54 protein-coding genes and 3 tRNA genes (1 of these 57 running past the window's edge) are annotated in these 54,433 nt (G+C 74.7%); 44 read left to right on the plus strand and 13 right to left on the minus strand.

Going from position 1 to position 54,433, the window contains the following annotated elements:
• A protein-coding gene (locus ACI797_RS09090) for a SpoIIE family protein phosphatase (protein ID WP_456858295.1) crosses the window boundary here: on the minus strand, window positions 1–1,153 show its beginning. 1,466 nt of this gene lie to the left of the window's left edge; only the first 1,153 of its 2,619 coding nucleotides appear in the window; it begins with the start codon at window positions 1,151–1,153; its stop codon lies off the left edge, out of view.
• 313 nt (window positions 1,154–1,466) lie between these two features.
• On the opposite strand from ACI797_RS09090, the gene ACI797_RS09095 reads away from it, so the two are divergent.
• From ACI797_RS09095 to ACI797_RS09105, 3 genes are all read left to right on the plus strand, one after another.
• Complete coding sequence (locus tag ACI797_RS09095; protein WP_456858296.1) at window positions 1,467–1,622, plus strand: hypothetical protein; 156 nt, start codon at window positions 1,467–1,469, stop codon at window positions 1,620–1,622.
• Between the two features lie 288 nt (window positions 1,623–1,910).
• Window positions 1,911–2,150 (plus strand): hypothetical protein, encoded by a 240-nt coding sequence (locus tag ACI797_RS09100; RefSeq protein WP_456858297.1) that lies wholly within the window; start codon window positions 1,911–1,913, stop codon window positions 2,148–2,150.
• A complete protein-coding gene (locus tag ACI797_RS09105) occupies window positions 2,147–2,386 on the plus strand; it encodes a response regulator transcription factor (protein ID WP_456858298.1) in 240 nt (79 codons plus the stop codon). Before ACI797_RS09100 ends, ACI797_RS09105 begins: the two co-directional genes overlap by 4 nt.
• A 108-nt stretch (window positions 2,387–2,494) precedes the next feature.
• Here the strand turns inward: ACI797_RS09105 and ACI797_RS09110 are convergent, their stop codons facing one another.
• Window positions 2,495–2,779: an STAS domain-containing protein gene (locus tag ACI797_RS09110; RefSeq protein ID WP_456858299.1), complete on the minus strand. Its 285-nt coding sequence runs from the start codon at window positions 2,777–2,779 to the stop codon at window positions 2,495–2,497.
• 525 nt (window positions 2,780–3,304) lie between these two features.
• Between ACI797_RS09110 and ACI797_RS09115 the strand changes: the two genes are divergently transcribed.
• The 11 genes from ACI797_RS09115 (at window position 3,305) to ACI797_RS09165 (ending at window position 11,733) form a co-directional block, all read left to right on the plus strand.
• On the plus strand, window positions 3,305–4,105 hold the full coding sequence (locus ACI797_RS09115; protein WP_456858300.1) for a helix-turn-helix transcriptional regulator: 801 nt from the start codon (window positions 3,305–3,307) through the stop codon (window positions 4,103–4,105).
• Window positions 4,102–5,541: a Fe-S cluster assembly protein SufB gene (sufB, locus tag ACI797_RS09120; RefSeq protein ID WP_456542517.1), complete on the plus strand. Its 1,440-nt coding sequence runs from the start codon at window positions 4,102–4,104 to the stop codon at window positions 5,539–5,541. Before ACI797_RS09115 ends, sufB begins: the two co-directional genes overlap by 4 nt.
• Window positions 5,541–6,839 (plus strand): Fe-S cluster assembly protein SufD, encoded by a 1,299-nt coding sequence (sufD, locus tag ACI797_RS09125; protein ID WP_456858301.1) that lies wholly within the window; start codon window positions 5,541–5,543, stop codon window positions 6,837–6,839. The genes sufB and sufD overlap by 1 nt, the downstream gene beginning before the upstream one ends.
• A 1-nt stretch (window position 6,840) precedes the next feature.
• Window positions 6,841–7,194, plus strand: coding sequence for a non-heme iron oxygenase ferredoxin subunit (locus ACI797_RS09130; RefSeq protein ID WP_456542515.1), 354 nt, complete (start codon window positions 6,841–6,843; stop codon window positions 7,192–7,194).
• A gap of 13 nt (window positions 7,195–7,207) precedes the next feature.
• Window positions 7,208–7,981, plus strand: coding sequence for a Fe-S cluster assembly ATPase SufC (gene sufC, locus ACI797_RS09135; RefSeq protein WP_456542514.1), 774 nt, complete (start codon window positions 7,208–7,210; stop codon window positions 7,979–7,981).
• Window positions 7,978–9,306 (plus strand): cysteine desulfurase, encoded by a 1,329-nt coding sequence (locus tag ACI797_RS09140; RefSeq protein ID WP_456858302.1) that lies wholly within the window; start codon window positions 7,978–7,980, stop codon window positions 9,304–9,306. The genes sufC and ACI797_RS09140 overlap by 4 nt, the downstream gene beginning before the upstream one ends.
• 1 nt (window position 9,307) lies before the next feature.
• The gene (sufU, locus tag ACI797_RS09145) at window positions 9,308–9,787 is read left to right on the plus strand and encodes a Fe-S cluster assembly sulfur transfer protein SufU (RefSeq protein WP_456542512.1); all 480 of its coding nucleotides are present in this window, start codon (window positions 9,308–9,310) and stop codon (window positions 9,785–9,787) included.
• A complete protein-coding gene (locus ACI797_RS09150; RefSeq protein WP_456858303.1) occupies window positions 9,784–10,158 on the plus strand; it encodes a metal-sulfur cluster assembly factor in 375 nt (124 codons plus the stop codon). Before sufU ends, ACI797_RS09150 begins: the two co-directional genes overlap by 4 nt.
• A gap of 122 nt (window positions 10,159–10,280) precedes the next feature.
• Window positions 10,281–10,835, plus strand: a complete 555-nt coding sequence (locus ACI797_RS09155) for a GNAT family N-acetyltransferase (protein ID WP_456858304.1) — start codon at window positions 10,281–10,283, stop codon at window positions 10,833–10,835.
• Between the two features lie 257 nt (window positions 10,836–11,092).
• Window positions 11,093–11,269, plus strand: a complete 177-nt coding sequence (locus ACI797_RS09160; RefSeq protein WP_456858305.1) for a hypothetical protein — start codon at window positions 11,093–11,095, stop codon at window positions 11,267–11,269.
• 170 nt (window positions 11,270–11,439) lie between these two features.
• Window positions 11,440–11,733 carry a hypothetical protein gene (locus ACI797_RS09165; RefSeq protein ID WP_456858306.1) on the plus strand — a complete coding sequence of 98 codons (294 nt, stop codon included), beginning with the start codon at window positions 11,440–11,442 and terminating at the stop codon, window positions 11,731–11,733.
• Between the two features lie 70 nt (window positions 11,734–11,803).
• On the opposite strand, the gene ACI797_RS09170 is transcribed toward ACI797_RS09165, so the two are convergent.
• Window positions 11,804–13,549, minus strand: a complete 1,746-nt coding sequence (locus ACI797_RS09170) for an SCO7613 C-terminal domain-containing membrane protein (RefSeq protein WP_456858307.1) — start codon at window positions 13,547–13,549, stop codon at window positions 11,804–11,806.
• Window positions 13,550–13,588: 39 nt separating this feature from the next.
• Entirely contained in the window at window positions 13,589–15,682 is a 2,094-nt protein-coding gene (locus ACI797_RS09175; RefSeq protein ID WP_456858308.1) for an SCO7613 C-terminal domain-containing membrane protein, read from the minus strand.
• A 120-nt stretch (window positions 15,683–15,802) separates the two neighbouring features.
• Here ACI797_RS09175 and ACI797_RS09180 point away from each other — a divergent pair, with 120 nt between their 5' ends.
• From ACI797_RS09180 to ACI797_RS09210, 7 genes are all read left to right on the plus strand, one after another.
• Window positions 15,803–17,404, plus strand: coding sequence for an ABC-F family ATP-binding cassette domain-containing protein (locus tag ACI797_RS09180; protein WP_456858309.1), 1,602 nt, complete (start codon window positions 15,803–15,805; stop codon window positions 17,402–17,404).
• A gap of 145 nt (window positions 17,405–17,549) precedes the next feature.
• Window positions 17,550–17,777, plus strand: coding sequence for a helix-turn-helix domain-containing protein (locus tag ACI797_RS09185; RefSeq protein WP_456542506.1), 228 nt, complete (start codon window positions 17,550–17,552; stop codon window positions 17,775–17,777).
• Between the two features lie 14 nt (window positions 17,778–17,791).
• Window positions 17,792–18,565: an enoyl-CoA hydratase/isomerase family protein gene (locus ACI797_RS09190; protein ID WP_456858310.1), complete on the plus strand. Its 774-nt coding sequence runs from the start codon at window positions 17,792–17,794 to the stop codon at window positions 18,563–18,565.
• Between the two features lie 81 nt (window positions 18,566–18,646).
• Window positions 18,647–20,539, plus strand: a complete 1,893-nt coding sequence (locus ACI797_RS09195; protein ID WP_456858311.1) for an ABC transporter ATP-binding protein — start codon at window positions 18,647–18,649, stop codon at window positions 20,537–20,539.
• 195 nt (window positions 20,540–20,734) lie between these two features.
• The gene (locus tag ACI797_RS09200) at window positions 20,735–21,199 is read left to right on the plus strand and encodes an SgcJ/EcaC family oxidoreductase (RefSeq protein WP_456542580.1); all 465 of its coding nucleotides are present in this window, start codon (window positions 20,735–20,737) and stop codon (window positions 21,197–21,199) included.
• A complete protein-coding gene (locus ACI797_RS09205; RefSeq protein WP_456858312.1) occupies window positions 21,196–22,029 on the plus strand; it encodes a sulfurtransferase in 834 nt (277 codons plus the stop codon). The genes ACI797_RS09200 and ACI797_RS09205 overlap by 4 nt, the downstream gene beginning before the upstream one ends.
• Window positions 22,026–22,295, plus strand: a complete 270-nt coding sequence (locus tag ACI797_RS09210; RefSeq protein ID WP_456858313.1) for a hypothetical protein — start codon at window positions 22,026–22,028, stop codon at window positions 22,293–22,295. The genes ACI797_RS09205 and ACI797_RS09210 overlap by 4 nt, the downstream gene beginning before the upstream one ends.
• Window positions 22,296–22,326: 31 nt before the next feature.
• On the opposite strand, the gene ACI797_RS09215 is transcribed toward ACI797_RS09210, so the two are convergent.
• Window positions 22,327–23,082, minus strand: coding sequence for a DUF427 domain-containing protein (locus ACI797_RS09215; RefSeq protein ID WP_456858314.1), 756 nt, complete (start codon window positions 23,080–23,082; stop codon window positions 22,327–22,329).
• 5 nt (window positions 23,083–23,087) lie between these two features.
• Window positions 23,088–24,095, minus strand: coding sequence for a hypothetical protein (locus ACI797_RS09220; RefSeq protein WP_456858315.1), 1,008 nt, complete (start codon window positions 24,093–24,095; stop codon window positions 23,088–23,090).
• A gap of 100 nt (window positions 24,096–24,195) precedes the next feature.
• On the opposite strand from ACI797_RS09220, the gene ACI797_RS09225 reads away from it, so the two are divergent.
• The gene (locus ACI797_RS09225; protein ID WP_456858316.1) at window positions 24,196–24,801 is read left to right on the plus strand and encodes a TetR/AcrR family transcriptional regulator; all 606 of its coding nucleotides are present in this window, start codon (window positions 24,196–24,198) and stop codon (window positions 24,799–24,801) included.
• Here the strand turns inward: ACI797_RS09225 and ACI797_RS09230 are convergent.
• Complete coding sequence (locus tag ACI797_RS09230) at window positions 24,798–25,397, minus strand: TetR/AcrR family transcriptional regulator (protein ID WP_456858317.1); 600 nt, start codon at window positions 25,395–25,397, stop codon at window positions 24,798–24,800. The genes ACI797_RS09225 and ACI797_RS09230 overlap by 4 nt on opposite strands.
• 100 nt (window positions 25,398–25,497) lie before the next feature.
• Between ACI797_RS09230 and ACI797_RS09235 the strand changes: the two genes are divergently transcribed.
• Window positions 25,498–26,994 carry a DHA2 family efflux MFS transporter permease subunit gene (locus ACI797_RS09235; RefSeq protein ID WP_456858318.1) on the plus strand — a complete coding sequence of 499 codons (1,497 nt, stop codon included), beginning with the start codon at window positions 25,498–25,500 and terminating at the stop codon, window positions 26,992–26,994.
• Here the strand turns inward: ACI797_RS09235 and ACI797_RS09240 are convergent.
• Genes ACI797_RS09240 through ACI797_RS09250 form a run of 3 tightly spaced genes read right to left on the minus strand, consistent with a single transcriptional unit; the run spans window position 26,991 to window position 31,352 of the window.
• Window positions 26,991–27,677, minus strand: coding sequence for a sirohydrochlorin chelatase (locus tag ACI797_RS09240; RefSeq protein WP_456858319.1), 687 nt, complete (start codon window positions 27,675–27,677; stop codon window positions 26,991–26,993). The genes ACI797_RS09235 and ACI797_RS09240 overlap by 4 nt on opposite strands.
• Window positions 27,678–27,736: 59 nt before the next feature.
• Entirely contained in the window at window positions 27,737–28,498 is a 762-nt protein-coding gene (locus ACI797_RS09245; protein ID WP_456858320.1) for an SDR family oxidoreductase, read from the minus strand.
• A gap of 7 nt (window positions 28,499–28,505) precedes the next feature.
• A complete protein-coding gene (locus ACI797_RS09250; protein ID WP_456858321.1) occupies window positions 28,506–31,352 on the minus strand; it encodes an aconitate hydratase in 2,847 nt (948 codons plus the stop codon).
• A gap of 149 nt (window positions 31,353–31,501) precedes the next feature.
• On the opposite strand from ACI797_RS09250, the gene ACI797_RS09255 reads away from it, so the two are divergent.
• The gene (locus tag ACI797_RS09255) at window positions 31,502–32,245 is read left to right on the plus strand and encodes an SIR2 family NAD-dependent protein deacylase (RefSeq protein ID WP_456858322.1); all 744 of its coding nucleotides are present in this window, start codon (window positions 31,502–31,504) and stop codon (window positions 32,243–32,245) included.
• Window positions 32,246–32,293: 48 nt separating this feature from the next.
• Window positions 32,294–32,881 carry a dihydrofolate reductase family protein gene (locus ACI797_RS09260; RefSeq protein WP_456858323.1) on the plus strand — a complete coding sequence of 196 codons (588 nt, stop codon included), beginning with the start codon at window positions 32,294–32,296 and terminating at the stop codon, window positions 32,879–32,881.
• 49 nt (window positions 32,882–32,930) lie between these two features.
• On the opposite strand, the gene ACI797_RS09265 is transcribed toward ACI797_RS09260, so the two are convergent.
• Both ACI797_RS09265 and ACI797_RS09270 read right to left on the minus strand, forming a co-directional pair.
• Window positions 32,931–34,298 (minus strand): FAD-binding oxidoreductase, encoded by a 1,368-nt coding sequence (locus tag ACI797_RS09265; RefSeq protein WP_456858324.1) that lies wholly within the window; start codon window positions 34,296–34,298, stop codon window positions 32,931–32,933.
• Window positions 34,299–34,349: 51 nt separating this feature from the next.
• On the minus strand, window positions 34,350–34,760 hold the full coding sequence (locus tag ACI797_RS09270) for a RidA family protein (protein WP_456858325.1): 411 nt from the start codon (window positions 34,758–34,760) through the stop codon (window positions 34,350–34,352).
• A 113-nt stretch (window positions 34,761–34,873) separates the two neighbouring features.
• Between ACI797_RS09270 and ACI797_RS09275 the strand changes: the two genes are divergently transcribed.
• The 14 genes from ACI797_RS09275 (at window position 34,874) to ACI797_RS09340 (ending at window position 49,892) form a co-directional block, all read left to right on the plus strand.
• Window positions 34,874–36,022 carry a response regulator transcription factor gene (locus tag ACI797_RS09275; RefSeq protein ID WP_456858326.1) on the plus strand — a complete coding sequence of 383 codons (1,149 nt, stop codon included), beginning with the start codon at window positions 34,874–34,876 and terminating at the stop codon, window positions 36,020–36,022.
• A 56-nt stretch (window positions 36,023–36,078) separates the two neighbouring features.
• Window positions 36,079–37,614: a long-chain-fatty-acid--CoA ligase gene (locus tag ACI797_RS09280; RefSeq protein ID WP_456858327.1), complete on the plus strand. Its 1,536-nt coding sequence runs from the start codon at window positions 36,079–36,081 to the stop codon at window positions 37,612–37,614.
• Between the two features lie 349 nt (window positions 37,615–37,963).
• Window positions 37,964–39,196 (plus strand): C40 family peptidase, encoded by a 1,233-nt coding sequence (locus ACI797_RS09285; RefSeq protein ID WP_456858328.1) that lies wholly within the window; start codon window positions 37,964–37,966, stop codon window positions 39,194–39,196.
• Window positions 39,197–39,432: 236 nt separating this feature from the next.
• On the plus strand, window positions 39,433–40,743 hold the full coding sequence (locus tag ACI797_RS09290; protein WP_456858329.1) for an AAA family ATPase: 1,311 nt from the start codon (window positions 39,433–39,435) through the stop codon (window positions 40,741–40,743).
• On the plus strand, window positions 40,740–41,786 hold the full coding sequence (locus ACI797_RS09295) for a DUF58 domain-containing protein (protein ID WP_456858330.1): 1,047 nt from the start codon (window positions 40,740–40,742) through the stop codon (window positions 41,784–41,786). Before ACI797_RS09290 ends, ACI797_RS09295 begins: the two co-directional genes overlap by 4 nt.
• On the plus strand, window positions 41,783–42,739 hold the full coding sequence (locus ACI797_RS09300) for a VWA domain-containing protein (protein ID WP_456858331.1): 957 nt from the start codon (window positions 41,783–41,785) through the stop codon (window positions 42,737–42,739). The genes ACI797_RS09295 and ACI797_RS09300 overlap by 4 nt, the downstream gene beginning before the upstream one ends.
• A gap of 270 nt (window positions 42,740–43,009) precedes the next feature.
• Window positions 43,010–43,951: a hypothetical protein gene (locus ACI797_RS09305; protein ID WP_456858332.1), complete on the plus strand. Its 942-nt coding sequence runs from the start codon at window positions 43,010–43,012 to the stop codon at window positions 43,949–43,951.
• A 589-nt stretch (window positions 43,952–44,540) separates the two neighbouring features.
• Complete coding sequence (locus ACI797_RS09310; RefSeq protein WP_456858333.1) at window positions 44,541–47,054, plus strand: putative bifunctional diguanylate cyclase/phosphodiesterase; 2,514 nt, start codon at window positions 44,541–44,543, stop codon at window positions 47,052–47,054.
• A 59-nt stretch (window positions 47,055–47,113) separates the two neighbouring features.
• Window positions 47,114–47,186: transfer RNA gene (locus ACI797_RS09315), tRNA-Thr, on the plus strand.
• Window positions 47,187–47,245: 59 nt separating this feature from the next.
• Window positions 47,246–47,319, plus strand: a tRNA-Met gene (locus ACI797_RS09320).
• A gap of 103 nt (window positions 47,320–47,422) precedes the next feature.
• Window positions 47,423–47,587 (plus strand): 50S ribosomal protein L33, encoded by a 165-nt coding sequence (gene rpmG, locus ACI797_RS09325; protein ID WP_448626809.1) that lies wholly within the window; start codon window positions 47,423–47,425, stop codon window positions 47,585–47,587.
• A 30-nt stretch (window positions 47,588–47,617) separates the two neighbouring features.
• Complete coding sequence (locus tag ACI797_RS09330; protein ID WP_456858334.1) at window positions 47,618–48,061, plus strand: FAS1-like dehydratase domain-containing protein; 444 nt, start codon at window positions 47,618–47,620, stop codon at window positions 48,059–48,061.
• Window positions 48,061–48,468: a MaoC family dehydratase gene (locus ACI797_RS09335; RefSeq protein ID WP_456858335.1), complete on the plus strand. Its 408-nt coding sequence runs from the start codon at window positions 48,061–48,063 to the stop codon at window positions 48,466–48,468. The genes ACI797_RS09330 and ACI797_RS09335 overlap by 1 nt, the downstream gene beginning before the upstream one ends.
• Window positions 48,465–49,892 carry a M1 family aminopeptidase gene (locus ACI797_RS09340; RefSeq protein WP_456858336.1) on the plus strand — a complete coding sequence of 476 codons (1,428 nt, stop codon included), beginning with the start codon at window positions 48,465–48,467 and terminating at the stop codon, window positions 49,890–49,892. The genes ACI797_RS09335 and ACI797_RS09340 overlap by 4 nt, the downstream gene beginning before the upstream one ends.
• A 37-nt stretch (window positions 49,893–49,929) precedes the next feature.
• On the opposite strand, the gene ACI797_RS09345 is transcribed toward ACI797_RS09340, so the two are convergent.
• On the minus strand, window positions 49,930–51,180 hold the full coding sequence (locus ACI797_RS09345) for a pyridoxal phosphate-dependent aminotransferase (protein WP_456858337.1): 1,251 nt from the start codon (window positions 51,178–51,180) through the stop codon (window positions 49,930–49,932).
• A 184-nt stretch (window positions 51,181–51,364) separates the two neighbouring features.
• Between ACI797_RS09345 and ACI797_RS09350 the strand changes: the two genes are divergently transcribed.
• The 5 genes from ACI797_RS09350 to rplA all read left to right on the plus strand — a co-directional run bounded on the left by ACI797_RS09350 (window position 51,365) and on the right by rplA (window position 54,339).
• Window positions 51,365–51,440: transfer RNA gene (locus ACI797_RS09350), tRNA-Trp, on the plus strand.
• 64 nt (window positions 51,441–51,504) lie between these two features.
• The gene (gene secE / locus ACI797_RS09355; RefSeq protein WP_456858338.1) at window positions 51,505–52,047 is read left to right on the plus strand and encodes a preprotein translocase subunit SecE; all 543 of its coding nucleotides are present in this window, start codon (window positions 51,505–51,507) and stop codon (window positions 52,045–52,047) included.
• A 41-nt stretch (window positions 52,048–52,088) separates the two neighbouring features.
• Window positions 52,089–52,988 carry a transcription termination/antitermination protein NusG gene (nusG, locus tag ACI797_RS09360; RefSeq protein ID WP_456858339.1) on the plus strand — a complete coding sequence of 300 codons (900 nt, stop codon included), beginning with the start codon at window positions 52,089–52,091 and terminating at the stop codon, window positions 52,986–52,988.
• A gap of 86 nt (window positions 52,989–53,074) precedes the next feature.
• Window positions 53,075–53,506 carry a 50S ribosomal protein L11 gene (rplK, locus tag ACI797_RS09365; RefSeq protein ID WP_456540959.1) on the plus strand — a complete coding sequence of 144 codons (432 nt, stop codon included), beginning with the start codon at window positions 53,075–53,077 and terminating at the stop codon, window positions 53,504–53,506.
• A gap of 113 nt (window positions 53,507–53,619) precedes the next feature.
• On the plus strand, window positions 53,620–54,339 hold the full coding sequence (gene rplA, locus ACI797_RS09370) for a 50S ribosomal protein L1 (RefSeq protein WP_456858340.1): 720 nt from the start codon (window positions 53,620–53,622) through the stop codon (window positions 54,337–54,339).
• The last annotated feature ends 94 nt before the right edge of the window (window positions 54,340–54,433 follow it).

Genomic DNA, 54,433 nt, shown 5'->3' on the forward strand with positions numbered 1-54,433 from the left:
CCTCGGACAGCGGGTCGACGGCGAACGGCCGGCCGGCGGCGATCAGCGGGCGCAGCTGCTCGGGCATCAGCACCGGTGGCATGCCGTGCACCTGGCCGGCCAGCTCGACCGGGGCGGCGGCGACCATCCGATACCGGTCGTCGGTCCCGGCCAGCCACACCACCGCCGTCTCCCCGAGCACCCCCAGGGCCAGCCCCGCAACCGCCCCCAGCCGCTGCTCGACCGGTCCGTCGGCGGCCAGCGCCCGCCCGGCTGCGGCCAACAGCGCCGCCGCCTGCTCCCGCCGCCGGGCGGCGGTCACGTCGGTGAGGACGACATGCAGGCTGCGGGCCCGGCCGTGCTCGTCCCGGGCCACGTGTCCGAGGTGCTGCAGCCACAGCCACCGCCCGTCGGCGGTGCGCGCCCGGTAGGTCAGGGAGAAGTCGACCTCGCCGTCGGCGACCGCGTGGTGCACCCGCCGCACCGCCGCCGCACGGTCATCGGGATGCAGGATCGTCTCCCACAACCTGGGCTCGGCCAGCCAGCGGGCGACCGGGTAGCCGAGCAGCTCCTGCACCCGGTCGTTGAGGAAGGTGAACCGCAGCGTGTGCGGATCCCGCTCCCACACCACCGCGTTCACCCCGGCGACCAGCGCCTCCAGCCGTGCGGTGGCCGCCTCGGCACCCCGCCGCGCCGCCTGCTCGGCGACCGCCGCGGCGCGGGCGGCCTCGGCGGCCCGCCGCTCGGTGATGTCCAGGATGCTGCCGCGCACCAGCCGCCGGTCGGCCGCCGGCAGCCGCAGCAGGGTGATCTCACACGGCACGTCGGTGCCGTCGGCCCGGGAGTGGGTCCACTCGAACCGCGGCCGCCCGCCGGCCAGCGCCTGCTCGATGTAGCCCCACGCCGCCTGGTCCGAGCGGCGGCCGTCGGGCTGGACCGGCGGGCTGACCTCCACCGGCCCGGCGCGCAGCAGACGTGCCCGCTCCATGCCGAACAGCTGCTCGGCGGCGGCGTTCACGCTCGTGAAGCAGCCGGTGTCGACGTCGACGATCACGATCGCGTCCGGGGCGTGCTCGATCAGCGCCCGGGCCTGCGTGAGCTCCTCGCTCCCGTCGCCGGCGGTGGCGACCGGGTCGGTGCGGAGCTGAGAGGACGAACCAGGGGGCAGGTTCACCTGCACACCTCCGGCCAACGCACCCAGGCCCCGCCGGTTCCAGGGCGGCCCCAGCATCCCATGAAGATCGTCTCGACGGGAGAGCCCCCGGTCCCGGCCGGCGGCGGGGGGATCACCGGTCCTCGCGGCGCGGCCGCCGCCGGGCGCGGCGTGCTGCCGCTGCGCCCCGAGGAACGCCCACCGCTATCCCACCAGTCCAGTTGACCACAGCCGGGTTGTACACCACCATTCTGACGCCGGTTCGTCCAGCCCGGGCACCGGCCACGGACGTCCGCGGGCGGGGCCCTGCCCCTGCGCCGACCGGGGGGAACTCATGCCGCCCCAGCCCAGCTCCGCCCGCACGCGTCCGGGCGGCCCGCCGACGCTGATCGTGCACCGACCGGCGCCGGAGCTGCAGCGGGCGCTGCACCGGCTGCGGCTGGACCGGCACGTGCTGATGCCCGAGCCGCCCGTGCCCCCCGCCGCCTGACCGGCGTCTCGGGACTCCGCAGTGCCGCACCGGTGGCCGGGCGCTCTGCCGCGGCCGCGCCTTCCGCCGCGGCCGGAGGCCCCTGCGACCTCCGGCCCTCGACGTCCCCCACAACGGCTCCGCCGGTCGGGACGATCGCCCCTGAGCCGCCGGATGCCGACCGGGACAGGGTGATGGCCGGGCACCGGACGCCAGCCCCCCGACCGGCCCGCGGGACCGCCCCGGGGCGACGCTCCGCCCGCGCCGGAACGGCACGGCCTACACGGCGCCCCCCACCGGAGGACCGCGATGACCGAGCCCGCCTGGGCAACCCAGCCACTGCCGCTCACGCCGCCCGACGCGCGGCTGCTCGGCCGGTGGGAGCCGGCCGCGCCGGCCGCCGGCGGCCTCGGCCTGCACCTGGTCGCCCGCCTCTGCGGCGCCCGCGGACGGACCGTCACCGCCGGCCGCAAGCACGTGTGGGCCCTGATCGATCTGCCCCGGACCGAGGCGCCCGGCCTCACGCCCCGTATGTGGAGCGGGCGGTGAACGGCCAGCCCGCGGCCGGCGTCCGGATCGCGGCCCCGGCCACGCCGCCGTTGAGCGCCCGTGAGCTGGAGGTGCTGCGGCTGCTCGACGAGGGGCGGTCGACCGCGCAGATCGCCGCCGCGCTCGCGGTCTCGACCAACACCGTCCGCGGGCACGTGCGCACGCTCCTGCGCAAGCTCGCGGCCACCGGCCGGGACGACGCGGTGCGCCGCGCACGCGAGCTCAGCCGGGTGTAGCAGTCACCGGTTCGCCCGCGACCACACCCTCGCCGTCCCGACGCGCCGTCCTCGCCACGTTCCACCACCCGCCGGCGCCCTCGATCGCCCCCTGGCGGCCGAGTCGTCCTATCGCTCCGGGGCGCCCGGGTGGTCGTGCGCCGGATCCAGCCGCGGGAACAGGCTCCCCACCCCGGACATCTTCAGCAGGCGGTCCACCGGCCGGGACGACGCGCGCAGCACCGGGCGGCGTCCGGCGGCCTCGGACTCCGTCGCGCAGCGCAGCAGCACCGCCAGTCCGGTGGAACTGATGAACGTCACCGTGCCGGCGTCGATCTGGTCGACCACCAGCGGCACCGCGCCGTAGACGGCGTAGAACTGCGCCACCGTCGTGGTGTCCACCTCGCCCCACATGCACAGCACCCGACGGCCACCTGACTCGTGCTCGATCGTGATCCAGCCAGGCGGGGAGCCGAGAAGGTCTGGTTGGGGACGCATGTCCGCCTCCGCGGCCGCCGCGGAGGCGGCGGCACCGGGAGCCTCCGGCTCGCGGCTTGGGCTCGCGGCTCCGTGACCGGTGAGGCTACGCGCCGGACACCGCGGTGACCCGCTCCGTGAGTTGCGCCGCTCGGGATCGGTGAACGCGATGGTGCCGGCGCACCCTTCCCAACCGACCCTTGGGGCGATGGACCCATGTCGGACGGGGGCGGCCCACGTCCCCACCCCCTGGCCCGCTGAGGCCGGGACGCCGCTGCGGCGGCAGGCCGCCACAGCGCACAGTCACCTTCACGGCCGCCGAGCTGACCTCGCCGCCGCGGAGCCGCCCTCAGATGCCGCCGCGCTTTCACCCTCGCGCGACGCAGACCTCACCCTCGCCGACCGCCCGCGACTTAGGACACCCTTGGTTGCGGTGTCGCCGAAATAGGACACACTCGTGTTGTGGAAACCAGCACGGCAGCTCCTGCCCGTCCGTCGGCCGGTGCCGACGACGGCCGGACGCGCCAGCGGGTGACCGCCCTCCTCCTCGAGCACGGGCCGCAGACCGCCTCGGAGCTGGCCGGCCGGCTGGGCATCTCCCCGGCCGCCGTCCGCCGGCACCTCGACGCCCTCGTGGCCGCCGGCCGGGCGGAGGAGCGGATGACCGCCGACCCGCACCGCGGGCGCGGCCGCCCCGCGCGGCGCTTCCTGCTCACCGACGCCGGTCGCCAGGCGTTCCCGCACGCCTACGACGACCTGGCCCTGACCGCGCTGCGCTACGTCGCCGAGGTCGGCGGCCCCGACGCCGTCCGCGCGGTCGCCGAGCGGCAGCTGGCCGGGCTGGAGGCGCGGGCCTCCGACGCCGTCGCCGCCGCCACCGGCGGCGGGGCCCCGGCCGACCGCGCCCAGGCCCTCGCCGCGGCCCTCACGGCCGAGGGCTACGCTGCGACGGCCTCGGCGATCCGCAGCGGCGGACAGCTCTGCCAGCACCACTGCCCGGTGGCGCACGTGGCGGCGGAGTTCCCCCAGCTGTGCGAGGCGGAGACCGCGGTGATCGGCCGGCTGGTGGGCACGCACGTGCAGCGCCTGGCCACGATCGCGCACGGCGACGGGATCTGCACCACACACATCCCGGGAGCGCCCGCGGCCGGGAACAGATCGACCTTCGCAGGCCCTATATCGAGGGAGCGGTCGGCGTACGCGCGCCTGACCACGTCCCCCAGCTCGACCCCCCAGACGCACCGGGAGAGGACGCACGCATGACCAGCACCCAGCAGCCGGTGGGCACGCCGCTGACGCAGGACGAGCAGATCGAGCAGCTCGGCCGCTACCAGTACGGCTGGGCCGACGCCGACGTCGCCGGGGCTTCCGCGCGCCGTGGCCTGGACGAGGACGTCGTCCGGGACATCTCGCGCCGCAAGGACGAGCCCGAGTGGATGCTCGAGCGCCGCCTCAAGGCCCTCAAGCTCTTCGGGCGCAAGCCCATGCCCGACTGGGGCTCGGACCTCTCCGGCATCGACTTCCAGAACATCAAGTACTTCGTGCGCTCGACCGAGGCCCAGGCGACCTCGTGGGACGAGCTGCCCGAGGACATCAAGAACACCTACGACAAGCTGGGCATCCCGGAGGCCGAGAAGCAGCGGCTGATCGCCGGTGTCGCCGCCCAGTACGAGTCCGAGGTCGTCTACCACAAGATCCGCGAGGACCTCGAGGAGCAGGGTGTCGTCTTCCTCGACACCGACACCGCGCTCAAGGAGCACGAGGACCTGTTCCGGGAGTACTTCGGTTCGGTGATCCCGTCCGGCGACAACAAGTTCGCCGCGCTGAACACCGCGGTGTGGTCCGGCGGCTCGTTCATCTACGTGCCGAAGGGCGTGCACGTCGAGATCCCGCTGCAGGCCTACTTCCGGATCAACACCGAGAACATGGGCCAGTTCGAGCGGACGCTGATCATCGTCGACGAGGGCGCCTACGTGCACTACGTCGAGGGCTGCACCGCGCCGATCTACAAGTCGGACTCGCTGCACTCCGCGGTCGTCGAGATCATCGTCAAGAAGAACGCGCGCTGCCGGTACACGACCATCCAGAACTGGTCGAACAACGTCTACAACCTGGTCACCAAGCGGGCGATCGCCCACGAGGGCGCGACCATGGAGTGGATCGACGGCAACCTCGGCTCCAAGGTCACCATGAAGTACCCGGCGGTCTGGATGACCGGCGAGCACGCCAAGGGCGAGGTGCTCTCCATCGCCTTCGCCGGCGAGGGCCAGCACCAGGACGCCGGCGCCAAGATGGTGCACGCCGCGCCGAACACCTCGTCGACGATCGTGTCGAAGTCGGTGGCCCGCGGCGGCGGCCGCACCTCCTACCGCGGCCTGGTGCAGATCGACGAGGGCGCGCACGGCTCGAAGTCGACGGTGAAGTGCGACGCGCTGCTGGTCGACACCATCAGCCGGTCGGACACCTACCCGTACGTCGACGTCCGCGAGGACGACGTCGCGATGGGGCACGAGGCGACCGTCTCCCGGGTCAGCGAGGACCAGCTCTTCTACCTGATGAGCCGCGGCCTGTCCGAGGACGAGGCGATGGCCATGGTGGTGCGCGGGTTCGTCGAGCCGATCGCCCGTGAGCTGCCCATGGAGTACGCCCTCGAGCTGAACCGCCTGATCGAGCTGCAGATGGAAGGTGCCGTCGGCTGATGCCGTCCGACAACACGACCGGTCTCACCACCGACTCGGCCACGCTGGCCGGCGAGCTGTTCGCCGAGGGCGTCGGCGCCCAGGCCGGCCCGCCGGCCACGCCGGCTCCCGGCACGGGCGCCGCACCTGGTGCGCACTCGCACGGCGGCCCGGCACCCACCGGCTCCCCGGCCGAGCGGTTCACCTCGACCGACCCCGAGGCGTTCGGCCGGCCCACCGGCCGCGAGGAGGACTGGCGCTTCACGCCGATGCGCCGGGTCCGCCCGCTGCTCGACGGCGCGCCCTCCGACGCGCACCTAGCCTGGGACACCGACCTGCCCGAGGGTGTCGAGCTGACCAGCGTCGAGGCCGACGACCCGCTGCTCAAGGGCCTGCCCGAGCCGACCGACTACCTGGCCGCGCTCACCCGGCAGCGCTCCGGCGGCGCCGCCGTCGTCCGGGTCCGCCCCGAGGCGCAGCTCGACCGGCCGGCCACCGTCCGGCTGTCGGGGACCGGCGCCGCCGACGTCGTCTGGGGCCAGCTCGTCGTCGAGGTCGGCGCCTTCGCCTCGGCCATGATCGTGCTCGACCACGGCGGCGCGGCGCGGTACTCCGGCGGCGTCGCCGTCCTGGTCGGCGACGGCGCGCAGGTGACCCTCGTGTCCGTGCAGGACTGGGCGCCGGGTGCGCTGCACGCCGGCCAGTTCGACGCCGTCGTCGGCCGCGACGCGACCTTCACCCAGGTCGTGGTCACCCTCGGCGGCGACCTGGTCCGCCTGGTCAGCAACGTGCAGTACGCCGGCCCCGGCGGGACGGCGGAGCTGTTCGGCGTCTACTTCTCCGACGAGACGCAGCACCAGGAGCACCGGCTCTGGGTCGACCACGCCGTGCCCAACTGCACCAGCAACGTGCTCTACAAGGGCGCGCTGCAGGGCGAGGGCGCCCGCACCGTGTGGATCGGCGACGTCCGGATCCGCCCGCAGGCCACCGGCACCGACACCTACGAGCTCAACCGCAACCTGGTGCTCACCGACGGCGCCCGTGCCGACTCGGTGCCGAACCTGGAGATCGAGACCGGCGAGATCGTCGGCGCCGGCCACGCCAGCGCCACCGGCCGGTTCGACGACGAGCAGCTGTTCTACCTCTGCTCGCGGGGCATCGACGCCGAGACCGCGCGCCGCCTCGTCGTCCGCGGCTTCTTCGCCGACGTCGTCCAGCGCATCGGCGTCCCCGAGCTGCAGGACCGTCTGATGGCCTCCATCGAGACGCGCCTCGGCGCGCTGCCGGACCTCGACGAGCAGCCGGTCGAGGTGGCCTGACATGGCGTTCGAGCGGGTCTGCGCGCTGTCCGACGTGGCCGAGCCCGGCGCCCTGCGCGTCGAGCTCGACGACGTCGACATCGCCGTCGTCCGCTTCGAGGGCGGGGTCTACGCCGTCGAGGACATGTGCTCGCACGCCGAGGTGCCGCTGTCCGAGGGCGACGTCGAGGAGTTCAAGGGCGCCCCGACCATCGAGTGCTGGCTGCACGGGTCGTGCTTCGACCTGCGCACCGGCGAGCCCACCAACCTCCCGGCCACCGAGCCGGTGTCCGTCTACCCGGTCCGCGTGGAGGGCGAGGACGTGTACGTCGACACCGAGTCCGACGGCGCCCTCCCCGTCGCGGCCAACAGCTGAGGAGCACGACAGAGTGTCCGTCCTGGAGATCCGCGACCTGCACGTCAGCGTGGGGGAGGGGGACGACGCCAAGGAGATCCTCCGCGGCGTCGACCTCACCGTCCGCTCCGGTGAGACCCACGCGATCATGGGCCCCAACGGGTCCGGCAAGTCGACCCTGGCCTACTCGATCGCCGGCCACCCGAAGTACACGATCACCCGCGGCTCGGTGACCCTCGACGGCGAGGACGTCCTGGCCATGAGCGTCGACGAGCGCGCCCGCGCCGGCCTGTTCCTCGCCATGCAGTACCCGGTCGAGGTCCCCGGCGTCTCGGTGTCGAACTTCCTGCGCACCGCCGCCACCGCCGTCCAGGGCGAGGCGCCGAAGCTGCGCACCTGGGTCAAGGACGTCAAGACCGAGATGGCCGGCCTGGAGATGGACCCGGCGTTCGCCGAGCGCAACGTCAACGAGGGCTTCTCCGGCGGTGAGAAGAAGCGCCACGAGATCCTGCAGATGCGGCTGCTCAAGCCGCGCATCGCGATCCTCGACGAGACCGACTCCGGCCTCGACGTCGACGCGCTGCGGGTCGTCTCCGAGGGCGTGAACAAGAGCCGCGAGGACAGCGACGTCGGCGTCCTGCTGATCACGCACTACACGCGCATCCTGCGCTACATCAAGCCCGACTTCGTGCACGTCTTCGTCGCCGGCCGGATCGCCGAGGAGGGCGGCCCGGAGCTGGCCGACAAGCTCGAGAACGAGGGCTACGCCGCGTACGTGGCCGACTCGAAGGAGACCGCGAAGGCATGACCCAGACCGTCTCGCGTCCCGCCGGGGCGCAGCAGGCGCCCCTGCCTCTGGACGTCGAGGCGATCCGGGCGGGCTTCCCGATCCTGTCGCGCACCGTGCGGAACGGGAAGAAGCTGGTCTACCTCGACTCCGGGGCGACCGCGCAGAAGCCGCGCGCCGTCCTCGACGCCGAGCGCGACTTCTACGAGAACCACAACGCCGCCGTGCACCGCGGCGCGCACCAGCTGGCCGAGGAGGCGACCGACCTCTACGAGGAGGCCCGCCGCAAGATCGCCCGGTTCATCGGCGCCGCCGACGAGCGCGAGGTCGTGTTCACCCGCAACACGACCGAGTCGATCAACCTGGTCGCCTACGCCCTCTCCAACGCCGCCACGGCCAAGGAGGAGGAGTTCCGCACCTACGCAGTCGGCCAGGGCGACGAGATCGTCGTGACCGAGATGGAGCACCACGGCAACCTGGTGCCCTGGCAGCAGCTCTGCGAGCGGACCGGCGCGACCCTGCGCTGGCTCGGCCTCACCGACGACGGCCGGCTGGACCTCTCCGACCTGGAGACGGTGGTCAACGAGCGCACCAGGCTCGTCGCGGTCACCCACCAGTCGAACATCCTCGGGACGATCAACCCGCTGGAGCCGATCATCGCGCGGGCGCACGCCGTCGGTGCGCTGGTGCTGGTCGACGGCGCGCAGTCGGTGCCGCACCAGCCGGTCGACGTGGCCGCGCTGGGCGCGGACTTCCTCGCCTTCTCCGGCCACAAGATGCTGGGCCCGTCGGGCATCGGCGTGCTATGGGGCCGCTACGACGTCCTCGACGAGCTGCCGCCGTTCCTCACCGGCGGGTCGATGATCGAGGTCGTGCGGATGGAGCGCAGCACCTTCGCCGCGCCGCCGCAGCGCTTCGAGGCCGGGGTCCCGATGACCGCGCAGGTCATCGGCCTGGGCGCGGCGGTCGACTACCTGTCCGCGCTCGGCATGGACAAGGTGGAGGAGCACGAGAAGGTGCTCACCGGCTACGCGCTGGCGAAGCTGGCCGAGATCCCCGGCGTCACGGTGATCGGCCCGCCCGACACCGTCGCCCGCGGCGGGGCGGTCAGCTTCACCGTCGAGGGAATCCACCCGCACGACGTGGGCCAGGTGCTCGACGACCTGGGCATCGCCGTCCGGGTGGGGCACCACTGCGCCTGGCCGGTGGTCCGGCGCTACGGCGTCCCGGCGACGACCCGGGCGACGTTCTACGTGCACACCGGCTACGACGACATCGACGCGCTCGCCGACGGCGTGCGGGAAGCCCAGCGCTTCTTCGGCGTTGCACCCTCCCAGGAGGGCTGACATGCAGCTGCAGTCGATGTACCAGGAGATCATCCTGGACCACTACCGCAACCCGCACGGCCGCGGGCTGCGCGAGCCGTTCGACGCCGAGGTGCACCACGTGAACCCGACGTGCGGTGACGAGGTCACCCTGCGGGTGAAGCTGGACGGCGACACCATCGCCGACGTCTCCTACGAGGGGATGGGCTGCTCGATCAGCCAGGCGTCGGTGTCGGCGATGTACGACCTGGTGGTCGGCCGGACGGTGCCCGAGGCGCTGGAGACCGGAGAGCACTTCATGACGCTGATGCAGAGCAAGGGCGACGCCGCGGTGGCCGAGAAGCTCGAGGACGAACTCGAGGACGCCGTCGCGTTCGCCGGTGTGTCGAAGTACCCGGCGCGGATCAAGTGCGCGCTGATGAGCTGGATGGCGTTGAAGGACGCGTCCGCGCGCGCTCTGTCGGTTGCCCACCCCGCCACCCCGGACGGAGGTTCCAAGTGAGCGAGACGATCGACAACGACACCCCGGCCGAGCTGCCGCCGTACAAGTCGGCACTGCTCGAGGACGTCGAGGAGGCCATGCGCGACGTCGTCGACCCCGAGCTGGGCGTCAACGTCGTCGACCTCGGCCTGGTCTACGGCATCGACGTCGACGACGACAACGTCGCCGTCCTCGACATGACGCTGACCTCGGCGGCCTGCCCGCTGACCGACGTCATCGAGGACCAGGCCCGGCAGGCGCTGACCGGCGGCCCCGGCCCCGGCCTGGTCGACGACGTGAAGATCAACTGGGTGTGGATGCCGCCGTGGGGTCCGGACAAGATCACCGACGACGGCCGCGAGCAGCTGCGGGCGCTGGGGTTCCGGGTCTGAGCCTCGGGGACCTGCTGGGCCGCCTCGCGCTGTCGGCCTTCCCGCAGGGGCCCGGGCCGAGCGTGCGAGGCCCGGGGGGCGGGAAGGCCCTTCCACCGGCGGCCGACGCCAGCGTGACGGTGGTGCCGGCTCCGGTCGGCGCCAAGGCGATCGTCGTCGGCGGCTCCGCCTGGCACGTCGTCGCGGCCGACGTCGACCCCGACTGGGTGGCCGGCGCGGTGGCGCACGACCCGATCGCCGCGCCGCTGGGCGCCCGCTTCCTCGCCGCGCTGGCCGATCGGGTCGGCGTCGAGCCCGGATCCCTCGACGCGGTGCTGGTGGCCCCACCGCCGCCGGCGTCGCCGGGCCTCGAGCTGGTGCCCGTCGACGTCGACCACCCGCGCGTGCGGCGGGCGCTCGAGCACCGGCAGGACGTGCGCATCCGGGCCACGCCCGACGGCGCCGGCGTGCTGATCCTCGGCCGCGGGGTCGCCGGGCGGTGGGAGGTCAGCCTGGAGGTCGACCCCGCCGCCCGCGGGCGCGGCCTGGGCACCGCGCTGGTGGCCGCCGCACCCGCCTTCGTCCCCGCCGGCGAGCCGCTGTGGGCCCAGGTGGCGACGGCGAACACCGCCTCGCTGCGCGCGTTCCTAAACGCCGGCTACCGGCCGGTCTGCGCCGAGGTTCTCTTCGGCCCCTGAGCGACGCCACGCCGCGCTCGAGTCGACGCCCATCCCGCTTCACGGATCGACGGCGTTGGATCGGGGTGATGCGGCGGTGATGGTGGAGTGACGGTCCGGAGCCTCTGATAGCTGCGTGGAGGTCGCGGACCGAGCTCGGCCGGGACGGGGCCGCCGCAGCCGGAGGAAGACATCGCGTGCCACCCAGGACGCCCACCGGACGGGGTGCAGGGACGGCGGGCCGACTCGGGTGTCACGCCCGCACCGAGGAGAGACCAATGGCGACAGAGCAGAAGGAAGCGGCGAAGGGTCGCGTGGTTCCGCTCGAGGAGGCGGACCAGAGAACCGTCAGCGACATCGTTCAGCGCGCTGTCACAGAGGGAGCCCCCACTGACGCGCGAATCGTCGGGATCTACGTGGATCCGCCCGGCGTCTGCATCGCTGTCGAGTCCTAGTTCTGGAACCGGGCGCGTGACGCTCAGCGCGGGTCACGCCTGAGCCCGGGGGCGGACGAGACCGGTTCGATGGGGCGCCGCAGGGATCGCGCCTCCATCCGCTCGCACGCGACCTGGCCACGTCGACCCGTCCCACATGGAGACGTGGCCAGGCTCGCAGAGCCGGCGACATGGCCTTCGACGGTGAAGGCTGGTGCAGGCACTCTGACAACGTTCGAGACCTGGGGGGCTCACGGCAGACGGGCCGGCTGGACGGCCATCTCGAGCTGTTCATCGCGGATCGTCATCGAGACACGCGTGAAGCCCGGATCTGGATCACGGACATCGAGGAGCACGTGCGCGGCCTGGATGTCTACGGACTGCACGTCTTCCCCCTCGCTGCGGCGATGCTCGGCTACACGGGCTTCGGCCCCTGCTCCCAGTTCCCCAGCTCGGTCACCCTCACCGTGACGGTCGTGCCCTGACAGCCCGTCGCGCACCACTCGGGAGGCCGATCCGGACACGGTGGGGCGTCGAGCTCGTGATCCGTGGACCTCAGCGCAGCTTCGCCAGCGGCGTGGAGAAGTAGGGCGCCGGCGAGAGCTCGCGGCGGGCGCCGACGGCGAGCAGGGCGACGCCGGTCAGCAGCGCCGCGGCGATCGGCCAGACCAGCGCCGACAGCGCCAGCGCGAGGGTCGTGCCCACCGCGGTGGCGGCGCCGATCTCCAGCGGCGCGCGCACGCCGGTCGCCGCGGCCGCCACCATCGTGGCCGCGCACGCCGCCAGCAGCAGGACCGGCCGCGTGGCGCCCGGCAGCACCACGGCCATCACCGCCGAGGGCACGGCCGCCACCAGCAGCCCCGGCCCCCACGCCGACCACGACGGCGCCAGGAGCAGCCGCGGCCCCTGCGCCAGCAGCAGGCCGATCGCCAGCGGCAGCGTGTACTCCTCCAGCACGTGCACCTCGTCGCCGGACACGGCGACCCACACCGCGGCCGTCCCCAGCGCCGCGCCCACCCGCCACGCGGCCGACGGCGGGTGCTGGTCGTCCACCGGACCCGCCGTCCACACCGCCCACTCCACGGTGACCACGGCCTGCACGAGCAGCACGACCGCCAGCGCGCCGCGGTCGGCGTCCACCGCCACCAGGGCCACCGCGGCGGCCGCGCTCCCGGCGGCGACGACCAGCGTGCCGCCCCGGTCGTCGGGCGGCAGCGTCACGGCGGCGAGCAGCCCGACCGGGTACAGCAGGGTCAGGACGGCGGCGGCCGCCGCCGGGCCGAGCCAGCCGGCCGGCACCGCGAGCACGACCGCCGCGGCCAGGCAGCCGACCGCCCACGGCAGCGCCGACCCGCGCTCGTCCGCCTGCAGCGCCGCCACGACCACCGTGGGGACCGCGGTGAGCAGGAACAGCACCACCAGCGCGCCCCAGTCGCCGCCCGCCCACAGCTGCACGAGCGCGGCCAGCGCCATGACCGACCCCGCGGCGACCGCGACCGGCCGGAACAGCCCCCGCCGCCAGCCGGACAGGTACTCGGGCAGCATCGAGGCGAGCAGCACGCCGACGTAGCCGGCTGCGGTGATGCCCGCGGTCCCCAGAGCGGCGAGCGACCCCGACACCGCCGCCCCGGCGACCGCGCCGGCCAGCAGCGGCACCACCACCGGCGGGCCGAGCAGGACGTCGAGGTCGGCGCGCAGCCGCGCCGGCAGCAGCCCCGCGGCGGCGGCCACGACCAGGACGGCGGCCAGGTGCCGTGCGGCGCCCTCGCCGGTCCACGCCGTCGTCAGCCCGCCGAGCACCCCGGCGACCCACCAGGGGGCCGTCGTCGCCAGCGCGGCCCGCGCCACGACCCGCCGTCCGCCCAGCGCCACGGCCAGCCCGGCCAGGGCGACCGACAGGGACACCGACGGGTGCCAGGCACCGGGGAGGGCGTCGACGACCCGCAGGACGGCGAGCTGCAGACCGGTCCACGCGGCCAGCGGCCAGGTGGCCGTCGTGGGCGCGAGCACCCGCAGGCACAGGAACAGCGCCACCAGCCCCGTCAGCGGGAGCGCGTTGCCCGGACCGGAGCCCCACGCCGCCGTACCGGCGAGACCGGCCGCGCAGAGCGCCAGCGCCTCCTCGGTGCTGCGCAGGCCCCGCGCCGCCGCGCCCACCGACAGCCCCGCAGCCGCGACCGCGAGCGCCAGCAGCGGCAGGCGGGCGGCCGTCCCGCCGTCGTCGAGGACCGCCAGCGCGGCGACGACCACCAGCGCGACGCCGACGCCGAGCAGCACCTGCAGCGTGCGGGAGGACCCCACGAGCCCACCGTAGGGGCCGGCGGCCGCCCCGGCAGCCGGTCAGCGCATCTGCGCCACCCAGGCGACCGCCTCCCGCGCCTGCTGCCGCCGCCGCTCGTACGTGGCGCCGACGAGCAGCAGCACCAGCCCCGCCGCGGTGAGCGTGACCCAGCGCGGCAGCAGCGGCGCGTAGGGCCAGAGCCGGCCGATCACCACGAACGCCAGCGCCGCCGCCCCCACCACGAACGGCGCCTGCCGGTGCGTGAACGCCCCGACGACGGTGAGGACCGCGGCCACGACCACGACCAGCACCAGCCGCACCGCGGTCGGGTCGGTCACGACCAGGAAGGCCGACGGCGCCAGCCCCACGGCGACCGCCGGTCCCTCCGCCGCCCACGACGGGCCGCGGGCCAGCATGCGCGGCAGGCCCACGAGCAGCAGCCCCGCCGCGGCCGGCAGCGTGTAGGCCTCCGGCGTCGTCGCGCCCGCGCCGGCCACGGCGATCCAGCTCGCCACCACCAGGTCGGCCACCGCGGCCACGGCGATCCAGCCGCGCCGCGCCACGAGGGCGTAGCACCCGGCCGCCGCCCCGGTGACCGCCAGCTGCAGCCCCACCTGGCCCCACGCCGCGGCCGAGACCGTTCCCGCCGCGCCCAGCAGCCCGGCCACCCCGGCCGGGGCGGCGAGGGCCGCCTCCTCCGGGGAGCCGGCGCGCAGCGCGGCCAGCCCGAACGCGACCGCGGCGACCACGGCCAGCAGCAGCCCGGCGGTCTCCGGGGCGAGCAGCCCGCCCCGCACCGCGACCAGGACCGCGCCGACCGGCGCGCAGACCCCCGCCGCCGCGGCTCCCGCCCGGAGCCGGGGCAGCAGGACGGCGGCCAGCGCGGCCGGCACCGCCGCCGCCAGGACGACCAGCGCCAGCGGCAGGGAGCGGCCGTCGTCCGCCAGGTGCCCGGCCCCGACGACGGCGGTGGCGGCGCCCCCGGCGACCAGCGCCGCGGCGGCGGCCCGGACGCCCGCCAGCGGGACGGCGGCGGTCAGCGCCGCCACGCCGAGCGCGGCCGCGGCGACCGCGCCCGGCCGCCCCGACCCGTGCAGCGTCTCGGCGAGCGCCAGGCCGGTCGCACCCGCGCCGACGCCGGCCACGGCGGCGGGGGAGGGCAGCAGCCCGGCGGCACCGGGCACCCGGGGCAGCAGCACCGCGCCGGCGGCGGCCGCGGCCAGCAGCGCCGTCGCCGTCCACCCCTCGACCGGACCGGACGACCCGGCCACCGTGATCGCGCCCAGCGCGCCCGCCCCCGCCGCGAGCAGCGCGAGCACCGCGGCGACCGGCACCAGCGGCCGGCGCACCCGCAGCAGGACCGCGACGTCGACGAGGGCGACGGCGAACGCGACCGCCACCGCGGACGGGCCGTCGAGCGCGCCCGGCGGCAGCAGCAGGAACGGCGCCGGCTGGGCCGCGAGCAGCGCGGCCAGCGGCCACGTCGTCGTGCTGCGGGTCGCCCGGCCGAGCCCGACGGCGACGAGGACGACGACGCCGCAGCCGATCGCCGCCCACAGCCGCAGCGGCAGCCCGTCCACGCCCAGCAGCCCCTTGCCGTAGGCGGCGGCGAGGTCGACGGCGAGCAGCGCGGCGCCGGCCGCGGCCAGCGTCTCCTCGGTGGCCCGCAGCCCGCGCCGGGCGGTCCAGGCCGAGGCGCCGCACGCCGCGGCGGTGACCAGCAGCATCACCGACGCCTGGAAGGCCAGCCCGAGGCGGGTCCAGGCCAGCGCCACGAAGGCGATCGCGCCCGAGACGAGCAGCAGGGCGCCGAGGCCGAGCAGCACCTGCTGCGGGCTCAGCCGGCGCCGCGGCGGGGGCGGGACGTACGCCGGCGGGGGAGGCATCACGAGGGGAGGAGGCGCGGGCACCGGGGCCGGCGGCGGCGCGGGCACCGGAGCGGGTGCGGGCGCCGCGCCGGGAGCCGACGCGCGCAGGGTGGCCAGCAGCGCGTCGCGGTCGCGGGTCAGCTCGGCGAGCGTCGCGCCGATGCGGGCCACGACCAGCGCGGCCTGGCCGACGGCGGGCAGCCCGCAGGTGGGGCAGGGCGCCCCCGCCGGCCCGGTCGCGGGGGTGCCGCAGACCGGGCAGGGGAACGCCGGCGTGGGGTGCATGCGCGCATGGTGACCGGTCGGCGGCCGGCGCAGAAGCGTTGTCCACCCCGGTCGGGTGACACGCCCCACGCCTCGGGAAATCGGTCGGACCACCGCGCGCGAGCGCCTACCCTGGGATCAGTGATCACGACGACCGGCCTCGAGCTGCGCGCCGGCGCCCGCATCCTCATCAGCGGCGCGGACCTCCGCGTGCAGCCCGGCGACCGCATCGGGCTGGTCGGGCGCAACGGGGCCGGCAAGACGACGACGCTCACCACCCTCGCCGGCGAGCGGCTGCCGCACGCCGGCAAGGTGGAGGTCTCCGGCGAGATCGGGTACCTGCCGCAGGACCCGCGCAGCGGCGACCTCGACATCACGGCCAGCGACCGGGTGCTCTCCGGCCGCGGCCTCGACGTGCTGCGCCAGCAGATGGTCAAGGCGCAGATCGCCATGGCCGAGCCGGCCGACGACGCCGAGCGCGACCGGGCCGTCCGCCGCTACGGCCGCCTCGAGGACCAGTTCGCCGCGCTGGGCGGCTACGCCGCGGAGAGCGAGGCGGCCCGCATCTGCACCGCGCTCGGCCTGCCCGACCGCGTGCTGTCCCAGCCGCTGCGCACCCTCTCCGGCGGTCAGCGCCGCCGGGTCGAGCTGGCCCGGATCCTCTTCTCCGACGCCGAGACGCTGCTGCTCGACGAGCCGACCAACCACCTCGACGCCGACTCGATCACCTGGCTCAAGGGCTTCCTCGCCGCGCACAAGGGCGGTCTCATCGTCATCAGCCACGACGTCGAGCTGCTCGACGCCGTCGTGAACAAGGTCTGGCACCTGGACGCCAACCGGGCCACCGTCGACGTCTACAACCTCGGCTGGAAGCCCTACCTCGCCCAGCGGGAGACCGACGAGCGGCGCCGCAAGCAGGAGCGGGCCAACACCGAGCGCAAGATCGAGGCGCTGTCGTCCCAGGCCGACAAGATGCGCGCCAAGGCCACCAAGGCGCGCGCGGCCAAGAGCATGGACAAGCGGGTCGAGCGGCTCGCCGCGGGGCTGGCCGAGGTCCGCGTGCAGGACAAGGTCGCGAAGCTGCGGTTCCCGACGCCGGCGGCCTGCGGCCGCACGCCGCTCATGGCCGAGGGGCTGTCCAAGAACTACGGCTCGCTCGAGGTCTTCACCGACGTCGACCTGGCCGTCGACCGGGGGACGCGGGTCGTCGTCCTCGGGCTGAACGGCGCCGGGAAGACGACGCTGCTGCGCATCCTCGCCGGCACCGAGGTGCCCGACACCGGCGAGGTCAAGCCCGGGCACGGGCTGCGGGTCGGCTACTACGCGCAGGAGCACGAGACGCTCGACCTCGACCGCACCCTGCTGGAGGTCATGCGCTCGGCGGCGCCGGAGAGCACCGACACCGAGCTGCGGCGGATCCTCGGCGCGTTCCTCTTCTCCGGCGAGGCGGTCGACCAGCGGGCCGGCACGCTCTCCGGCGGCGAGAAGACCCGGCTGGCCATGGCGACGCTCGTCGTCTCCGGGGCGAACGTGCTGCTGCTCGACGAGCCGACCAACAACCTCGACCCGGCCAGCCGGGAGCAGGTGCTGCAGGCGCTGCGCACGTACACCGGCGCGATCGTGCTGGTCACCCACGACGAGGGCGCCGTCCGGGCGCTGAACCCCGACAAGGTGATCCTGCTGCCCGACGGCACCGAGGACGCCTGGAGCGAGGACCTCGCCGACCTGGTCGAGCTGGCCTGATCCGTTCCGGTCGCCGTCGGTCCGCTCCTGGGTGATCATGGCCTCGGGGACGCCGGGCAGCAGGGCGCCGGCGACCAGGGGACGAGCTGCCACCACCGGGCCGGCGGGCGCGCCGGGGCGGTCGGCGCCGACACGGAGGGGAGTCATGGCCGACTCGAACACGGCGGACCTCGGCAAGGGCAAGCGGATCACGGGGGGAGACCGCACGTCGCTGGCGGACGAGCTGCGCAAGCGCTACGACGGCGGCGAGAGCATCCGTTCCCTGGCGACCTCCACGAACCGGTCGTACGGCTTCGTGCACCGGCTGCTGTCGGAGTCGGGGGCGACCCTGCGCAGCCGCGGTGGGGCGAACCGGAGTGCGAAGAAGGCCTGAACTAGAAAGGGCCCGTGACGAACACGAGTCCTGAGGGCTGGGTCCGCACCGACCGGGACGGCGCCGTCCTCACGGTCACGCTGGACCGCCCGGACCAGCTCAACGCCCAGACGCCGGCCACCTGGCAGGCGCTGCGCGCGGTGGCCGACGCGCTGGACGACGACGTCCGGGTGGTCGTCCTGCGCGGCGCCGGGCGCGCGTTCTCGGCGGGCCTGGACCGCAGCCTGTTCAGCCCCGAGGCCGGCGACGGCACGCTGGGCGAGCTGGCGGGCATGCCGGCCGACCTGGCGCAGGAGCGCATCCGCAGCTACCAGAGCGCCTTCCGCTGGTTGCGCTCCCCGGGGATCGTGTCGGTCGCCGCGGTGCAGGGGCACGCGATCGGCGCCGGCGCGCAGCTCGCGCTCGCCTGCGACCTGCGCATCCTCGCCGACGACGCCCAGCTGCGGCTGCCCGAGGTCACCCTCGGCCTGGTGCCCGACCTCACCGGCACGAGCAACCTCGTCGACCTGGTCGGCTACGGCCGGGCGCTGGAGATGTGCCTGACCGGCCGCGCCGTGGGCGCCACCGAGGCCCGCGCGATCGGGATCGCCAACCTCGTCGTCCCCCGCGCCGACCTCGACGCCGCCGTCGGCGACCTGGTGGCGGCCCTGCTCGCGCCGCCGGCCGGCGCGAGCCGCGAGACGGCGGCGCTGATCCGGTCGGCGGTGCACAACGACCACGAGACCCAGGACGCCGCCGAGCGCGCGGCGCAGGTGCGCCGGATCTCCGCTCTCGTCAGTGGGGCCTGAGAGGCTTCTGGCGGAACAGGCCGGTCCCGGGCGGTGTTGGCCGGGCGTCCAGGTCGGCCCGCAGGGAGGAGCAGCGTGGACATGAGCGGTCCCATGACCTCCATGGCCGCGATGCGGTCGTTCCGGCGCGATCCGTCGGTCACCGCGCGCGAGCTGCCCAAGGGCACCGTGAAGCGGATCCTGGGCGTGGCCAAGCCGTACCGGCGGGAGCTGACGTTCTTCCTGCTGCTGGTCGTCGGGTCGTCGGTCATCGGGGTGCTGACCCCGCTGCTGGCCGGCGACATCGTCAACCGGATCGCCCGGCTCGACGGCACGGCGGGCGACATCGTCCGCATCGCGCTGTTCATCGCCGGCCTGGCGGTGGTCGACGCGGCGATCTCGCTGGCCACGCGGTGGTACTCGGCGCGCATCGGCGAGGGCGTCATCTACGACCTGCGCAGCAAGGTGTTCGAGCACGTCCAGCGCATGCCGGTCGCCTTCTTCACCCGCACCCAGACCGGCGCGCTGGTCAGCCGGCTCAACAACGACGTCATCGGCGCCCAGCAGGCGTTCACCTCGACGCTGTCCGGCGTCGTCTCCAACGCCATCGGCCTGGCGCTGACCGCCGGCGTCATGTTCTCGCTGTCCTGGCAGATCACCCTGCTGTCGCTGGTGATGGTGCCGCTGTTCGTGCTGCCCGCCCGGCGCATCGGCAAGCGGCTGCAGGAGATCACCCGGGAGTCCTACGGCCTCAACGCGTCGATGAACGCGACGATGACCGAGCGGTTCAACGTCGCCGGCGCGCTGCTGGTCAAGCTGTTCGGCCGGCCCGACGCCGAGGCCGAGTCCTTCCGCGGCCGGGCCGCCCGGGTGCGCGACATCGGCGTGCTCTCGGCGATGTACGGCCGCACGTTCTTCACCGCGCTCACGCTGGTCGCCGCGCTGGCCACCGCGCTGGTGTACGGCCTCGGCGGCTGGCTCGCCTTCGACGGCACGCTCAGCCCCGGCGACGTCGTGGCCCTCGCGCTGCTGCTGTCGCGGCTGTACGGCCCGCTGACCGCGCTGTCCAACGTCCGCGTCGACGTCATGAGCGCGATGGTCAGCTTCGACCGCGTCTTCGAGGTGCTCGACCTGCCGCCGATGATCCGGGAGGCGCCCGACGCCGTCCCGGTACCGACCGAGGACCGGTCGATCGAGTTCGACTCGGTCTCCTTCAGCTACCCGTCCGGCGCCGAGGTGTCGCTCGCCTCCCTCGAGGAGGTGTCGCTGCCCGAGCACGGCGGCCCGACGGCGGTGCTGCACGACGTGTCGTTCCGGGTGGAGCCCGGCCAGCTCGTCGCGCTGGTGGGGCACTCGGGTGCCGGCAAGTCGACCATCGCCAACCTCGTGCCGCGGCTCTACGACGTCACCGGCGGCACCGTGCGGGTCGGCGGCCTCGACGTCCGGCGGGCCACGTCGGCCTCGCTGCGCGACGCGATCGGCGTGGTCAGCCAGGACGCCCACCTGTTCCACGACACGATCCGGGCCAACCTGCTCTACGCCCGCCCCGACGCCACCGAGGAGCAGCTCTGGGCGGCGCTGTCCGGGGCCCGCATCGGCGCGCTCGTGCAGTCGCTGCCGGACGGCCTGGACACCGTCGTCGGCGACCGCGGCTACCGGCTCTCCGGGGGCGAGAAGCAGCGGCTGGCGATCGCCCGGGTGCTGCTCAAGGCGCCGGGCATCGTGATCCTCGACGAGGCGACCGCGCACCTCGACAGCGAGAGCGAGGCCGCCGTCCAGCACGCGCTCGACGCCGCCCTGGAGGGCCGGACCTCGCTGGTCATCGCGCACCGGCTGTCGACGATCCGCGAGGCCGACCGGATCCTGGTGGTGGACGACGGCCGCATCGCCGAGTCCGGCACCCACGAGGAGCTGCTGGCGCTCGGCGGCCGCTACGCCGACCTGTACCGCACCCAGTACGCCGGCGGGGAGCCGCAGACCGTCGACGCCGCCTGACCTGCGGCCCGTGCCCGCGCCGGGCGGGCTGCTGCGCGGCCACGGCGGTGCTCCGGCGACGTGGCTGAGCCGCTCACCCATGGGCACCGCATCGATACGCGGCGTACCGGCGCGGACGGTTCCGGCGAGGGGCGGACGGGACGCCCGGAGCGACCACTAGCGTCACTGCTGTCCCAGCACCCTGAGGAGCGCGAGTTGACAGCTGCCCACCCGCACGACGCCGCCATCCGCACCTTGTACGTGCAGTTGCTGGACGGCTGGAACCGGCGCAGCGGCGCGGCGGTCGCGGCGGCGTTCGCCGACGACGGCGACATCATCGGGTTCGACGGCAGCCACCACAGCGGGCGGCTGACCATCGCCTCCGACCTGCGGCGGATCTTCGGCACCCACCAGACGCCGGCCTACGTCGGGCTGATCCGGTCGGTGCGGCCGATGGCCGAGGGCGTCGCCGTCCTGCACGCCCATGCCGGCATGATCCCGCCCGGCGGCGGTGACCTCGACCCGGCGCTGCTGACCGTGCACACCCTGGTGGCGGTCGAGGAGGGGCCGGGGCGCTGGAAGATCTCGCTGTTCCAGAGCACGCCGGCCGCCTGGCACGAGCGGCCCGAGGCCCGGGAGGCGCTGCTGGCGGAGCTGCGGGGCCTGCTGGCCCCCCAGTGAGCGTCCTGCTCCGCGCCGAGGAGCTGCTGGCCGGCCGCGGCCGCGTCGTGCTGCTCGACGTCCGCTGGGCGCTCGGCGACGACCGGGGGCACGAGCGGTACCTCGAGGGGCACCTGCCGGGCGCGGTCTTCGTCGACCTGGAGTCCGAGCTGGCCGGCCCACCGTCGGCGGCCGGGGGGCGGCACCCGCTGCCGTCGCTGCCGCGGTTGCAGGCGGCGGCCCGGCGGTGGGGCGTGCGCGCGGGCGACCGCGTGGTCGCCTACGACGACACGGGCGGCGCGGCCGCCGCCCGCGCGTGGTGGCTGCTGCGCTGGGGCGGGCTGGCCGACGTGCGGCTGCTCGACGGCGGCCTGGCCGCCTGGCAGCGGGCCGGCGGCCCGGTCGAGACCGGCGAGGTGGTGCCCGAGCCGGGCGACGTGGTGCTGACCGGGGGCGGCCTGCCGGTGGTGGGTGCCGACGACGCCGCCGCGCTGCCGGCCGCCGGTGGCCTGCTGCTGGATGCCCGCGCCGCCGAGCGCTACCGCGGCGAGGTGGAGCCGGTGGACCCGCGGGCCGGGCACGTGCCCGGCGCCGTGAGCGCGCCGACCACCGCGAACCTGGCCGCCGACGGCACCTTCCTGCCGGCCGCGGCGCTGCGGGAGCGCTTCGCCGCGCTGGGCGTGGCCGCCGGCCGGCCGGTCGCCGTCTACTGCGGCTCCGGGGTCACCGCGGCCCACGAGATCGCGGCGCTCGCCGAGGTCGGGGTCGAGGCGGCGCTGTGGCCGGGCTCGTGGTCGCAGTGGTCGGCCGATCCCGCGCGGCCCGCGGCGACCGGGCCGGACCCGGCATGACCGCGCCGACCCCCGCGACCTGGGTGGTCGCCGGCCTGTCGGCCGTCGCGCACCTCGTCGTCGGCGTGTTCTACCTGTCCTCGGGGCTGGTGGCCCCGCTCTGGGCGGTCGTCGTCCTCGCGGTCTGGTGGCTGCTGCTCGCCGTCCAGCTCTCCCGGCTGGCGCTGCGCGGCTCGTGGTGGAGCCCGGCGGTGCCGGTGGTCGCGTTCGCCACCTGGTACGTCGTCCTCACCGTGGGGGAGCAGGCCCTCGGCTGGACGGCCTGACCGGACCACCACCGCCGATGTCGCCCGGGGGCTACGAGAAGTGCGTGCGCGGGCGGTCCAGCGGCCGGCCGTCGACGACCAGGTCGACCTTCTCGTTGTAGAAGGCGACCAGGCCCGCGATCGGCAGCAGCTGCCGGGTGGGGAAGTCGTAGGACCACGCCAGGTCGCGGTGCAGCCGGTCGCCGATGCGCACCGACCAGTAGGCGCTGGTGCGGCCCTTGTACGGGCACTCGGTCACGGTGTCCGACGGCTCGAGCGCGTCCAGCTGCAGCGCCGTCCGGGGCAGGTAGTAGCGCGTGGGCAGGCCGGTCTCGAAGACCAGGACGGGGCTGGACGACTCGGCGAGCAGGACGCCGTCGAGCTCGACCCGCACCGTGCGCGTCGACCGCAGCGCGTCGACGCGGGAGTAGGGGTTGCGGGGGTGGACGAAGACCTGCTCGTCCTCCTCGAACCAGGCGTCGAGCGCCGCCCAGTCGACGTGCACGCAGTCGCTGAGCTCGCCCTCGGCCGGCACCCACGCCGCGCCGGGGCGGTGCTGCCCGCCGGCCCGCACCCCGTACCGCCGCGCCGTGCCCAGCCGCCGCCGCTCGACGACCCCCTCGTCCTCGAGCACCCCCGCCGCCACGTCGGCCAGCGGGACGTAGAACTGCGGGTAGTACGGCCACTCCCACACGTACCGGGCAGCGGTGGTGTCGAGGACCGGCGTGCCGCCGAGCCAGGCCCGGATGCGCCGGGGCACCGGCTCGACGTGGCCGACGGGGGTCATCGCCCGCGGGTAGTCGCGCACGGCGGTCATCCTGCCGCCGCGACCGCCTCCCGCACAGGCGTCAGGACCGGACGGCGGCGACGCTGCACCGCCGCGCCCGCACCGAGCAGCACCAGGCCGGCCACCACCCAGGTGGACAGGACGAGCAGGGGAGCGCCGGCGCCGGCGCCGTCGAACCACGACACCGAGCGCAGCAGCGAGCCCGTGGCGCCGGGCGGGAGCAGCTGGCCCAGCGTCCCCCAGCCGCCGGGCAGCAGCTCCGGCGCGCTCGCCAGGCCGGAGAGCGGGTTGCCCAGCAGGACGACGGCGGCCGCACCGAGGCCCAGGCCCACCGGGCCGGCCAGCTTCTCCAGCCCGAGCAGCACCAGCGCCGTGGCCGCCATCCCCAGCGCGACCACGCCCGTCGTCGTCCACCAGCCGCTCTCCACCGCGCCCAGCCACGTGCCGAGCACCGTGGCGGTCACCATGCCGCCGGCCAGCGCCATGGCGAGGGTCGCGACGGCGCGCATCCCGGTCCGGCGCACCAGCCGGGAGGTCAGGCCGGCGGTGAGGACGCCGCCGAGCGCCAGGGGCAGCGCCGCCGCCGCCAGCCCCGCACCGCGCGGGTCGCTCTCCGGCGTGGGGACGACGTCCTCGACCGGCACCGTCGTCCCGGTGGCGGCGCCCAGCCCGGTCGCCACCTGCCGCAGCGATTGCGCGACCACCGGCGAGGCGGCCGAGGCGACCAGCAGCTGCGGACCGTCGGGGCCGACGACGACGGCGCCGTAGACCTCGCGGTCCTCGATGGCCGCCCGGGCGGCCGCCTCGTCGGCGAGCACCTCGACGTCGAAGGCCCCGGGCTGCGCCTCGTCGAGCGCGGCGGTGACCTGCTCGGCGGCCGGTGCGGGCCCGGCCACGGCGAGCGGGAGGTCGTGCGGCGCCGAGCGCACGGCGGGCCAGGCGAAGGCGGTCAGCACGAGCGCGACGAGCACCGCGATCCCGGCGACCAGCGGCACCAGCCGGGCGGAGTCCCGGCCGGTGGAGGGGGTGGACATGACGACACCTCCAAGAAAACGAATGACCGTTCGCTTGCAGGTCAGACTCCTCCGAGGGGGCGACGCTGTCAAGAACGATCGTTCGTTTTACTATGGCGGCGTGCCCCGCGTCTCCGAGTCCCACCTCACCGCCCGCCGCGACCAGATCCTCGACGCGGCCACCGAGCGGTTCGCCGCCAACGGTTTCCAGGCGACCGGCATGGCCGACGTCATCGCGGCGAGCGGGCTGTCCGCCGGGGCGGTGTACCGCTACTTCCGCAGCAAGGACGAGCTGATCGAGGCGATCGTCGACCGCGTGCTGGGCCGGGCCGCCCAGCGGTTCGAGACCTTCCTCGACGAGGACCCCGATCCCGAGCCGTCCGCGGCGGTGGCGACGGCGGTCGACCTCGTCGCCTCCGTCGCCGCCAGCGGGCCGGTGGACATGACCCGCGTCGCGGTGCAGGCGTGGGGCGAGGCGCTGCGCAACCCCTCGGTGGGCCGGGTCGCGAGCACCGCGTACGGCACCATGCGCGGCTACTTCGTGGAGGTCGCCCGGCGGGCGCAGCGGTCGGGCCGGATGCCCGCCGACGCCGACCCGCAGCTGCTCGGGGCGGCGCTGTTCTCGCTGGTGCTCGGGTTCCTGCTGCAGCGGCTGCTGCTCGGCGACGTGGACCCCGAGGGCTACGTGGCCGCCGTGGAGGCGCTCCTGCCCACCGCGGCGTCCTAGCCCCGGGGTCGCTCGGCGTCGCCCAGGAGGGCCTGCAGGGCCGGCAGCAGCAGCCCCTCGACGTCGGCCGGCGACGCATCGGCGAGCCCCGGGAGCTCGAGCGCGTAGCGGCCGAGGGCCATGCCGGCAGCGCACGACATGAGCAGTGCCGCCTTGAGCTCGGCGTCGGGGCCGCCGATCGTCCGGGAGAGGTCGCCGATCACCGCGCACATCACCTCGTCGCGCATGATGCGCTTCGCCTCGTGGTGGGTGAGGAAGTTGCGCAGCAGGGTGACGGCCGCCTCCCGGTCGGCCGTGCCCTCGAACTTGGCCAGCAGGTCGCGCAGGACGGCGGCGGGGATCTCCTCCCGGGGCGCCGTGCGGGCCGTCCCGCCGCCGTGGGCGCCCTTCATCGCGGCGGCGAAGAGCCCCTCCTTGCTGCCGAAGTACTGCATCACCAGCGCGGGGTCGACCCCTGCCCGCCCGGCCACCGCGCGGATCGTCGCGCGCTCGAAGCCCTCCTCGGCGAAGAGCCGACGGGCCTCCTGCAGGATCGCCGCCTCCGTGCGGCGGCGGCGTTCCTCGCGTGACGTCGGTTCGGCACTCGGCGCGGGCACTCGCTCACTCTACAGGTGTTGACCGAGCCGGATGCTCGCTCTACGTTCGTTGAGTCATCGACTCAACGAACGTTGAGCCAACCGGCTCCCAGGAGTTCTCGTGACCACCACCGAATCCGGACCACCGTCCGGAGCCATCCGACACGCCGACGGGCGCGAGGTGAGGAAAGGCCTGGCGCTGCTCGTCCTGGCGATGAGCCAGCTCATGATCGTGCTGGACGTCAGCATCGTGAACGTCGCGCTGCCCGACATCGCGCAGGCCCTGGGCGTCGGCAGCAGTGCCGACCTGTCGTGGGTCGTCACCGGCTACACGCTGACCTTCGGCGGCTTCCTCCTGCTCGGTGGCAAGCTCGCCGACCGGCTCGGCCGCCGGCGGGTCTTCGTCGCCGGTGCCCTGCTGTTCGCGGTGGCCTCGCTGCTCGGCGGGCTGGCCGGCAACCTCGGCCTGCTCATCGCCGCCCGGCTGCTGCAGGGCCTCGGTGGCGCGCTGATGGCGCCGTCGGCGCTCTCGCTGCTCACCGTCGTCTTCGACGAGGGCCGCGAGCGCAACCGGGCGCTGGGCGTCTGGGCGGCCATCTCGGCCGGCGGCGCGGCCGTCGGCCTGATCCTCGGCGGCGTGCTCACCGAGTACGCCAGCTGGCGGTGGGTGCTGTTCGTCAACGTCCCGGTGGCCGCCCTCGCGGTGCTGGGCGCGCTCCGGCTGCTGCCCGAGAGCCGCGACGAGCGGGCACGGGGCTTCGACGTGCCCGGCGCGGTGCTGGTCACCGGCGGCCTGGTCGCGCTGGTCTACGCCCTGGTCAAGGGCAACGACTTCGGCTGGACGTCGGCCCGCACGATCGGGGTGCTCGCGCTCGCCGTCGTGCTGCTGGCCGCGTTCGCCGTCGTGCAGCGGCGCTCGGCCGATCCGCTCGTGGACTTCCGGCTGTTCCGCTCCCGGACCATGCTCGGGGCCGACCTGGGCGCGCTGTTCATCGGCGCCGGCCTGTTCGCCGTGTTCTTCTTCCTCATCCTCTGGATGCAGCTGGTGCACGGCTACTCGCCGCTGCGGGCGGGCTTCGCCTTCCTGCCCATGACCGCCTTCATCGTGGTCGGCGCGGGCATCGCGTCCCAGCTGCTCTCCCGGACCGGGCCGCGGCCGCTGCTCGCGGTCGGCCCGGTGCTCGGCGCGGCCGGCATGCTCTCGCTCGCCCTGCAGCTCGAGCCGGACTCCTCCTACGTCACCGTCGTGCTGCCCGCGCTGTGCGTCCTGGCGCTCGGCATGGGCATGACGTTCGTGGCGCTCACCGGCTCCGCGGTCGCCGGCGTGCCCCCGGAGGACGCCGGTGTCGCCAGCGCGCTGCTCAACGCGGGGCAGCAGATCGGCGGCTCGCTCGGGCTGGCCATCCTCACGGCGGTGAGCACGGCCCGCACGGACTCCCTCGCGCCGGCCGGGCCCGACGGGTCCCCGGCCTACGTGTCGGCGCTCGTGGACGGCTGGGCCCTCGGGTTCGTCGTCGCGGCGGGCTTCCTCGCCCTGGCCGCCGTCGTGGCCGGCAGCCTGGTGCGGGTGCGGCCCGCCGACGTGGTCGCCGGACCCGAGGTGGTCGTCGCGGCCTAGCGGGAGCCCACGGCGGCGTCGTAGCGGTCGAGGAGGACCGCTGCGACGCGGTCGTCGGGCAGCACGGGAGCGGTGACGGCGTCGGCCCCGGCGGCGGCCAGCTTGTCGGCGAAGTGCCCGGGGGCCAGCAGGTACGCCGCCACCACCACGCGGTCGGCCCCCCGGGCCCGGGCGGCGGCGACGGCGTCGGCGACCGGCGGCTGCGCCGCCGAGCCGAAGCCGGTGGTGACCGGACCGGTCCAGCGCTCCTGCAGCAGCGCGGCGGTGGCGGCGACGTCGGCGGCCGACCGCGGGTCGCTGGACCCGGCCGCGGCCAGGACGACGGCGGTGCGCGGGTCGGCGGGGTCGGCGCCGGCGGCCGTGAGCCGGTCGTGCAGCACGGCCACCAGCCGCTCGTCGGGCCCCAGCGGGCGGGCCGCGACGGCGGTCGGGTGCGCGGCCACCGCACCGGCGATGTCGACGTGCACGTGGTAGCCGCCGGACAGCAGCAGCGGGACGACGACGGCCGGTCGGCCCTCCGCGGCGAGGGAGCCGACGACGTCCCCCACCGTGGGCGGCTGCACGTCGACGAACGCCGCCGTCGTCACCAGACCGGGTCGCAGGGTGCGCGCGGCGAGCGCGAGCTCGGCGACCAGCCGCCGGCCGGTCGGGTTGCGGGTGCCGTGCGCGCAGGCGACGAGCACGTGGCCCCCTCGCAGGGGCCCACTGCGAGCGTGCGAGCGGTGGGGGGCGAGGGGGTCCTTCATGGCGAGCGCAGCATCCCGCCGTCGACCGGGATCATCACGCCGGTCAGGTACGAGGCGGCGGGGGAGAGGGCGAACGCGGCCACCCGGCCGAACTCCTCGGGCTGCCCGTAGCGGCGCAGCGGGATCGCGGCCGTGAACTTCTCGTACGCGGCCGCGGGGTCGCCGGTCGCCTCGTCGATCTCGGTGATGCGGTCGGTGGCGATCCGCCCGGGCAGCAGCCCGAACACCCGGATGCCCTTCGGTCCCAGCTCGTCGGCCAGCGCCTTCGCCGTCATGGCCAGACCGGGGCGCAGGCCGTTGGAGATGGCCAGGTGGGGGATCGGCTCGCGCACCGAGGTGGAGAGCACCAGCCCGATCGCCGCGCCCGCCTCCAGCCGGGGGACCAGCGCGCGGACCAGCCACAGCGGGCCGAGCAGCACGCTGTCGTAGGCCGCGCGCCACTGCTCGGGCGTGGTGTCGAAGAACGAGCCGGCCGGCGGGCCGCCGACGGAGATGAGCGCGCCGTCGAGCCGGCCCAGCCGCTCGACCGCCGCGGCGACCAGCCGCGGCGCCGCGTCGGGGTCGCCGAGGTCGGCGGCCAGCCCGTGCGCGGAGGGGGCGCCGCCGAGGCCGGCCGCTGCCTTCTCGACCGCCTCGGCGCTGCGCGAGCTGACCAGCACCCGCGCGCCGTCGGCGGAGAGGGCCTGGGCGGCGGCGAACCCCAGCCCCCGGCTCGCGCCGGTGAGCAGGAATCCCCGACCGCCCAGGCCCAGGTCCATCCCGGGATCAGCCCTGCCGGAGCGACCGGAGGACGTACTGCATGATCCCGCCGTTGCGGTAGTAGTTCGCCTCACCGGGGGTGTCGATGCGCACCCGGGCGTCGAACTCGGTCGTCCGACCGTCCGAAGCCTCCGCCCTGACCTTCACCGTGCGCGGGGTGTCGCCGTCGTTCAGGGCGGTGATCCCGGTGATGGTGAACTCCTCGTCGCCGGTCAGGCCGAGCGACTCGCGGTCCTGGCCTTCGGGGAACTGCAGCGGCAGCACGCCCATGCCGATCAGGTTCGAGCGGTGGATCCGCTCGTAGCTCTCGGCGATGACCGCCTTGACCCCCAGCAGCGCCGTCCCCTTGGCCGCCCAGTCGCGCGACGAGCCGGAGCCGTACTCCTTGCCGGCCAGCACGACCAGCGGGATGCCCGCCTCCTGGTAGGCCTGCGACGCCTCGTAGATCGACGTCGTCTCGCCGGTCAGGTGGTTCTTCGTGACGCCGCCCTCGGTGCCGGGCACCAGCTGGTTGCGCAGCCGGATGTTGGCGAACGTGCCGCGGATCATCACCTCGTGGTTCCCGCGCCGGGAGCCGTAGGAGTTGAAGTCGCGCCGCTCGACGCCGTGCTCGCGCAGGTACTTCCCGGCCGGGCTGTCGGCCTTGATCGAGCCGGCCGGCGAGATGTGGTCGGTGGTCACCGAGTCGCCCAGCACCGCCAGCGTGCGGGCACCGGAGATGTCCTGCACCGGCGCCGGCTGGTCGGCCATGCCCTCGAAGTACGGGGGCTTGCGCACGTAGGTGCTCTCGGCGTCCCACTCGAAGGTGTCGCCGGTCGGGGTGGGCAGGTTCTGCCACTGCTCGGTGCCGGCGAAGACGTCCTCGTAGCTGCGACCGAACTGCTCGGCCGAGACGGCCTCGTCGATGACCGCCTGGACCTCGTGCGGCGAGGGCCAGATGTCGCGCAGGTAGACGTCCTGGCCGTCGCTGCCCCTGCCCAGCGGTTCGGTGGTCAGGTCGAGGTCCATCGTCCCGGCCAGCGCGTACGCGATGACCAGCGGCGGGCTGGCCAGGTAGTTCATCTTGACGTCGGGGTTGATCCGGCCCTCGAAGTTGCGGTTGCCGGACAGCACCGAGACCACCGCCAGGTCGGCCTCGTTGACCGCGGCCGACACCGGCTCGGGCAGCGGGCCGGAGTTGCCGATGCAGGTGGTGCACCCGTAGCCGACCAGGTAGAAGCCGAGCTTCTCCAGGTACGGGGTGAGCTCGGCCTTCTCGTAGTAGTCCATGACGACCTTGGACCCGGGGGCCAGCGTCGTCTTCACCCACGGCTTGGTCGCGAGGCCCTTCTCGACCGCCTTCTTGGCCAGCAGCGCGGCGCCGAGCATGACCTGCGGGTTCGAGGTGTTGGTGCAGGAGGTGATCGCGGCGATCACCACGTGGCCGTGGTCGACGAAGGTCTCGGTGCCGTCCTCCATGACGACCTTGGTCGGCTTCGACGGCCGGTCGCCGACCGGGCCGGGGACGACGCCCTGGTGCGGCCGGCCGGCCTCGCCGTTGCCGTGCGCGAAGGGGCTCGGCGGGTCGGAGGCCGGGAAGGTCTCCTCGACCGACTCGTCGACGCTGGAGCCGGCGTCGCGGGGCGCGTCGTCGTCGTCCTTCTGCATCTCGTCGACCGGCGCGTAGGTCGGCAGGGCCTCACGGAAGGAGGCCTTGGCGTCGCTGAGCGAGACGCGGTCCTGCGGGCGCTTCGGGCCGGCGATCGACGGGACGACGGTGGCGAGGTCCAGCTCCAGGTACTCGGAGAAGGCGGGCTCGCGCGACGGGTCGTGCCAGAGGCCCTGCTCCTTGGCGTAGGCCTCGACCAGCGCCACCTGCTCGGCCGGGCGGCCGGTCAGCTGCAGGTACTTGATGGTCTCCTCGTCGATGGGGAACATCGCCGCGGTCGAGCCGAACTCCGGGCTCATGTTGCCGATCGTGGCGCGGTTGGCCAGCGGGACGGCGGAGACGCCCTCGCCGTAGAACTCGACGAACTTCCCGACCACGCCGTGCTGGCGCAGCATCTCGGTGATCGTGAGCACCAGGTCGGTGGCGGTAGAGCCCTCCGGCAGCTCGCCGGTGAGCTTGAAGCCGACCACGCGCGGGATGAGCATCGACACCGGCTGCCCGAGCATGGCCGCCTCGGCCTCGATGCCGCCGACGCCCCAGCCCAGGACGCCGAGGCCGTTGACCATCGTGGTGTGCGAGTCGGTGCCGACGCAGGTGTCGGGGTAGGCGACGACGCGGTCGCCCTCCGGCCGCGGGAAGACCACGCGGGCGAGGTGCTCGATGTTGACCTGGTGGACGATGCCGGTGCCCGGCGGGACGACCTTGAAGTCGCTGAAGGCGCCCTGGCCCCAGCGCAGGAACTGGTAGCGCTCGCCGTTGCGCTCGTACTCGATCTCGACGTTGCGCTCGAAGGACTCCGGGGTGCCGAAGACGTCGGCGATGACGGAGTGGTCGATGACCAGCTCGGCCGGCGCCAGCGGGTTGATCTTCTGCGGGTCGCCGCCGAGGTCGGCCATCGCCTCGCGCATCGTGGCGAGGTCGACGATGCAGGGGACGCCGGTGAAGTCCTGCATCACCACGCGCGCCGGGGTGAACTGGATCTCCTGGTCGGGCTCGGCGCTCGGGTCCCAGCCCGCCAGCGCCCGGATGTGGTCGGCGGTGATGTCCGCGCCGTCCTCGGTGCGCAGCAGGTTCTCCAGCAGCACCTTGAGGCTGAAGGGCAGCCGCTCCGCGCCCTCCACCGCGTCGAGCCGGTAGATGTCGTAGTCGGTCCCGTCGACGGTCAACGTCGACCGCGCCCCGAAGCTGTCCTTGCTGGCTGCCACTGCTCTGCGCCTCACCCTCGCTGGTCCGCGCGCATCCGTCCGGTCGCGCTGCTTGCCACCCCCGATCATCCCAGCACCGGCCCGGCGGCGCGGCTCCGGGCCGGGGGAGGGTCACCCGTGACCTGCGACACCGCACCTACGGTGGGGGCGTGGACGACGCCCCCGAGTGGCTCACCGCCGCCCGGCAGATCACCGTGCTGACCGGGGCGGGCATCTCGACCGACAGCGGCATCCCCGACTTCCGCGGCCCGCAGGGGGTGTGGACCCGCGACCCGGAGGCGGAGAAGCTCTCGACCCTGCAGTACTACGTGGCCGACCCCGACATCCGCCACCGGGCCTGGCGGGAGCGGCTGCGGCACCCGGCGTGGTCCGCGGAGCCGAACAGCGGGCACGCGGCACTGGTCGCCCTCGAGCGGCAGGGGCGGCTGCGGGCGCTGCTCACCCAGAACATCGACGGGCTGCACCAGAAGGCCGGGTCGTCGCCGGCGCGGGTGCTCGAGCTGCACGGCACGGTGCACGAGGTCGCCTGCCTGTCCTGCGGCGACCGGACGTCGATGCGCAGCGCCCTGGACCGCGTCGAGGGCGGTGAGCCCGACCCGGCCTGCCTGGTGTGCGGCGGCATCCTCAAGTCGGCCACGATCAGCTTCGGGCAGGCGCTCGACGCCGCCGTGATCGAGGCGGCCGCCCGGGCCGCGGGCGACTGCGACGTCTTCCTCACCGTCGGCACCTCGCTCACCGTGCACCCGGCGGCCGGGCTCACCGAGGTCGCCGCCGCCTCGGGCGCCCGCGTCGTCGTCGTCAACGCCCAGCCGACGCCGTACGACGACCGGGCCTCCCTCGTCGTCCGCGAGCCCATCGGCACCGCGCTGCCGCGGCTGCTCGCGGAGAGCTGAGCCCACCGGCAGCGGTGAGAACCGCGCCGTCGGTCGGTCGGAGCCGGCATGACCACCATCGCGAGCATCACCGTGTCGCTGGACGGCTTCGTCACCGGCCCCGACGACCGGCCCGGCCAGGGCCTCGGGGTCGGCGGCGAGCGGCTGCACTACTGGGTCTTCGGCGGGCCGTGGACCTACGACGGCGACCACGACCCCGGTGCCATGTCCGGGGAGGACAAGGCCTACTACGACGGGCTGGTCGAGCGGATCGGCGCCGGTGTCGTCGGCCGCGGGATGTACGACGCCGCGGGCGCGTGGGGCGGGAAGAACCCCTTCCCCGGCACGCTGGTCGTGCTCACCCACCGCACCGACCCGCACGACGAGAGCTTCGTCTTCGTCGACGACCTCGGCGAGGCGCTGCGGCTGGCCCGGGAGGCGGCCGGGGACAGGGCCGTGAGCATCGGCGGCGGGGCCGACGTGATCCGCCAGGCCCTCGCCGCCGGGGAGGTCGACGAGCTCTGCCTCTCCACCGCTCCCGTGGTCCTCGGCGCCGGGAAGCCGCTCTTCGACGGCACCCTCCAGCTCGACCTCGAGCCGCTCGCCGTGCACTGGTCGCGCTGGGCCACGCACGTGCGCTACGGCGTCCGCCGTTGAGCTGCGGAGGCCGGGGACGCGGGATCCCTGCGCCCCCGGCCTCCGAACGTCAGGCGACGCGGTGGCCGAAGCGGAAGACGTCCTCCGGGTCCACCCGGCGCTTCACCGCGAGCAGCCGCTCCAGGTCGCCGTCGCCCCACAGGGTGCCGACCTCCTGCGGCCCGGCGGCGCCGAGGAAGTTGAGCAGCGCGCCGCGCGCGGCCCACGGCCGCAGCCGGTCGACGACCGACTCGACGATCGCGGGGACGACGTCGACCAGCGGCGGGAACATCGGCCCGAGCATCCAGGCGGAGAAGGCGGCGTCGCGGCCGGCGACGGCGTTCGGGACGGCGGCCGGCCGGGACAGCGCGCCGCCCAGGTGCCGGATCTCCGCCATGGCCAGCGGGAGCTCGACGTCCGGGCCGGCGGCGGCGAGCAGCGCGTCGACGGTCTCGGCGGTCAGCTCGCGCAGCGTGAGGCCGCGGTCGAAGGCCGGCATCGGCGTCGTCGGGTCCATGTGGATGGAGTCGACGGCGGCGTAGGGCATCTCGGCGACCGTGTCGATGATCGACGGCGCCGCCGCGCGCATCGGCGCCAGCAGCGCCGCCCCCTCGTCCGCCGACCCCAGGTGGGCGATCCGCAGGTGCACGACGGTCTGCCCCTGCAGCGGCGGCGGCAGCGACGGGTCCGGGGGCAGCCGCAGGATCGCCACCGAGCTGGTCGTCTCCTCCGGCACGGTCGCCACCCACTCGCGGTAGGCGTGCAGGACGGCGGCGGCCGCGGCACCGGGGAAGAAGATGCAGCCGCCGTAGAGGGTGGCCACCGGCACGAGGCCGAACTCCAGCGCGGTGACGACGCCGAAGCTGCCCTTGCCGCCGCGCAGCGCCCAGAACAGCTCGGGGTCGGTGTCGGCGTCGACGGTCCGCACGGCGCCGTCGGCGGTCACGATCTCGGCCCGGCGCACCAGGTCGGCGGCGAAGCCGTACTTGCGGGCGAGGACGCCGAGGCCGCCGCCGGTGGTGTAGCCGACCACCCCGACGCCCGACGACGAGCCCGACAGCGGGGCCAGGCCGTGCGGTGCGGCGGCGTCGATCACCTGCCGCCAGCGGGCGCCGGCACCGACGCGGGCGGTGCGCGCCGCCGGGTCGACGACGACGCCGTCCATCCGCTTGGTGGTGACCAGCACCGCGCCGGCGAGGTCCTCGACGAGGCCGTGGCCGGTGGCCTGGACCGCGACGCCGAGGCCGCGCCCGCGGGCCCAGCCGACAGCCGCGGCGACGTCGTCGGCGCTGGTGGCCCCGACGACGACGGCCGGCTGCGGGGTGTGGGTGGTGACGAAGGGGGCGACCTCGTCGGCCAGCGCGGGGTCGCCGGCGCGCAGGACGGGGCCGGCGACGGCCCGGGCGAGGTCGTCGGTGTCGGGCAGGACGGTGGTCATGCGGGCGCTCCAGGTGTGGGTGCGGGAGGGAGTAGTTCAGAAGGGGTGGGTTCAGCGCGCCGCGGAGACCTCGAGCTCGACGAGCATCCCGGGCAGGGCCAGCCGCGCGACCCCGACCAGGGTCATGGGTGGGGTCGCGCCGACGCGGGCGAGCCGCTCGGCGAGCACGTCGAAGTTGGCGAGCACGGCGTCGACGTCGACGGCGTAGACCGTCAGGCGCAGGACGTCGGCGAGGGACATGCCGCCGGCGGCCAGCACCTCCTCGACGTTGGCGAGGGCGAGCGCCAGCTGGGCGGCGGGGTCGTCCTCGTGCAGCAGCTCGCCGCGCTCGTCGACGGGGCCCTGACCGGAGGCGGTCAGCACCCGGGTCGGGGCCGGGCGCACCTGGGCCTGGTCGAAGCCGAAGGCCGCGCTCCAGGGGGTGGGGTTGATCCGCTCGACGGGAGCGGTGGTCTGCGTCATGGCGCCACGCTGGCCGGGCGATCCCCCCGGGTCGATCCCACGTCGCTGGGAAGTTGCACCCCCAGACTCCTGGGATACCCGACGTGCCGCGCTGACCTGCACACTGTCGCCCCGTGAGCAGCCTGCTGACCGAACGCGTGCGCGCCCAGGTGGACGGCCTCGCCGTCGGCGGGCTCGACGTCCCCACCTTCAGCGCCTCGGCGCTGGACGCGCTGGCGCGCGCGGTGCCGTTCTCGGCCGCCTGCTTCGCCACCGCCGACCCGGCCACCGGGCTGGTCACCAGCACGGTGAAGTCGGCGCTCGACGACCACCACGACGAGGAGTGGGCGCACTTCGAGTACGTGGTGCCCGACCCGACGGCGTTCCTCGACGTCTCGCGGCGCCCCGGCCGGGTGGTCGGCCTGCGCACCGAGACCGACGGGCGCACCGAGCTGTCGCCGCGGTTCACCGACTTCATCCAGCGCTACTGGGACTTCGGCGACGAGATGCGCGCCGCGCTCACCGTGGACGGCCGCACCTGGGGGTTCCTCGCGCTGTTCCGGGAGGGCGGTACGGGCTTCAGCCCGCTCGAGCAGGAGTTCCTCGGCAGCATCAGCCCGTCGCTGGCCACCGGGCTGCGCGGCGGGCTGCTCGCCGCGGCCGCCGGTCCGGCGCGCGCCGTCGACGGGCCGGCCCTCCTGGTCGTCGACGCGCAGGGGGAGATCGCCTCGGCCAGCATCGGCGCCGCCGCCCAGGTGGCCGAGCTGGGCGGCGGCCGGCTGGGGGAGGAGCAGCTGCCGCTGGCGCTGCTCAGCCTGGTCGGTGCCGCCCGCCGGGTCGTCGCCGACGGCCGGCCCGGCACGCCCCGGGTGCGGCTGCGCACGCGGTCGGGCACGTGGGTGGTCGCCCACGCCTCCCCGCTGCTGTCGCGCCACGGCTCGGGCACCGACGTCGTCGTCACCATCGAGGAGGCCCGGCCGCCGGAGATCGTGCCGATCGTGGTCGCCGCGTTCGGGCTCACCCCGCGGGAGCAGGACGTCGTCCAGCTGGTGCTGCAGGGCGTCGACACCACCGCGATCGCCGCGGCGCTGCACCTGTCGGCCTACACCGTGCAGGACCACCTGAAGTCGATCTTCGCCAAGGTGGGCGTGCGCAGCCGCCGCGAGCTGACCGCGAAGGTCTACTTCGACCAGTACGCGCCGCGTTTCGGCCAGGAGGTCGGCCCGCACGGCTGGTTCGCCGACGGCGCGGGGGTGCCGGCGCCGCGGACCCCGATACCGTGACGGGGACCACGTCGAGCGGCCGGTGACCGCGCCGGCCCGTCCCCCCGGGAGCCGGCATGCGCGTGCCCCTGACCACCCGTGACTTCCTCGACCGCGCCGAGCTGGTCTACGGCGACCGCGTGGGCGTCGTCGACGAGCCCGACCAGCCCGCCCCGTCGCTGGGCGAGGTGACCTACCGCGAGCTGGCCCGGCGGGGCCGGGCGTTCCAGGCCGGCCTCGACGAGCTCGGCATCGGCGAGGGCGAGCGGGTGGCGATCGTCAGCCACAACTCCGCCCGGCTGCTGGAGCTGTTGCTCGCCGTCCCGTCGTCGGGGCGGGTGCTGGTGCCGATCAACTTCCGGCTCTCGCCCGACGAGGTGCGCTACATCGTCGGCCACTCCGGCGCGCGCATGCTGCTCGTCGACCCGGAGCTCGAGGAGTCGCTCAAGGGCGTCGAGGCCGAGCACAAGTTCGGCACGGGGGAGGAGTACGAGCAGCTGCTGCGGTTCGACACCGAGCCCGCGCCGTGGGCCGAGCCCGACGAGGACGCCACCGCGACGATCAACTACACCAGCGGGACGACGGCGCGGCCCAAGGGCGTGCAGATGACCCACCGCAACATCTGGGTCAACGCGGTCACCTTCGGCATGCACATGCAGGTCAGCGACCGCGACGTCTACCTGCACACGCTGCCGATGTTCCACTGCAACGGCTGGGGCATGCCGTACACGACCGCCGGTCTCGGCGCCCGCCAGGTGGTGCTGCGCAAGGTCGACGGCGCCGAGATCCTCCGCCGGGTCGACCGGCACGGCGTGACCCTCATGTGCGGGGCGCCGGCGGTGTGGAACGCCGTCCTGGACGCCGCCCAGCACTGGGACGGCGAGATCCCCGGCCGCGACCGGGTGCGCATCGTCGTCGCCGGCGCCCCGCCGCCGTCGAAGACCATCGCCCGCGTCGAGGCCGAGCTCGGCTGGCAGTTCAACCAGATCTACGGCCTCACCGAGACCGCGCCGCTGCTCACCATCAACCGGCCGCGCGAGGAGTTCGACGCGCTCGACCCCGAGGAGCGGGCGAAGAAGCTGTCGCGCGCCGGGGTGCCGGCGGTCGGCATCCGGCTGCAGACCAGCGAGTCCGGGGAGGTGCTGGCGCAGGGCAACGTCGTCCTCGCCGGCTACTGGGAGAACCCCGACGCCTCCGCCGAGGCGCTCGACGGCGGCTGGTTCCACACCGGCGACGGCGGCTCGCTCGACGACGGCGGCTACCTCACCATCTCCGACCGCAAGAAGGACGTGATCATCACCGGCGGCGAGAACGTCTCCTCGATCGAGGTGGAGGACGCCGTCTTCAGCCACCCGGCCGTGGCCGAGGTCGCCGTCATCGGCATCCCCGACGACAAGTGGGGCGAGCTGGTCACCGCCCTGGTGGTCCGCGCCGAGGGGGAGCAGGTCACCGAGGAGCAGATCATCGCCCACTGCCGCGGCAAGATCGCCGGCTACAAGATCCCCAAGCGGGTCGAGTTCCGCGACGCGATCCCGCGCACCGCCACCGGCAAGATCCAGAAGTTCAAGCTGCGCGAGCAGTTCTGGTCGGGCTCGGAGCGGCAGGTGAACTGACGCCGCTCGAGGGGGCGCGGAGACCGCTGACCACCTGGTTGACTCCCGACATGACCGCGCCACTGCCGGAGCCGGGACCGCCCATCGATCCGGACCAGCCGGTGCCGGACGATCCGGCGGAACTCCTCCCTGACGCCGCAGAGCCGTTGCCCCCGCCGCCGATCGAGTCCACGCCGGAGGACCCCGGCGGGGACCCGGGCGGCGTCCCCGAGCCGGCCTGAGGCCGGACGGGAGGGGGAGACACCGGCTTCACCCCTGCGGGTGACCACCCCTCCTACCCGTCGCTGACCTGGCCGATCGTGGTCCTGGTGCGCCGCTCCTGGGCGCCGGACCCGGGAGGTCGGTCTTCGTGCGAGCGCGTGCCCTGCGGCGTGCGGGAGGGACGGCGCTGGGCGTCGTCGTGACTGCTGCGCTCGCCCTCGGACCCACCGCGGGGCCGGCCTCGGCCGCCCCGTCCCGCCCGAGCGACTCGCAGGTCGCCGCCGCCCGGGCCGCCGCCGACGCCGCCGCCGCCCGCTACGCCGAGCTGTCCGGTCAGCTGGCCGCGGCGCAGGCCGCGGTGTCCGGTGCGCAGGCCGCCTCGGCGATCGCCCTGGACGAGTACCAGGCCAAGCAGGCGCAGTACGACACCGCACGGGTGGCCGCGGAGGCCGCCGCTGCCGCCGCGGCGCAGGCCGCGGCCGACCTGCAGGCCGCCGAGGACGCGCTGATCGCATTCGCGCGGCGCAGCTTCATCTCGCACAGCACCTACCCCGGCGCGGCGGCGCTGCTCGAGGCCGGCAGCCCGGCCGAGCTGATCCAGCGCGCGGCGCTGCTCGACGCCGCGGGCGCGCACCGCGGCGACGAGGTCGACCGGTTCACCGCCGCCAGCGAGGCGGCCGAGCAGGCCGACGCCGCGGCGCAGGAGGGCCTCGCCGTCGCCGGGCAGCTGCAGCAGCAGGCCGCCGACGCGCTCGCCGTCGCCCAGGACGCCGAGCGCGCCGCCCGGCAGCAGGCCGCGGCCGTGCAGGAGCAGCAGGTGCAGCTGCAGGCCGAGCTGGCCGCGGCCCAGTCGCAGCTCGCGGCGCTGATCGGCGAGCAGCAGGCGGCCGACCGGCTGGCGCAGCAGATCGTGTCGCGGCCGACCCCCACCGGGGTCCCGCGCGACGTCACCGAGGCGGGCGCGGGCTCCTCGACGGCGGTGCAGACCGCGATCGCGGCCGGGATGGCCTACCTGGGGACGCCGTACTCGTGGGGCGGCGGCGGGTCGCGCGGCCCGAGCTACGGCATCGACCTCGACGCCGACGTCCACGGCTTCGACTGCAGCGGCCTGACCCAGTACGCGTACGCGCAGGCCGGCGTGTCGATCCCGCGCAACAGCCGGTCGCAGTACTCCGCGCTGCCGAAGGTGGCGCGGGCCGACCTGCAGGCCGGCGACCTGGTCTTCTGGGCCAACGACCCGGGCGACCCGTCGACGATCTACCACGTGGCGATCTGGCTGGGCGACGGCAGGGTGCTGCAGGCGCCGCAGAGCGGCGACGTCGTGAAGGTGTCGCAGATGTGGTGGAGCGGCTATGCCGGCGCGGTGCGGCCCAGCGCCTAGTCCTGCCCGGAACGTAAGGGCGTCGGGCAGCCACGGGGGGAGCTGCCCGACGCGAGGACAAGGCTAGCAGCGTCGGAGCCCTCGCGGGCAGGGGTGTGCGTGCGCGTCGTGTCGCGTGTCGCGGACGGGCGTCCGCCGCCCAGGAACCTGTAGGACACTGGCCGTCGACGGGCATGCCGCCCGCCGACGGCCTCCGACGTCTGCGAGGCCGCCGACCGGCCCGACCAGGGAGCCACGTGACCAGCGCCGCCAGCACCCCTCTCGAGACCCCCGCCCCGTCCGGCAGCTCGGCGGCCGGCGCCCCGGTCCCCCCGTCGGCCGACGCGGCCCGCATCGAGCGCGCGCTGTTCGAGATCAAGCGGGTCATCGTCGGCCAGGACCGCCTGGTGGAGCGGATGCTCGTCGCGCTGCTGGCCCGCGGCCACGTGCTGCTCGAGGGCGTGCCCGGCGTGGCCAAGACCCTGGCCGTCGAGACGCTGGCGACGGTCGTGGGCGGCAAGTTCGCCCGGCTGCAGTTCACCCCCGACCTCGTGCCCGCCGACATCATCGGCACCCGCATCTACAAGGCCGGCCAGGACAGCTTCGCCACCGAGCTCGGCCCGGTGTTCGCCAACTTCGTCCTGACCGACGAGATCAACCGCGCCCCGGCGAAGGTGCAGTCGGCCCTGCTCGAGGTCATGGCCGAGCGCCAGGTCTCCATCGGCGGCGTCACCCACCCGCTGCCCGACCCGTTCCTGGTGCTGGCCACGCAGAACCCGATCGAGTCCGAGGGCGTGTACCCGCTGCCCGAGGCCCAGCGCGACCGGTTCCTCATGAAGGTGCTCGTCGACTACCCGAGCCCCGAGGAGGAGCGGGAGATCATCTACCGGATGGGCTCCGAGCCGCCGGTGGCGGAGACCGTGCTCTCGCCCGAGGACCTCGTGCGCATGCAGAGGACGGCCTCCCGCGTCTTCGTGCACCACGCCCTGGTCGACTACGTCGTCCGGCTGGTGGTGGCCACCCGCTCGCCGCGCGAGCACGGCATGGACGACGTCGCGACCTGGGTCTCCTACGGCGCCAGCCCGCGCGCGTCGCTGGGCCTGATCGCGGCGGCGCGGGCGCTGGCGCTGGTCCGCGGCCGCGACTACGTGCTGCCGCAGGACGTCCTCGACGTGACCGCCGACGTGCTGCGCCACCGGCTGGTCCTCTCCTACGACGCCCTGGCCGACGGCGTGCCGGCCGACCACGTGGTCAAGCGGATCGTGCAGACGGTGCCGCTGCCGCAGGTGGCGCCGCGGCAGCGGGCGGCCGGCTTCGGGCCGAGCGGGCCCGGCGGTCCGCACGTGCCGCCGCAGCAGGCGCCGGTGTTCGGGGTGCCGGCCGCGGCGCCGCAGTTCGGGCCGCCCGCCGGCCCGCCGCAGCAGCCGCCGCACGGCCTCGCGCCCCAGGGCCCGCAGGGTCCGCAGGTGCCGGCGGCGCAGCCGCCGTCGCCCAACGGCGGGCCCGCGCCGCAGGGTCCCGCCGGCAACGGCTTCGTCCAGGGCGCGTCGAACCCGCCCCGTCCGTGACGCCGCTGTTCCGCCGAGGGAGCAGCCTCCAGCAGCCGGCCCAGCCGGCGCCGGAGCACCCCGGACTGCTGCTGCACGCGGCGACGCCGGGCTCCGGGATCGAGCCGGGCGGTGGGGACGGCACCGGCGCGCCGCCGCGCTTCACCGACGGCCCGGCCGACGTGCTGCTGCGCCGGCTCGAGCTCACCGTGCGCCGCCGCCTGGACGGGCTGCTGCAGGGCGACCACCTCGGCCTCGTCCCGGGGTCGGGCAGCGAGGCCGGCGACTCCCGCACCTACCACCCCGGCGACGACGTCCGGCGCATGGACTGGCCGGTCACCGCGCGCACCCAGGTGCCGCACGTGCGGGAGACGATCGCCGACCGGGAGCTGGAGACCTGGGCGGTCGTCGACCTGTCGGCCAGCCTCGACTTCGGGACGGCGAACTGCCAGAAGCGCGACCTGGTCATCGCCGGGCTGGCCGCGGTCAGCCACCTGACCGTGCACGGCGGCAACCGGCTCGGCGCCGTCGTCACCACCGGTGAGCGGGTCGACCGCTACCCGGCGCTGAGCGGGAAGCTGGCCGCCGAGCGGCTGCTGCGCTCGGTGGTCGCGACGCCGCGGGCGACCGGTGGCCGGCGCGGCGACCTGGCCGCCGCGCTCGAGACGCTGCGCCGTCCGCACCGCCGCCGCGGGCTGGTCGTCGTCCTCTCCGACTTCCTCGGCGACAGCGACTGGGAGCGACCGCTGCGCGGGCTGGCCGCCCGGCACGAGCTGCTCGCGATCGAGGTGGTCGACCCGCGCGAGCTGGAGCTGCCCGACGTCGGCGACCTCGTCGTCGTCGACCCCGAGACCGGGCAGACGCTCGAGGTGCCCACCGGCAACGCCGAGTTCCGGGCGCGGTTCGCCGCGGGGGCCGCCGCCCAGCGGCAGGCCGTCGCCGCCGCGCTGCGCCGGGCCGGCGCCGGCCACCTGCAGCTGCGCACCGACCGCGACTGGCTCATGGACGTCGTCCGTTTCGTCGCCGACCGCCGGCGCGCCGGCACCGGAGGGGCCTCCCGATGACCTTCCAGTCCCCGCTGTGGCTGCTCCTGCTGCTGGCCGTCGCGGCGCTGGTGGCGCTGTACGTCGTCCTGCAGCTGCGCCGCAAGCGCTACGCCGCGCGGTTCACCAACGTGGCGCTGCTCGGGTCGCTGGTGCCCAAGCGGCCCGGCTGGCGGCGGCACGTGGCGTTCGCCGTCGTCGTCCTCGGGCTGGCCGCGCTCGTGGTCTCCCTCGCCGTCCCGAGCGCCGAGGTGCGGGTGCCGCGCGAGCGGGCCACGGTGATCATGGCCGTCGACGTGTCGCTGTCGATGAAGGCGACCGACATCGAGCCCACCCGCTTCCAGGCGATGCAGACCGCGGCGAAGCAGTTCGTCGACGTGCTGCCCGAGCGGATCAACCTGGGCCTGGTCTCGTTCGCCGGCTCGGCGACCACGCTGGTGCCCCCCACGACCGACCGCGGCCAGGTGCGCGGGGCGATCGACAACCTCGAGCTGGCCGAGGCGACGGCGATCGGCGAGGCGGTGTTCACCTCGCTCACGGCGATCGAGAACTTCCAGAACAGCCTGGACACCCCGAGCGAGGACCTGCCGCCGGCCCGGATCGTGCTGCTCTCCGACGGCTACAACACCGTCGGCCGCGACGACACCCAGGCCATCGACGCGGCCGTCGCCGCCGGGATCCCGGTGTCGACGATCGCGTTCGGCACCGACTTCGGCACCCTCGACCTCAACGGCGAGACGGTGCCGGTGCCGGTCGACCGGGCCACGCTGGAGCGGATCGCCGACGAGACCGGCGGCAGCTACAGCGAGGCCGCCAGCGCCTCGGAGCTGGAGCGGGTGTACGCCGACCTGGGCAGCCAGATCGGCTACACCACCGAGCCCAAGGACATCAGCCCGTGGTTCGTGCGGACCGGTGTCTTCCTCGCGTTCCTCGGCGCCGTCCTCAGCCTCTTCTGGACCTCGAGACTGCTGTAGGTGCGTTTTGGGGGCGGGCGGGGGGGGGCGGGTCGGGGGGGGGGTGGGCCCGGCGCGGGCGGGGGGGGCGGGGCGGGGCGGGGGGCGCGGGGGGGGGCGCGGCTGCGGGGGGGGGTGCGGGCCGGCCCGGGGCCGGCGCGCGCGCCGCCCCCCCCCCCCCCCCCCCCCCCCCCCCCCCCCCCCCCCCCCCCCCCCCCCCGGCAGGGGGTAACGACGGCGGCGCGGCTGGGCGCCGGCGCGCCCGACCCCGTCCCGCTGCTGCTCGACCGGGTGGCCGGCTCGGGGGACCCGGCCGCCGCCGCGGTGCTGCTCGCCGAGCGGGACGCCTGGTCGGCCCTGCTCGCACGGCACTGGACGGACGGCGGCGCGCTGGCGGACGTGGTCGGCGCGGCCGCGGTCGCCCACGGCCCGGAGGGCGGTGCCGCGGTCGCCGCCGGGCTGGCGGCGCTGGGGAGCGGTCTGTCCCCGGCCGATCCGGGCGCGTGGACCGTGGACCGGACGACGGCCGCCGTGCTCGCCCCGGCGCTCGGTGCGGCGCTCGCCGCGCAGGTCGACGTCGTCACCTCCCTGCTGGCCGCCGCCGCGGCGGGCGGGCCGCTCACCGCCGTCCAGGACGAGTCGCTCCGGGGGCTCGGCTACCTCACGGTCGACGAGGACGCCGCGGCCGGCGTCGCCGCGGCCGTCGGGCAGAGGGCAGCGGGGGAGGGGGCCGCGGGCGCGGCGGTCGTCGGCGCGTTCCTCGCCACCCGCGAGTACGGGCAGCGGCTGGACCACGCCCTCGACGCCGTCGAGGTGATGACCGCGGCGGTGGACCGCCAGATCACCTGGCAGATCACGGTGGGCGTGCCCACCACGATCCTCACCGAGTTCCTCGACCGCACCCTGGTCGGGCGGGTGGCCTCGGAGGTGGTCCAGCAGGTGGAGGGGCTGGCCGTCGAGGCGGTGGACGCGGACGGGTCGTGGGAGGTGCCTCCGGACGACGGCCCGGTGTTCGACCGGGAGCAGGCCGCCGGTGCCGCGGCCGGACCCGGCCCCGGGGACGCCGCCGCGGAGGCCCGCGAGCGCGCCCGGGTCGGCTTCGACCGCACCGGACGCATCCTGGGCGTGCCCGAGCTGCCGCGCCCGGACGAGGCGCTGCCGTGGGAGCGGCTGCCCACGCCATCCGACGGGCTCCGGGATCTCGTCGAGGACGGCCGCCGCGGCGGCCGCTGAGGGTCGTGGCGGTGAGCCGTGCGCGGCCGACCAGGGACTTCGTGCTCTGTCGCGAGTTCCACCGGTGTCTTTCCGCACGTGTGGGGCGCGCCGGGGCGGGTAGCGGTGCCCGGAAGCCGCGCCTCTCGCGCCCCACGAGCCCCTGCGTCCCCCGATCCAGTGACGTGTCGTCTGTCTTCGATCACGCAACGTGACGGCACGACTGAGCCTCACGCGGACGTGATCAGCGGTGCTTGCTCGGACGGGTGACGGGAAGCAATGTCACCGGCGCGGTCCGTACCGAACGACGCTCTGCCCCCGCGCGTGGGTGACTGCCGCACCAAAGCAGTCGTTCATGCCTGAGGAGGCGTCATGAGCAGCACGCAGCGCAGTGGCCGCTGGGGTCGTTCCGGTCGTTGGGGCCGTTCCGGCCGCTGGGGCTGAGCCCCGCACCTATTGCACTTCACCAGAGGGGGCAGGCGGTCTCGGACCGCCTGCCCCCTTCGGGTGTGCACGCCCTGGCAACGAGCCTTTCCGCTGTTAGCCTCGGCGCGATTCTTCCCCTCCCCAGAAACGGGTCCCGTTGGCCGAGCCTGAGCAGCGCACTGCCGTGCGCGCCCCCGTGCGGCGGAACCCGTGGAACGCCACCGCGGTCGCCTGCGTGTTCGGGCTCCCGGCGTTGGTCGTCGTGCTAGGGGCCACGTACCGCCCGGTCGGCGCCCTCGCCGTCCTCGGCGTGTTCCTCCTCTTCCTCGCCACCGAGTCCGTCCCGATCCACTTCGAGTTCCGCAAGCAGACGTTCGGCTGGTCGGCCAACGAGGTCGCCCTGGTCGTCGCCCTCGCGGAGGTGGGCGGCGCGTGGACCGTCATCGCCCGCCTGGTCGCGCTGGCCCTCGTGCTGGTGGTAGGGCGCTACTCGCTGGCGAAGATCGCCTTCAATCTCGCGATCGCGGTCATCGAGGTGGCCGTCGCCGTCGGAGTGCTCGCCCTGCTGCCGCACAGCGACCTGACGTCGCCGGTCACGTGGCTGTCCTACCTGGCCGCCGTTGTGCTCGCCGACGTCCTCGGCGCCCTGTTCATCGCCGCGGCGATCACCGCCACCCAGGGCTATCCCGGTCGCGACCTGTGGACCAGCCTGTTCGTCCCCATCGCCATCGTCAGCCCGATGTCGGTGATCGTCGGCCTGGGGGCGGTGCTGCTGGTCGACCAGACGCTGTGGGCGTGGGCGCTGCTCGCGCCGATCGTCGCCGCGCTCGCGCTGCTCTACCGCCGCTTTGGGCAGGTCAGCCGCGAGGGCGATCGGCTCGAGCGCGTCTACGAGTTCGCGCGCCGGGTCGAGCAGATCCCCGCGGACGAGGACGGCGCCCGGCAGATCGTGCTCGCCGTCCGCGACCTGCTCAACGCCGAGCGGGTGGCGCTGTGGCTGCCCCCGTACCTCGACGAGGAGCCGCGCCTGGTCGTGGCCGCCGAGGACGGCGCCGTCTGGTACGACGGGCCGGGCGACCCCGACGACCTGTTCCGCCGGCGCGCCGTGGACGCCGGCGCCGAGGGGCCGGTGCACGTCTCGCTCGCCCGCGCCGACGCGCAGGAGGCCGCCGCCCTGGCCCGCCGGCACGCCGCCGACCTCATCGGCGCCGCCGTCGTCACGGCCGCGGGGGAGCCGGGCTACCTCGAGGTCTGCGACCGGCGCAGCGACGTCGTGAACTTCGGCGAGGGCGACCGCGCCGCGCTGGAGAGCATGCTCACCCACGTCAACGCGGCGATCCGGCAGCAGCAGCTGCTGACGCAGATCCGCTACGACGCCGACCACGACCGGCTCACCGGGCTGCCCAACCGGCAGCGGCTGGCTGCCGAGATCGACGCGCTGCTGGCCGCCGACCCGGTCGCCGCGCGCGCCGGGCTCATCCTCGCCGCGCTGGACAACTACACCGAGGTCACCGACACCCTCGGGCACGCCGCCAGTGACGAGCTGCTGCTGGTCACCGCGGGGCTGCTGCGCGAGCACGCGCCGCCGCAGGCCCTGCTGGCGCGCATGGAGGGCGACCAGTTCGCCGTCCTGCTGCCGGGGCTGTCCCTGGCCGCGACCGAGCGGGCCGCCCGCCGGCTCCGCGAGGCGACCTCCACCCGCGCCCGCGTGGCCGGCCTCGACCTGGAGGTCACGCTCAGCATCGGCGTCGCCGCCGCGCCCGTGCACGGCGCTGACGCGGGCACGCTCATGCAGCGGGCCGACGTCGCGCTGCTGGCCGCGTCGGGGTCCAGCGGCGTCGCCAGCTACCACCCCGTGCTGGACCAGCAGAGCCTGCGCCGGCTGCAGCTGGGCACCGAGATCGAGCAGGCCATGGCCGACGGGCACATCACCGTCGTCTTCCAGCCGATCATCGACGCCCGGACGTCGGACATCGTCTCGGTCGAGACGCTCGTGCGGTGGGCGCACCCCCGCTACGGGGCCATCCCGCCCGACGACTTCATCCACCTCGCCGAGCAGATCGGCCGGATCGGCCCGCTGACCGACCACGTGCTGGACCTTGCGCTGGCGCGCTGCCGGCGGTGGCTGGACCAGGACATCGCGCTGTCGGTCGCCGTCAACCTCTCCGCGCGCTGCCTCACCGAGGTCGACCTGGTCGACCGGGTGCGGCGCGCGCTGCGCCGGCACGGCGTCCCCGGCGAGCTGCTCACGCTCGAGCTCACCGAGGGCAGCGTCATCGACGACACGGTGCGCAACAGCTCGGTGCTGGCCGACCTGCACGCGCTGGGGCTGCGGCTGTCGATGGACGACTTCGGCACCGGCTACTCGTCGCTGTCCCAGCTGCGCCAGCTGCCGATCGACGAGGTCAAGATCGACAAGTCCTTCGTGCTGGGCATGTCCACCAGCCAGGGCGAGTCGTTCATCGCCCGGTCGATCATCGAGCTGGCGCACAACCTGGGTCTCCGCGTCGTCGCCGAGGGCGTCGAGGACGAGCTGACCCGCAACCTGCTCGCCGAGATGGGCTGCGACAAGCTCCAGGGCTTCCTGGTCAGCCGCCCGCTGCCCGACGAGCGGCTGGAGAGCTGGCTGCTCGCCCGCACCGGGGTCCGGTCCGCCGCGCCCGGCGCCACCCACCGGCGGCTGTTCGTCCGCACCTGAGGCAGGCCCCCTCAGGGCGGCCGGGAGGCGTCGGGTACAGTTCCCAGCAGTCCGGCAACGCCCCTTTAGCTCAGTCGGCAGAGCGTCTCCATGGTAAGGAGAAGGTCTACGGTTCGATTCCGTAAAGGGGCTCGTAACATCGAGAAGCGACCGACCGGTCCTGTCGCGAGACCGGGCCGCGCGGTCGTCCCGGCGGTGTAGCTCAGCCAGGCAGAGCAAGCGGCTCATAATCGCTGTGTCACCGGTTCAAATCCGGTCACCGCTACTCACCACGGACCCCCTCGGGGGTCCGTCGCCGTGTCGGCAACCCCGCCGGCACGCGGGTCGTCCAGGGGACGGCCCGACCGACAAGGCTAGGAGCGCACACCGTGGCAGCCACCGACATCCGCCCGAAGATCACCCTGGCCTGCCAGGAGTGCAAGAACCGCAACTACATCACCCGCAAGAACCGGCGCAACGACCCCGACCGGCTCGAGCTGAAGAAGTACTGCCCGCACGACCGCAAGCACACGGTCCACCGCGAAACGCGCTGACGCGTCCGGCAGCGGGACGAGGGCGGGAGCATGGCGCTGGACCCAGGACTGGTCGGGCGCAGCTACCCGCCCTCGGACGTCTACGAGGTCGGTCGCGCGAAGATCGCCGAGTTCGCCGCGGCGATCGGTGACCCCGACCCGGTGCACCGCGACGCGGCGGCCGCCCGCGCGGCCGGGCACCCCGACGTCGTCGCCCCGCCGACGTTCGCCATCGTGGTGAGCCTCGAGGCGGCCACGAGCGTCCTCGACGACCCCGACGTCGGCCTGGACTACAGCCGGGTCGTCCACGGCGAGCAGAAGTTCGCCCACCACCGCCCGATCCGCGCCGGTGACCGGCTGGTCGCCACGACCACCATCGAGAACGTCCGGACCGTGGCGGGCAACGACATGCTCACGACCCGGGTGGAACTCGCCACCGAGGACGGCGAAGCGGTCTGCACGGCCACCTCCATGCTCGTCGCGCGGGGCGCCTGATGGCCGTCGAGGTGGGCACGGAGCTGCCCGAGCAGACCTTCCCGGTCACCCGCGCCGACCTGGTCCGCTACGCCGGCGCCTCGGGCGACTTCAACCCGATCCACTGGAACCAGCGCGTGGCCACCTCGGTGGGCCTGCCCGACGTCATCGCCCACGGGATGCTGACCATGGCGCTCGCCGGGCGCGCGGTCACCTCGTGGGCCGGCGACCCGGCCGCGCTGGTCGAGTACCACGTCCGGTTCGGCCGGCCCGTCGTCGTACCGGACGACGACACCGGCACGACGGTGACCGTCCGTGGCAAGGTCGCCGCCGTGCTCGACGACGACCGCTACCGGGTGGACCTGACCGTCACCAGCGCCGGCGAGAAGGTGCTCTCCCTGGCCCGGGCCGTCGTCCACCTGCCGTGAGGCGGGCGCGCGGCGGGGCGGCCCTGGCCGCCCTGCTGGTGCTGACCGGCTGCACGTCGTTCGTCGACGGCATGTCCGCGCCCGCGGCGGCCCCCTCCGGCGGTGCGCCCGAGGACGAGGGGTTCAGCTGCCCGGCCGAACGCGCCGAGCCCGATCCCGACCGCCCGGTGGTCGATCTCGAGTTCCGGCTGTCCGACGACGGGACGACGGTCACCGGCACCGAGACGGTCACCTTCACCCCCGACCTGGACACCGACCGGCTGGTGTTCCGCCTGGTGGCCAACGCGCCGCCGTCCGCCCGGTCGGGCAACCAGCTCACCGTCGACGAGGTGCGCGGCGACGACGTCGAGGCGGGGCGTTACGTCGCCGCCGGGGCGGCCGATCCCGGCGGCCTGTACGAGGTCGCCCTGGACGGCGAGCTGGCCGCCGGCGACCCCACCGAGGTCGAGCTGGACTTCACCCTCCGGCTGGGCGGCGGCGAGTTCGACCGGTTCGGCACCGACGACGGCCTGTCCTGGTGGGCCAGCGGGTTCCCGCTGCTGGCCTGGGAGCCGGGCGTCGGCTGGGCCGAGGACCCCTTCGTGCAGCTGCAGGGCGAGACGGCGAGCAGCCCGGTCGCCGACACCACGATCTCCGTGTCGGCCCCCGAGGCGCTGACCGTGCTCATGACCGGCGACATGGCCGAGCCGTCGGCACCCGAGGACGGCCGGCGGACGTGGACCTCCACCGAGCCGGTCGCCCGCGACGTCAGCGTCGCCGCCGGCGACTTCACCACCGAGGAGCGGACGACGGAGGGCGGCACGCGGGTCACCGTGGGCGTGCTGCCCGGGGGAGACCTCGAGCTGGGGCAGCTGGCCGACTGGACCGTGCAGGCGATCACCGACCTCGAGGGCCGGTTCGGGCCGTTCCCCTACGAGACCCTCACCGTGCCGCTGCTGCCCTCGTACGGCGGGGGCATCGAGTACCCCAGCAGCATCCTCATGGCCGCGCCGAGCCGGAACGTGCTGGTGCACGAGGTCGGGCACATGTGGTTCTACGGGATGGTCGGCGACTCGCAGTTCCGCGACCCGTGGCTGGACGAGGCGTTCGCCACCTTCACCGAGTCGGTGAACTACGCGGCGAACGGCAGCGCCGTCGACCGGGCGCTGCAGCGGCCGGGCGAGGTGGGCGGGTCGATGGACGAGTTCCCCGACGACGACGCCTACTTCTCCACCGTCTACGGCAAGGGCGGCGCCGCGCTGCTGGCCGCGCGGGAGGCCGCCGGCGCGGAGGCGTTCGACGCGGCGATGCGCTGCTACGTCGACGCCAACGCCTGGACGATCGCGACCCCGGCCGACGTCGCGGCCGCGTTCGCCCAGGTGCCGCCCGCGCTGGCGGTCCTCCTGCAGGCGGGCGCGGTGTCCAAGGAGTCCCTGGACCGCTGAGGAAGGACCCCGCTGCCCCCCCGCAGCGGGGTCGACCTCACCCTGCCGAGCCCAGCAGGCGCTGCAGGCGGCCGACGCCCTCGGCCAGGTCGTCGTCGCCCAGGGCGTAGGACAGCCGCAGGTAGCCCGGGGTGCCGAACGCCTCGCCCGGCACGACCGCGACCTCGGCCTGCTCCAGGACGATCTCCGCGAGCTCCACGGTGTCCTGCGCCGTCCGGCCGCCGATGTCGCGGCCCAGCAGGCCCTTCACCGACGGGTAGACGTAGAAGGCGCCCTGCGGCTCGGGGCAGGCCACGCCCGGGATCTCGCGGAGCATCGAGACGATCGTCCGCCGCCGGCGGTCGAACGCCTCGCGCATCGTGGCCACCGCGGACAGGTCGCCGTTCAGCGCCGCCACGGCGGCCGCCTGGGAGACGTTGGCCACGTTGCTGGTGGCGTGCGACTGCAGGTTGGTGGCCGCCTTGACGACGTCGGCGGGGCCCACGACCCAGCCCACCCGCCAGCCGGTCATGGCGTAGGTCTTGGCGACGCCGTTGACCACGACGCAGCGGTCGGCCAGCTCGGGGACGACGACGGGCAGCGACGGCGCGGTGGCCCCGTCGTAGGTGAGGTGCTCGTAGATCTCGTCGGTGAGCACCCACAGGCCGGCCTCGAGGGCCCAGCGGCCGATCTCCTCGACCTGCTCGCGCGGGTACACCGCACCGGTCGGGTTGGACGGCGAGCAGAACAGCAGCGCCTTGGTGCGCGGCGTGCGGGCGGCCTCCAGCTGCGCGGCCGACACCAGGTAGCCGCTCTGCTCGTCGGCCACGACCGGCACCGGCACGCCGCCGGCCAGCCGGATCGCCTCCGGGTAGGTGGTCCAGTACGGCGCGGGCAGCAGCACCTCGTCGCCCGGGTCGAGCATCGTGGCGAACGCCTCGTAGACGGCCTGCTTGCCACCGTTGGTGACCAGCACGTTGGCCGGGGTGATCGACAGCCCCGAGTCGCGCGCCGTCTTGGCGACGATCGCCTCCTTGAGCGCCGGGAGGCCGCCGGCGGGGGTGTACCGGTGCATCGCCGGCTGCCGGCAGGCGGCGACGGCGGCCTCGACGACGTAGTCCGGCGTCGGGAAGTCCGGCTCGCCGGCGCCGAAGCCGATGACCGGCTTGCCGGCCGCCTTGAGCGCCTTCGCCTTGGCGTCGACCGCCAGGGTCGCCGACTCGGTGATCGCGGCGATGCGGCGGGAGATGCGGCGCTGCGCGGGCGGCAGCTCGGACAGGGCGGGCTCCGAGGAGGAGACGGCGGTCATGCGTTCATCGTGTCAAAGACCACCGCCGTCCCGCCTCCGAGTACCGGGCTCGGACCGACGTTGGCCCTTCCCGATCGCGGTCCCGTACACTGGCTGTCCTGGGGCAGTTGACCCCGCCACCGGCGTGCCCCGGATCCACCTCCTGCGGGCCCGGCGTTGCCGTGGCGAGGTCTGCGGTTCCCCTAGGGGTGTAGCTCAATTGGCAGAGCAGCGGTCTCCAAAACCGCAGGCTGCAGGTTCAAGTCCTGTCACCCCTGCCAGCACCACACGCGACAGACGGCCCCTCCGCCGGACGGGCCACCACCACGAGGCGAGCGAGGCGCAGTGAGCGACGAGAAGCCGGGACGCGACGACGACGCGCGCACCCCTTCCGACGCCGAGCTGACCGACGAGCAGCTCGACGCGGAGGCCCCGGGCGTCGACGACGCCGCCGAGCTCGAGGCCGCCGAGGACGAGGTGGCCGCCGAGGCCGCGGAGGACGAGGACAAGGTCGTCGCGCCCGCGCGCCGTCGCCGGGGCCGGATCACGGCCGACGACGAGGACGACGAGGACGACGACGAGCCGGCCCCGCGCTCCCGCCGGGCGGCGCGCGAGCGCACCCCGTCGCGGCCGGCCGCGCGGGCCGGTGCGGGCACCCGCTCCCGGGCCGCGGCCGAGAAGGCCCGCGCCGGGGAGGTCCGGCAGCGCCGCAGCCTCCGCCGGTTCCTGCGCGAGGTGGTCGCCGAGCTCCGCAAGGTGATCTGGCCCGGCCGCCGTGAGCTGATCACCTACACGACGGTGGTCATCATCTTCGTGGCGTTCATCGTCGCCCTGGTGGCCGGTCTGGATCTGCTGTTCGCCCAGGGCGTGCTCGCGGTCTTCGGCTGACCGCCCCCACGCCCCGCACACCCGACGAGGAAGAGATCTCCGTGACCGACCCCCGCGAACCCTTCGACACCGACAGCGCCGTCGAGGCCACCGACCTCGACGACGCGCGGTTCGACGTGCGCGGTTCCGTGGACGTCGAGACCGACGCCGGCGGGCCCGGTGCCGCCGAGAGCTCCACCGACACCGCCGCCCTCGACACCGCCTCCGAGGTCGCCGACGTGACCCCGGAGGTCGAGAGCGGTGACGCCGACAGCCTGGTGAGCGACCCGCTGGCCGCGCCCGCGCCGCCCTCCGACGACGCGCTCGTCGAGGACGACGAGGAGGCCGACCCGGCCGAGGCCATGCGCAAGAAGCTGCGGATGATGCCGGGCGACTGGTACGTCGTGCACAGCTACGCCGGCTACGAGAACAAGGTGAAGACCAACCTCGAGGCGCGCATCCAGTCGCTGGACGTCGAGGACTACATCTACCAGATCGAGGTGCCCACCGAGGAGGTCACCGAGATCAAGAACGGCAAGCGCGCGCAGGTCAACCGCAAGGTCCTGCCGGGCTACCTGCTGGTCCGCATGGAGCTCAACGACGAGTCGTGGGGCGCGGTCCGCAACACCCCGGGCGTCACCGGCTTCGTCGGCGCCACCTCCAAGCCCTCGCCGCTGACCATCGACGAGGTGGTGAAGATCCTGACGCCGGCCGTCACCCCGCAGGCGGCGAAGGCGACCGAGGCCGCCACGACCGGTGGGGCCGCCCCGTCGGGCGCCGCCGCCGCCGTCGTCGACTTCGAGGTCGGCGAGTCGGTCACCGTCATGGACGGGCCGTTCGCGACCCTGCCCGCGACGATCAACGAGATCAACGCCGAGCAGCAGAAGCTGCAGGTGCTCGTCTCCATCTTCGGCCGGGAGACGCCGGTCGAGCTCTCGTTCAACCAGGTCTCGAAGATCTAGAAGGACCCCGGTGCCCCCCAGCCCTCGCTCCGCTCGGGCCGGGACCCTGCACCGGGGCCGTTCCATCCCGTCACCAGAAGGAAGTCATGCCCCCCAGGAAGCGGTTGACCGCGGTCATCAAGCTCCAGATCAACGCCGGTGCGGCCACCCCCGCGCCGCCCGTGGGTCCGGCGCTGGGCCAGCACGGCGTCAACATCATGGAGTTCTGCAAGGCGTACAACGCCGCGACCGAGTCGCAGCGCGGCAACGTCATCCCGGTCGAGATCTCGGTCTACGAGGACCGCTCGTTCACCTTCGTCACCAAGACCCCGCCGGCCGCGCGCATGCTGCTCAAGGCCGCCGGTGTCGAGAAGGGCTCGGGCGAGCCGCACAAGACCAAGGTCGCCACGGTCACCCGTGACCAGGTCCGCGAGATCGCGCAGACCAAGATGGCCGACCTGAACGCCAACGACCTCGACCAGGCCGAGAAGATCATCGCCGGCACCGCCCGGTCGATGGGCATCACCGTCACCGGCTGAGCGTTGCACCCACCGGAGCGCTCGCTCCGGATCCAGCACTCGTGGGAGGGCCGCGCCAGGCCCGCACACCACACGACCTCCCGGTGACCTGATCCCGGGGGAGAGGAACCACCATGGCGAAGCACGGCAAGAAGTTCCTCGAGGCGGCCAAGAAGGTCGACCGCGAGAACCTGTACTCCCCGCTGCAGGCGGTCACCCTGGCCAAGGAGACCTCGCCGACCAGCTACGACGCCACCGTCGAGGTGGCCATGCGGCTGGGCGTCGACCCGCGCAAGGCCGACCAGATGGTCCGCGGCACGGTCAACCTGCCGCACGGCACCGGCAAGACCGCCCGCGTCATCGTCTTCGCGACCGGTGACAAGGCCGCCGAGGCCGAGGCCGCCGGCGCCGACGTCGTCGGCTCGGACGACCTGATCGAGCGCATCCAGGGCGGCTTCCTGGACTTCGACGCCGCGATCGCGACCCCCGACCAGATGGCCAAGGTCGGCCGGATCGCCCGCATCCTCGGTCCCCGCGGCCTGATGCCGAACCCCAAGACCGGCACCGTGACCCCCGACGTCGCCAAGGCCGTCGCGGACATCAAGGGCGGGAAGATCAACTTCCGCGTCGACAAGCAGGCCAACCTGCACCTGGTGATCGGCAAGGCGTCGTTCGACCAGGCCAAGCTGGTCGAGAACTACGCCGCCGCCCTCGACGAGGTGCTCCGGGCCAAGCCCGCCGCCGCCAAGGGCCGGTACCTGAAGAAGGTCACCTTCTCCACCACCATGGGCCCCGGCATCCCGGTGGACCCGAACCGCACCCGCAACCTGACGGTGGACGAGACCTCCGCGTGAGTTCCACCCGCTGAAGGGCCCCGCCCCCCCCCCCGCCGGCGGGCCCCTTGCTCAACAGGGGGCGGCCGCGTGTGGCGGCTCCCGGGGTCAGGGG

It is taken from the genome of Geodermatophilus sp. SYSU D00691, from assembly GCF_054050275.1.

What these genes read in the sequence shown, in the direction of transcription:
- sufD (WP_456858301.1), top strand. Translation starts at nt 5,541, where the DNA reads ATGCCGTCCGACAACACGACCGGTCTCACCACCGACTCGGCCACGCTG.
- ACI797_RS09165 (WP_456858306.1), top strand. Translation starts at nt 11,440, where the DNA reads ATGGCCTTCGACGGTGAAGGCTGGTGCAGGCACTCTGACAACGTTCGA.
- ACI797_RS09175 (WP_456858308.1), bottom strand. Translation starts at nt 15,682, where the DNA reads ATGCACCCCACGCCGGCGTTCCCCTGCCCGGTCTGCGGCACCCCCGCG.
- ACI797_RS09265 (WP_456858324.1), bottom strand. Translation starts at nt 34,298, where the DNA reads ATGACCACCGTCCTGCCCGACACCGACGACCTCGCCCGGGCCGTCGCC.
- ACI797_RS09130 (WP_456542515.1), top strand. Translation starts at nt 6,841, where the DNA reads ATGGCGTTCGAGCGGGTCTGCGCGCTGTCCGACGTGGCCGAGCCCGGC.
- ACI797_RS09245 (WP_456858320.1), bottom strand. Translation starts at nt 28,498, where the DNA reads ATGGACCTGGGCCTGGGCGGTCGGGGATTCCTGCTCACCGGCGCGAGC.
- ACI797_RS09195 (WP_456858311.1), top strand. Translation starts at nt 18,647, where the DNA reads ATGAGCGGTCCCATGACCTCCATGGCCGCGATGCGGTCGTTCCGGCGC.
- ACI797_RS09330 (WP_456858334.1), top strand. Translation starts at nt 47,618, where the DNA reads ATGGCGCTGGACCCAGGACTGGTCGGGCGCAGCTACCCGCCCTCGGAC.
- ACI797_RS09100 (WP_456858297.1), top strand. Translation starts at nt 1,911, where the DNA reads ATGACCGAGCCCGCCTGGGCAACCCAGCCACTGCCGCTCACGCCGCCC.
- ACI797_RS09300 (WP_456858331.1), top strand. Translation starts at nt 41,783, where the DNA reads ATGACCTTCCAGTCCCCGCTGTGGCTGCTCCTGCTGCTGGCCGTCGCG.
- ACI797_RS09220 (WP_456858315.1), bottom strand. Translation starts at nt 24,095, where the DNA reads ATGTCCACCCCCTCCACCGGCCGGGACTCCGCCCGGCTGGTGCCGCTG.
- ACI797_RS09160 (WP_456858305.1), top strand. Translation starts at nt 11,093, where the DNA reads ATGGCGACAGAGCAGAAGGAAGCGGCGAAGGGTCGCGTGGTTCCGCTC.
- ACI797_RS09260 (WP_456858323.1), top strand. Translation starts at nt 32,294, where the DNA reads ATGACCACCATCGCGAGCATCACCGTGTCGCTGGACGGCTTCGTCACC.
- ACI797_RS09335 (WP_456858335.1), top strand. Translation starts at nt 48,061, where the DNA reads ATGGCCGTCGAGGTGGGCACGGAGCTGCCCGAGCAGACCTTCCCGGTC.
- ACI797_RS09185 (WP_456542506.1), top strand. Translation starts at nt 17,550, where the DNA reads ATGGCCGACTCGAACACGGCGGACCTCGGCAAGGGCAAGCGGATCACG.
- sufU (WP_456542512.1), top strand. Translation starts at nt 9,308, where the DNA reads ATGCAGCTGCAGTCGATGTACCAGGAGATCATCCTGGACCACTACCGC.
- sufB (WP_456542517.1), top strand. Translation starts at nt 4,102, where the DNA reads ATGACCAGCACCCAGCAGCCGGTGGGCACGCCGCTGACGCAGGACGAG.
- rplK (WP_456540959.1), top strand. Translation starts at nt 53,075, where the DNA reads ATGCCCCCCAGGAAGCGGTTGACCGCGGTCATCAAGCTCCAGATCAAC.
- ACI797_RS09110 (WP_456858299.1), bottom strand. Translation starts at nt 2,779, where the DNA reads ATGTGGGGCGAGGTGGACACCACGACGGTGGCGCAGTTCTACGCCGTC.
- ACI797_RS09095 (WP_456858296.1), top strand. Translation starts at nt 1,467, where the DNA reads ATGCCGCCCCAGCCCAGCTCCGCCCGCACGCGTCCGGGCGGCCCGCCG.
- rplA (WP_456858340.1), top strand. Translation starts at nt 53,620, where the DNA reads ATGGCGAAGCACGGCAAGAAGTTCCTCGAGGCGGCCAAGAAGGTCGAC.
- ACI797_RS09210 (WP_456858313.1), top strand. Translation starts at nt 22,026, where the DNA reads ATGACCGCGCCGACCCCCGCGACCTGGGTGGTCGCCGGCCTGTCGGCC.
- ACI797_RS09345 (WP_456858337.1), bottom strand. Translation starts at nt 51,180, where the DNA reads ATGACCGCCGTCTCCTCCTCGGAGCCCGCCCTGTCCGAGCTGCCGCCC.
- ACI797_RS09270 (WP_456858325.1), bottom strand. Translation starts at nt 34,760, where the DNA reads ATGACGCAGACCACCGCTCCCGTCGAGCGGATCAACCCCACCCCCTGG.
- ACI797_RS09280 (WP_456858327.1), top strand. Translation starts at nt 36,079, where the DNA reads ATGCGCGTGCCCCTGACCACCCGTGACTTCCTCGACCGCGCCGAGCTG.
- ACI797_RS09140 (WP_456858302.1), top strand. Translation starts at nt 7,978, where the DNA reads ATGACCCAGACCGTCTCGCGTCCCGCCGGGGCGCAGCAGGCGCCCCTG.